The 57,671-nt window shown below is 68.5% G+C and carries 45 protein-coding genes (1 of these 45 running past the window's edge); 20 read left to right on the top strand and 25 right to left on the bottom strand.

All coding sequences use genetic code 11. From position 1 onward, the window contains the following. Window positions 1-543, top strand: a 543-nt coding sequence (locus BGP17_RS09555) for a GtrA family protein (RefSeq protein ID WP_286711812.1), incomplete at its 5' end; no start/stop codon positions are given. Window positions 544-552: 9 nt separating this feature from the next. Here BGP17_RS09555 and mprF read toward each other — a convergent pair. The 3 genes from mprF to BGP17_RS09570 all read right to left on the bottom strand — a co-directional run bounded on the left by mprF (window position 553) and on the right by BGP17_RS09570 (window position 4,360). Beyond that, window positions 553-3,183, bottom strand: a complete 2,631-nt coding sequence (gene mprF, locus BGP17_RS09560; RefSeq protein ID WP_286711813.1) for a bifunctional lysylphosphatidylglycerol flippase/synthetase MprF — start codon at window positions 3,181-3,183, stop codon at window positions 553-555. Then, a complete protein-coding gene (locus BGP17_RS09565) occupies window positions 3,132-3,554 on the bottom strand; it encodes a DUF2147 domain-containing protein (RefSeq protein WP_167301610.1) in 423 nt (140 codons plus the stop codon). The genes mprF and BGP17_RS09565 overlap by 52 nt, the downstream gene beginning before the upstream one ends. A gap of 71 nt (window positions 3,555-3,625) precedes the next feature. Beyond that, entirely contained in the window at window positions 3,626-4,360 is a 735-nt protein-coding gene (locus tag BGP17_RS09570; protein ID WP_286711814.1) for an AcvB/VirJ family lysyl-phosphatidylglycerol hydrolase, read from the bottom strand. A gap of 109 nt (window positions 4,361-4,469) precedes the next feature. On the opposite strand from BGP17_RS09570, the gene BGP17_RS09575 reads away from it, so the two are divergent. Genes BGP17_RS09575 through BGP17_RS09585 form a run of 3 tightly spaced genes read left to right on the top strand, consistent with a single transcriptional unit; the run spans window position 4,470 to window position 6,961 of the window. After that, window positions 4,470-4,946 carry a PDZ domain-containing protein gene (locus tag BGP17_RS09575; protein WP_286711815.1) on the top strand — a complete coding sequence of 159 codons (477 nt, stop codon included), beginning with the start codon at window positions 4,470-4,472 and terminating at the stop codon, window positions 4,944-4,946. Then, window positions 4,915-5,598, top strand: a complete 684-nt coding sequence (locus BGP17_RS09580; RefSeq protein ID WP_286711816.1) for a winged helix-turn-helix domain-containing protein — start codon at window positions 4,915-4,917, stop codon at window positions 5,596-5,598. The genes BGP17_RS09575 and BGP17_RS09580 overlap by 32 nt, the downstream gene beginning before the upstream one ends. Then, entirely contained in the window at window positions 5,534-6,961 is a 1,428-nt protein-coding gene (locus BGP17_RS09585) for a sensor histidine kinase (RefSeq protein ID WP_167301614.1), read from the top strand. Before BGP17_RS09580 ends, BGP17_RS09585 begins: the two co-directional genes overlap by 65 nt. Before the next feature lie 77 nt (window positions 6,962-7,038). On the opposite strand, the gene BGP17_RS09590 is transcribed toward BGP17_RS09585, so the two are convergent. The 6 genes from BGP17_RS09590 to BGP17_RS09615 all read right to left on the bottom strand — a co-directional run bounded on the left by BGP17_RS09590 (window position 7,039) and on the right by BGP17_RS09615 (window position 15,380). Beyond that, window positions 7,039-7,383: a hypothetical protein gene (locus BGP17_RS09590; protein ID WP_167301615.1), complete on the bottom strand. Its 345-nt coding sequence runs from the start codon at window positions 7,381-7,383 to the stop codon at window positions 7,039-7,041. Beyond that, window positions 7,380-10,748, bottom strand: a complete 3,369-nt coding sequence (locus BGP17_RS09595; RefSeq protein WP_286711817.1) for a trifunctional glycoside hydrolase family 18/polysaccharide deacetylase/glycosyltransferase family 2 protein — start codon at window positions 10,746-10,748, stop codon at window positions 7,380-7,382. The genes BGP17_RS09590 and BGP17_RS09595 overlap by 4 nt, the downstream gene beginning before the upstream one ends. A 311-nt stretch (window positions 10,749-11,059) precedes the next feature. After that, window positions 11,060-11,191 (bottom strand): hypothetical protein, encoded by a 132-nt coding sequence (locus BGP17_RS09600; RefSeq protein WP_286711818.1) that lies wholly within the window; start codon window positions 11,189-11,191, stop codon window positions 11,060-11,062. A 76-nt stretch (window positions 11,192-11,267) separates the two neighbouring features. Further along, the gene (locus tag BGP17_RS09605; RefSeq protein ID WP_286711819.1) at window positions 11,268-12,662 is read right to left on the bottom strand and encodes a PepSY-associated TM helix domain-containing protein; all 1,395 of its coding nucleotides are present in this window, start codon (window positions 12,660-12,662) and stop codon (window positions 11,268-11,270) included. Continuing rightward, the gene (locus BGP17_RS09610) at window positions 12,659-14,941 is read right to left on the bottom strand and encodes a TonB-dependent receptor (RefSeq protein WP_286711820.1); all 2,283 of its coding nucleotides are present in this window, start codon (window positions 14,939-14,941) and stop codon (window positions 12,659-12,661) included. The genes BGP17_RS09605 and BGP17_RS09610 overlap by 4 nt, the downstream gene beginning before the upstream one ends. A gap of 34 nt (window positions 14,942-14,975) precedes the next feature. Further along, a complete protein-coding gene (locus tag BGP17_RS09615; RefSeq protein ID WP_286711821.1) occupies window positions 14,976-15,380 on the bottom strand; it encodes a DUF2946 family protein in 405 nt (134 codons plus the stop codon). A gap of 144 nt (window positions 15,381-15,524) precedes the next feature. On the opposite strand from BGP17_RS09615, the gene BGP17_RS09620 reads away from it, so the two are divergent. Further along, window positions 15,525-16,019 (top strand): asparaginase domain-containing protein, encoded by a 495-nt coding sequence (locus tag BGP17_RS09620; RefSeq protein WP_167301619.1) that lies wholly within the window; start codon window positions 15,525-15,527, stop codon window positions 16,017-16,019. Between the two features lie 44 nt (window positions 16,020-16,063). Here BGP17_RS09620 and hutU read toward each other — a convergent pair whose 3' ends face one another. The 4 genes from hutU to hutI are packed head-to-tail and all read right to left on the bottom strand — an operon-like array spanning window position 16,064 to window position 21,223. Then, the gene (gene hutU, locus BGP17_RS09625) at window positions 16,064-17,719 is read right to left on the bottom strand and encodes a urocanate hydratase (protein ID WP_286711822.1); all 1,656 of its coding nucleotides are present in this window, start codon (window positions 17,717-17,719) and stop codon (window positions 16,064-16,066) included. Next, the gene (gene hutG, locus BGP17_RS09630) at window positions 17,716-18,513 is read right to left on the bottom strand and encodes an N-formylglutamate deformylase (RefSeq protein ID WP_286711823.1); all 798 of its coding nucleotides are present in this window, start codon (window positions 18,511-18,513) and stop codon (window positions 17,716-17,718) included. Before hutG ends, hutU begins: the two co-directional genes overlap by 4 nt. Next, window positions 18,510-20,039: a histidine ammonia-lyase gene (gene hutH, locus BGP17_RS09635; protein ID WP_286711824.1), complete on the bottom strand. Its 1,530-nt coding sequence runs from the start codon at window positions 20,037-20,039 to the stop codon at window positions 18,510-18,512. The genes hutG and hutH overlap by 4 nt, the downstream gene beginning before the upstream one ends. After that, entirely contained in the window at window positions 20,036-21,223 is a 1,188-nt protein-coding gene (hutI, locus tag BGP17_RS09640) for an imidazolonepropionase (RefSeq protein ID WP_286711825.1), read from the bottom strand. The genes hutH and hutI overlap by 4 nt, the downstream gene beginning before the upstream one ends. A gap of 103 nt (window positions 21,224-21,326) precedes the next feature. Here hutI and BGP17_RS09645 point away from each other — a divergent pair, with 103 nt between their 5' ends. From BGP17_RS09645 to BGP17_RS09675, 7 genes are all read left to right on the top strand, one after another. Next, window positions 21,327-22,667: a formimidoylglutamate deiminase gene (locus BGP17_RS09645; protein ID WP_286711826.1), complete on the top strand. Its 1,341-nt coding sequence runs from the start codon at window positions 21,327-21,329 to the stop codon at window positions 22,665-22,667. Then, the gene (gene hutC, locus BGP17_RS09650; RefSeq protein ID WP_167301623.1) at window positions 22,664-23,356 is read left to right on the top strand and encodes a histidine utilization transcriptional repressor HutC; all 693 of its coding nucleotides are present in this window, start codon (window positions 22,664-22,666) and stop codon (window positions 23,354-23,356) included. Before BGP17_RS09645 ends, hutC begins: the two co-directional genes overlap by 4 nt. Window positions 23,357-23,428: 72 nt before the next feature. Further along, the gene (locus tag BGP17_RS09655) at window positions 23,429-24,313 is read left to right on the top strand and encodes a LysR family transcriptional regulator (RefSeq protein WP_086127351.1); all 885 of its coding nucleotides are present in this window, start codon (window positions 23,429-23,431) and stop codon (window positions 24,311-24,313) included. A 71-nt stretch (window positions 24,314-24,384) separates the two neighbouring features. After that, a complete protein-coding gene (gene dgcN, locus BGP17_RS09660; protein WP_286711827.1) occupies window positions 24,385-25,419 on the top strand; it encodes an N-acetyltransferase DgcN in 1,035 nt (344 codons plus the stop codon). Next, window positions 25,377-26,366 carry an N-acetyl-D-Glu racemase DgcA gene (gene dgcA / locus BGP17_RS09665; protein WP_286711828.1) on the top strand — a complete coding sequence of 330 codons (990 nt, stop codon included), beginning with the start codon at window positions 25,377-25,379 and terminating at the stop codon, window positions 26,364-26,366. The genes dgcN and dgcA overlap by 43 nt, the downstream gene beginning before the upstream one ends. Then, complete coding sequence (locus BGP17_RS09670; protein WP_286711829.1) at window positions 26,363-27,925, top strand: N-acyl-D-amino-acid deacylase family protein; 1,563 nt, start codon at window positions 26,363-26,365, stop codon at window positions 27,923-27,925. Before dgcA ends, BGP17_RS09670 begins: the two co-directional genes overlap by 4 nt. Then, window positions 27,925-29,166, top strand: a complete 1,242-nt coding sequence (locus BGP17_RS09675; RefSeq protein WP_353681868.1) for a dicarboxylate/amino acid:cation symporter — start codon at window positions 27,925-27,927, stop codon at window positions 29,164-29,166. The genes BGP17_RS09670 and BGP17_RS09675 overlap by 1 nt, the downstream gene beginning before the upstream one ends. A gap of 153 nt (window positions 29,167-29,319) precedes the next feature. On the opposite strand, the gene BGP17_RS09680 is transcribed toward BGP17_RS09675, so the two are convergent. Further along, window positions 29,320-30,591, bottom strand: a complete 1,272-nt coding sequence (locus BGP17_RS09680; RefSeq protein WP_286711831.1) for an amidohydrolase family protein — start codon at window positions 30,589-30,591, stop codon at window positions 29,320-29,322. Next, a complete protein-coding gene (locus tag BGP17_RS09685) occupies window positions 30,588-32,594 on the bottom strand; it encodes an alpha/beta fold hydrolase (RefSeq protein WP_286711832.1) in 2,007 nt (668 codons plus the stop codon). Before BGP17_RS09685 ends, BGP17_RS09680 begins: the two co-directional genes overlap by 4 nt. 131 nt (window positions 32,595-32,725) lie before the next feature. On the opposite strand from BGP17_RS09685, the gene dacB reads away from it, so the two are divergent. Then, window positions 32,726-34,165, top strand: a complete 1,440-nt coding sequence (gene dacB / locus BGP17_RS09690; protein WP_286711833.1) for a D-alanyl-D-alanine carboxypeptidase/D-alanyl-D-alanine endopeptidase — start codon at window positions 32,726-32,728, stop codon at window positions 34,163-34,165. 40 nt (window positions 34,166-34,205) lie between these two features. Here dacB and BGP17_RS09695 read toward each other — a convergent pair whose 3' ends face one another. From BGP17_RS09695 to BGP17_RS09705, 3 genes are read right to left on the bottom strand one after another with little or no spacing between them, the layout of a single operon-like run. After that, window positions 34,206-35,393 (bottom strand): dipeptidase, encoded by a 1,188-nt coding sequence (locus BGP17_RS09695; protein WP_286711834.1) that lies wholly within the window; start codon window positions 35,391-35,393, stop codon window positions 34,206-34,208. Beyond that, window positions 35,390-36,394 (bottom strand): serine hydrolase domain-containing protein, encoded by a 1,005-nt coding sequence (locus tag BGP17_RS09700; protein WP_286711835.1) that lies wholly within the window; start codon window positions 36,392-36,394, stop codon window positions 35,390-35,392. The genes BGP17_RS09695 and BGP17_RS09700 overlap by 4 nt, the downstream gene beginning before the upstream one ends. Beyond that, a complete protein-coding gene (locus BGP17_RS09705; protein ID WP_286711836.1) occupies window positions 36,391-37,938 on the bottom strand; it encodes an MFS transporter in 1,548 nt (515 codons plus the stop codon). Before BGP17_RS09705 ends, BGP17_RS09700 begins: the two co-directional genes overlap by 4 nt. Before the next feature lie 318 nt (window positions 37,939-38,256). Between BGP17_RS09705 and BGP17_RS09710 the strand changes: the two genes are divergently transcribed. The 3 genes from BGP17_RS09710 to BGP17_RS09720 are packed head-to-tail and all read left to right on the top strand — an operon-like array spanning window position 38,257 to window position 43,652. Continuing rightward, the gene (locus tag BGP17_RS09710; protein ID WP_286711837.1) at window positions 38,257-41,199 is read left to right on the top strand and encodes a TonB-dependent receptor plug domain-containing protein; all 2,943 of its coding nucleotides are present in this window, start codon (window positions 38,257-38,259) and stop codon (window positions 41,197-41,199) included. Window positions 41,200-41,236: 37 nt separating this feature from the next. After that, entirely contained in the window at window positions 41,237-42,406 is a 1,170-nt protein-coding gene (locus BGP17_RS09715; protein WP_286711838.1) for a serine hydrolase domain-containing protein, read from the top strand. A gap of 4 nt (window positions 42,407-42,410) precedes the next feature. Continuing rightward, a complete protein-coding gene (locus tag BGP17_RS09720; protein WP_286711839.1) occupies window positions 42,411-43,652 on the top strand; it encodes a threonine synthase in 1,242 nt (413 codons plus the stop codon). A gap of 100 nt (window positions 43,653-43,752) precedes the next feature. Here BGP17_RS09720 and BGP17_RS09725 read toward each other — a convergent pair whose 3' ends face one another. Further along, entirely contained in the window at window positions 43,753-44,325 is a 573-nt protein-coding gene (locus BGP17_RS09725) for an alpha-ketoglutarate-dependent dioxygenase AlkB (protein ID WP_353681869.1), read from the bottom strand. 129 nt (window positions 44,326-44,454) lie between these two features. Between BGP17_RS09725 and BGP17_RS09730 the strand changes: the two genes are divergently transcribed. Further along, the gene (locus BGP17_RS09730) at window positions 44,455-44,775 is read left to right on the top strand and encodes an ArsR/SmtB family transcription factor (protein WP_286711840.1); all 321 of its coding nucleotides are present in this window, start codon (window positions 44,455-44,457) and stop codon (window positions 44,773-44,775) included. Here BGP17_RS09730 and BGP17_RS09735 read toward each other — a convergent pair. From BGP17_RS09735 to manD, 4 genes are all read right to left on the bottom strand, one after another. Beyond that, on the bottom strand, window positions 44,754-45,677 hold the full coding sequence (locus BGP17_RS09735) for a 1-phosphofructokinase family hexose kinase (protein ID WP_286711841.1): 924 nt from the start codon (window positions 45,675-45,677) through the stop codon (window positions 44,754-44,756). The genes BGP17_RS09730 and BGP17_RS09735 overlap by 22 nt on opposite strands. Further along, the gene (locus BGP17_RS09740) at window positions 45,677-46,678 is read right to left on the bottom strand and encodes a P-loop nucleotide/nucleoside kinase family protein (protein ID WP_286711842.1); all 1,002 of its coding nucleotides are present in this window, start codon (window positions 46,676-46,678) and stop codon (window positions 45,677-45,679) included. The genes BGP17_RS09735 and BGP17_RS09740 overlap by 1 nt, the downstream gene beginning before the upstream one ends. A gap of 81 nt (window positions 46,679-46,759) precedes the next feature. After that, a complete protein-coding gene (locus BGP17_RS09745; protein ID WP_286711843.1) occupies window positions 46,760-47,896 on the bottom strand; it encodes an endo-1,4-beta-xylanase in 1,137 nt (378 codons plus the stop codon). Window positions 47,897-47,912: 16 nt separating this feature from the next. Further along, on the bottom strand, window positions 47,913-49,124 hold the full coding sequence (gene manD, locus BGP17_RS09750; RefSeq protein WP_286711844.1) for a D-mannonate dehydratase ManD: 1,212 nt from the start codon (window positions 49,122-49,124) through the stop codon (window positions 47,913-47,915). 132 nt (window positions 49,125-49,256) lie between these two features. Between manD and BGP17_RS09755 the strand changes: the two genes are divergently transcribed. Next, on the top strand, window positions 49,257-51,413 hold the full coding sequence (locus tag BGP17_RS09755; RefSeq protein ID WP_286711845.1) for an alpha-glucuronidase family glycosyl hydrolase: 2,157 nt from the start codon (window positions 49,257-49,259) through the stop codon (window positions 51,411-51,413). A 96-nt stretch (window positions 51,414-51,509) separates the two neighbouring features. Here BGP17_RS09755 and BGP17_RS09760 read toward each other — a convergent pair whose 3' ends face one another. Next, window positions 51,510-52,529 carry a cupin-like domain-containing protein gene (locus tag BGP17_RS09760; protein WP_286711846.1) on the bottom strand — a complete coding sequence of 340 codons (1,020 nt, stop codon included), beginning with the start codon at window positions 52,527-52,529 and terminating at the stop codon, window positions 51,510-51,512. 35 nt (window positions 52,530-52,564) lie between these two features. On the opposite strand from BGP17_RS09760, the gene BGP17_RS09765 reads away from it, so the two are divergent. Further along, the gene (locus tag BGP17_RS09765; protein WP_286711847.1) at window positions 52,565-53,293 is read left to right on the top strand and encodes a DUF6445 family protein; all 729 of its coding nucleotides are present in this window, start codon (window positions 52,565-52,567) and stop codon (window positions 53,291-53,293) included. A 56-nt stretch (window positions 53,294-53,349) separates the two neighbouring features. On the opposite strand, the gene BGP17_RS09770 is transcribed toward BGP17_RS09765, so the two are convergent. Continuing rightward, window positions 53,350-56,682, bottom strand: a complete 3,333-nt coding sequence (locus BGP17_RS09770; protein WP_286711848.1) for a TonB-dependent receptor — start codon at window positions 56,680-56,682, stop codon at window positions 53,350-53,352. Between the two features lie 272 nt (window positions 56,683-56,954). Here BGP17_RS09770 and BGP17_RS09775 point away from each other — a divergent pair, with 272 nt between their 5' ends. Further along, on the top strand, window positions 56,955-57,671 hold the beginning of the coding sequence (locus BGP17_RS09775) for a tryptophan halogenase family protein (RefSeq protein WP_286711849.1). Its footprint extends 738 nt past the window's final position; the window shows 717 of its 1,455 coding nt (coding positions 1-717); it begins with the start codon at window positions 56,955-56,957; the stop codon falls past the right edge of the window.

Raw genomic sequence — 57,671 nt, forward strand, 5'->3', positions numbered from 1 at the left:
CTGCTCGACATCATGACGGCCTCGCCGCGGCCGCTGAAGTTCCTCGAGCTGCCCTATGTGTTCCGCACGCGGGCGCTGGGGGAGAGCAAGCTCGATTACGTGGTGGCGATGGAATATCTCATCGCGCTCTACGACCGGATGTTCGGCCGGGTGGTGCCGGTGCGCTTCGTGATGTTCTCGGGCATCGGCGCGCTGGGCGCAGGCGTGCATTTCCTGGTGCTTGGCGTGCTGTTCCGCGGCCTGGCCTGGCCCTTTGTCGGGGCGACGATGCTGGCGGTGCTGGCGGCGATGACGTTCAACTTCTTCCTCAACAACGCGCTCACCTATCGCGAGCAGCGCCTCAAGGGGAGCGGCCGTTTGCTGCGGGGCTGGGCAAGCTTCTGCTTCGTCTGCAGCGTGGGCGCGGCGGCGAATGTCGGGGTCGCGGCGTTCCTGCACAACGTCCAGCACGGCGACTGGCGCTTCGCGGCGCTGGCCGGCATCGCCGTCGCCGCCGTGTGGAACTTCGCCCTGTCCTCGCGCTTCGTCTGGGGACGGTACTGAACCGACGGGTCAGGCCACCAGTCGCAATCGCCGCCGCATCGCGGCGCTGCGCGAGCCACCGCCCACCAAGGTCTGCAAGTCGATCATCCCGCGTGCCAAGCCCAGGCCCGGAGGGGCGGCGATGTAGCGCGCGGTCCATGCCGGCGAGAATTTGTCCTTGTACGCTCGCAGCCCCTCGAAGCCGTAGAACGCGTCGCCATGGCGATAGAGCAGTGCCCCGATCCGCGCCCACATCGGCGCCAGGCGGCGCGATTCGATGCCCGATAGCGGCGCCATGCCGAGGTTGAACCAGCGATAGCCCTGGTCGCGGCCCCATTGCATCAGCTGGACGAACAGGAAGTCCATGGTGCCATAGGGCGTCTCGGCCAGATGCCGCATCAGATCGACCGAGAGTTCTTCGCGATTGTCCGTCGCCCAGATATTGGCGAAGGCGACGATCCGCCCATGGTGGCGCACCAGCGCGCAATCGAAGCGGGAGAGATAGGCCGGATCGAAGCGGCCGACCGAGAACGCCTTCTCGCTTTGCCCCTTGTCGTGCAGCCAGGCGTCGGAAACGGTGCGAAGCTCGGCCATCAGCGCCGGCACCTGTGCCGCGGGGACGATCTCGAAGCAGGCGCCCTCGCGGGCCGCGCGGCGCTCCGAATGGCGCAGCGAGCGTTTCTCCGGCCCCTCCATGGTGAAGCCGGGCAGCGCCACACGCGCCTCCTCGCCATATTTGACGAGCTGCAGGCCCAGGTCGATCGCGATCGGCAGGGCATCGGTGGAGATCTGGTAGAGCAGCAGCCGGCCCTGCGCCGCGTCCGCCATCTCGCGGATCTGCCAGAGCATGTCGCCCCATTCCTCCGCAGGGCCCACCGGGTCGCCCATCACGATCCAGCTCTGCCCCTGCACCTGGTACATCAACAGCGTCTGGCCGCTTTCCGAGCGCAGGAAGCGCTTGTCGCCGGCATAGGCGAGCAGCGCGTCCGTGCGGTTGGCATGGACGAGCGGCAGGCGCGGAAGCTCGGTATCGGGCGCATGTTCCTCGCGCTTCGGCTGGGCATAGCCGAACCACTGAGTCACGGCGACGCAGGTAAGCGCCACCGCAGCCGCAAAGCTTGCGCGCAGGAAGCGCGAAGCGTCGCCGCGCCAGGCGAATTCCCACCACAGATCGTCCTGATAGGGCACGTTCTTGAACGCGAAGAAGCCGATCCAGGTCGCTAGCGCCACGGCGACCGCGACGGATAGCAGTGCCCGCGTCGAGAGCGTGCTGGTGAGCGCGGTCTTGCGGTAGAAGGCGGTGCGCGAGAGTTGGAGCAGCCCCGCGATGATCAGCAGGATCATCGCCTCCTCATAATCGACGCCCTTCACCAGCGAAAAGAGGGCGCCCGCCAGCAGCAGGGTACGGCAGAGGTGGAAGGCCGCATCGAGCCGCCGGTAGAGCGCCGGGGCGATCAGCAGCAGCGCGGTGCCCGCCAGGCTCGCCGCGATGTGCGAGGCTTCGACGAAGGGCAGGGGCACGAAGGCGTGCAGGTCGCGCAGGCGGGCATGGATCGCCGGCAGCGAGCCCGAGACGAGCAGCACCACCCCGCCGACGAAGACCAGCGCCGCGAGGAAGGTCGGTGCCAGCCCGTGCATCGCCAACCCCACTGCGCGGATCGCGGCGAGCGGCTTCCGCAACTGACGCCGCTCGTGCACCGCGAGCAGCGCGCCCGCGACGAGCAGGGGGAACACATAGTAGATCAGCCGGTAGAGGATCAGTGCCGCCACGATGCGCGACGGGTCGGCGCTGGGCAGCACTGCAAGCATGACTGCCTCGAACACGCCCACGCCGCCGGGCACATGCGTTACCAGCGCCGCGATGATCGCCAGCGCATAGCCGAGGAAGAAGGCGGGGAACGCGTGCAGCCCCGCGCCGGGAACCAGGATCAGCAATGCCGCGCTGGCCAGCGCGAGGTCGATCGCCGAGGTTGCGATCATGCCCAGCGCCTGGGCCAGGCTCGGGCAGCGCAGCCGCCAGCGCCACAATTTCACTTCGCGCGCCGGGCCGCGCAGCATCGCCAGCACGCCCAGCGTCACGACCAGGATCGCGATGCCGATCCCGCGTTGTACGCCGGCCGGGATGGTGAAGCCGGCCAGTTCCAGGCCGCCGGCGTGCAATGCCAGCGCCGCGCCCGCCATCACCACCACGCCCGACCAGAAGGTGAGGCTCGCGGTGGCGATCACCTTGACGATCTCCGCCGTGTCGAGCCCCGCCGCGCTGTAGACGCGGTAGCGCGCCGATCCGCCGGTGAGCAGCGCGAAGCCCAGATTGTGGCTCAGCGTATAGCTGGTAAACGAAGCGAGCGCAGCGGTGCGATAGGGCAGCGGCCGGCCGATGATGCGCAGCGCGAGCACATCGTACAGCGTCAGCATCACATAGCTGCCGATGGTGAGCGCCAGTGCGCCGGCGATCTGCCATGCGCTGATTGCGCGGAAGGCGTGGCGCACGTCGCGCCAGTGCACCTCGTGGAGCAGGCCGCGCAGCGCCGCGAAGGCGAGCGCGGCGATCGCGACGACGGCGCCGACCTGTAGTGCGGTCTTGTAGGCGGGGCGCATCGCGGTCGGCTTCAGCCGCGCTGCCAGACCTGCGACTTGCAGATCCAGCCACCCAGGATGCATCCGCTGATCTTCAGGCTGTTCGGCCCCTGCTGCTCGATCTTCGAATAATAGGTCTGGCCCATGTCGGGCACATAGACCCGGCCCTGCCATTTGCCGTTGCCGGTCGGGTGATAGTCCTGGAGCAGTTCGGTGCCGATCAGCTTCTGGACGCCGCTGTCGCGCGCGTCGCGCTGGGCCTCGTCATTGGCCCAGACCACCCAGCCGCACAGCTTGTCGCCGCACGCGCCGGTCTGCACCTTCACGGAGCCGCGCGGGTTGACCCAGGTGCCGACCACGCCGGTCGCGGCCGCCGGCGCCTGGGCCGATGCCTGCACCGCGCCGAGCAGAATGGCCCCGATGCCGATGCCGGCCAGTATCTTGCCGAAGCGCATTTCGAAACTCCCTCGGTATCTCTCGTGACGCTCTTTGGCCCTGCGCGCCTGTCGGTGGCGTGGTCGCAATCCTAATTTTTGGTAATGTCCGTAACCGCCCGGTGGAGCGTATCGTACAACGTATCGGGGTCGTGGTGAAGCATGTGCCCGCCCGGCAATGCCACGCGCCGCACATTGGCTTGGGTCAGCATCGGGCACAGGCTGTTCTTCTCCTCCACCCCCTGCACGCAAAGCGTCGGCACCCAGGTGAGCTGGCGGCCGGTGGGCAGCGCCATGGCGTCGGGCTTGACCCAGTTGAACATTTCGGAGGGCGAGGCGTGGTAGAAGACGGTATCGGTCGGCACCACCAGCGCGACCAGCTTCACCTTGGCGCGCAGGTCCTGGGGCAGGCCGGTCAGGCCCACATGCGTCATGTCGGCACCGAAGGATTGCCCGACCATCACCAGCCGGTCCGCATGGCCGAAGGCGAGTGCGCGCCGCGCCGCGTCGGTGATCAGCGCCCGCACTTCGGCGGGCGTGCGCTGGTGCCGGAAATAGGCGAGCGAGCTGACGCCCACCACGGGCACGCCGTCCGCGGCGAAGCGCTGCGCGATATCCGGCCCCATGCCGATCTTGAAGCCCATGTCGCCCGATACCAGCACCACCGCCAGCCCCTTCAGTGCCGGCGGCGCCGGACGCGTGGGCGAGATGTCGTAATAGACCGGGCCGCCCAGATAGCCGATATAGGCGAGGAAGCCGGTGAAGCCGGCGAGTATCAGGGCCAGGGCGGCGAGGGCGATGCCGAGCTTGCGGCGGCGAAGGCGCATGGCGAACTCCTTGAAAGTCCAGCTTCCATAGATACACGCAATTCGCTTTCCCGTGACGAGATCATGACCAAAGCTTAACGTGACTTGCCCCGGCGCCAGGGGCATCCCCATGCTCGCAATGACGAGCCGCGACATCCAGGACAACGCCGCTTCCGCCGCCCGCACGATGCGCGGAACCGACGGTTTCGTGCTGATCCTCGTCCTCTCCTTCGCGCTCAGCGCCATGGTGATCCTGGGCTGGGCCTGGCGGTCCGGGATCAACCATGTCTTCGCCGCGCAGACCGGCGCCAGCCTGTTCCCGGGCTTCACCGCCGAGACGCCAGGCAACACGGCGCGCGGGCTGGTGGTGACCAGCCTGCGTTCGGGAAGCGAGGCGGCCAGGGACGGGATGGAAGTGGGCGATGCGATCATCGCCATCGACGGACGCGGGGTGGACACGCTCGACCAGGCCCGGCGCTATCTGCGCAACGATCCCCATCCGCAGGTATATCTCGACTTGGTGCACCAAAAGCAGCTACGCCATCTCAAGCTCTTGCGAAGTGCGAGTGGAGAGAATGGGGCACAAGCTGCTGCTGGTGGAGGATGACGAGCCCACCGCCGCCTATATCGTCAAGGGAATGAGTGAAGAGGGGTTCACGGTCGACCGTGCCGATAACGGGCGCGACGGCCTGTTCCTCGCCAGCGACGGCAGCTACGACGCGATCGTGCTCGACCGCATGTTGCCGGGGATGGACGGCATGGCCGTGCTCGGCGCGCTGCGTGCTGCCAGGATCGAGACGCCGGTAATCATCCTCTCGGCGCTCGGCACGCCGGACGACCGGGTCGGCGGCCTCACTTCGGGGGCCGACGACTATCTCGTGAAACCCTTCGCCTTCGCCGAACTGCTGGCCCGCGTCCGCCTGCTGCTGCGCAAGCGCGGCGCCGCGGAGACTGCGGTGACCAAGCTGGGTTCCGGCGATCTGGAGATGGACCTGCTCTCGCGGCGCGTGAAGCGCGGCAGCAAGGTGATCGATCTCCAGCCGCGCGAATTCCGTCTGCTCGAATATTTCCTGCGCCATCCGGACCAGGTGATCACGCGCACCATGCTGCTCGAAGGGGTATGGGACTATCATTTCGATCCCGGCACCAACGTGATCGACGTCCATATCAGCCGGCTCAGGAAGAAGCTGGACGATGGCGGCGAGCCGATCCTCCACACGATCCGCGGCGCCGGCTATCGTCTCGGCCCGGCGGCGTGAGGTGACGCTGCGCTGGGGGCAGCTCGCGCGCTCGGTCATCGCGCGCTTCGTGATCATCGCCTTCCTGGTGCAGCTCACGGTCACCGGCGGCATCCTGCTCTTCGTCCAGCAATCGAGCGAAAGCGCGCTCGCCGCCGAACAAAAGGCGCTCGTCACCGATCTGCGCGAGGATCTCGTCTCCGCCTGGCATGCCGGCGGCGATGCGGCGCTCATCCGGATCATCGACGCGCGGCTCGCCCAGGCGCATGCCAGCCCGCTGGTGATCCTGCTCGCCACCGCCAAGGAAGACCCGATCCGCGGCAATCTGGGCGATTGGCCCACGGTGATCCCGGCCGAGACCGATTGGCGTGCGATCGAGCTCTATCGCACCGGCAGCGACCGGGCCGAGCTGATGGGCGTCTCTTCCACCACGCTCCCCAATGGCGAGCGGCTCCTCGCCGGCCATGTGATCACCTCGAGCGTTCGCCTGGCGCGCGTGAACGAGGAAGCGATCACGGCGGCACTGGTGATCGGCGTGATCTTCGCGCTGCTCAGTGCGCTGCTGATCGGCCGCGTCCTCTCGAACCAGATCCAGGCGGTGGTCACCACCGCGAGCGACGTGGGCGAAGGCCGGCTGGGCCGCCGCGTGCCGATCGACGGCAGCGGCGACGCGTTCGATGCGCTGGGCGAAGCGGTCAACGCGATGCTCGATCGGATCGAGGCGCTGGTCTCGCAGCTGCGCATGATGACCGACGGGCTGGCGCACGACCTCAGGTCGCCCGTCACGCGGATCAAGGTCACGCTGGAACGCGCGATCATCGAGACCGAGGACGAGACCGCGCTCGCGGCGCTGGAGCGCGTGTCGGGCGAGGCGGAGACCCTGCTCGGCATGCTTTCCACCGCGCTGCTGATCAGCCGGGCCGAGGCGGGGATCGGGCGCGACCGCTTCGTCGATACCGACATCGCGGCGCTGCTCGAGGATCTTGCCGAAGTCTATGGTCCGCTCGCCGAGGATCGCGGCTTCGAGATCGCGGTCGAGGCCGAGCCGGGCCTGCACGCGCCGCTTCATCGCGAACTGATGGGCCAGGCGCTGGGCAACCTGATCGAGAACGCCACCAAATATGCCGAGGGCGGCCGCCGCATCGTCATCGGCGCCGCGCACGAGGCAGGCGGCATCACGCTGTCGGTGGCCGATGATGGCCCCGGCATTCCCGCCGAACGCCGAGCCGAGGCGCTGAGCCGCTTCGGCCGCCTCGATCCCGCCCGCCACGTCACCGGCTCGGGCCTGGGGCTGTCGCTGGTCGAGGCGGTGGCGCGGCTCCATCAGGGCAGTTTCACGCTCGAGGACAACGCACCGGGGCTACGCGCGGCGATCCGGTTCTGACCTCGCTTCCTGCCGCCGTGCATCCCCGCCTGCGCCGGGGGGGGCGCTGGTTTCACAGGCTTGCGCGCGTTCCCGACCTAGACCGCCAGCGCATAGGTCATCACCAGCGCGGCCACGGTCATCAGCAGCATCGCGGCGATGAAGGTCACGTCGGCGACGCGTTCCAGCTCGTGCATCCGCTTGGTCGTCACTGTCCGCAAGGCGAAATAGGACGTCAGCGTCGCGATCAGGAACAGCACCGCGTCCAGCGCCAGCAGGTCGTCGGCAAGCGTGTTGGCGCGCCGCACCGCGATCACCACGCGCAGGATGCCGATCGCCGTCAGGCACACGCCCACCATCGCCGCGGCGATCGGGCAGATCATCCGGCAGGCGCGTTCGTCCAGCACATATTGGCTGGGTCTTTCCTCGGGCGATTTCCTCATGCGGCGGTTGCCTGCGTCTCCCGCGTGTCCTGCGCTGCCTGCGTTTCCGGTGTCGCCTGGGCCTCCACCCGGCCGCTGCGCTCCAGCTTGCCCCAGCCGACCCAGGGGCCGCGCAGCGCGTTGGCGACGGCGCGGATCACCACCCAGTACATCAGCTGGCGATAGACGAAGCGCTGGGCGAGCAGCAGCAGCCCCGGATAGCGCTTCTCGCGCTTCTCCATCCGATAGGCGACCCAGCCGCACAGGAAGTCGATCGCCATGAACGAGATCCAGTAGATGCCCATGCGCAGTACGTCGCTCTCGGTCTGCGCCCAGCCATGCTGCCAGACCCGGATCGCGGTGCCGACGATCGAGGCGATCAGCGCCAGGTCGATCAGCGGAGAGATCAGCGCGAAGGCGATCTGGAACACCCAGGCCTGGGGAATGCCGACCAGGGCCAGGCCCGCCGGCTTGCGGGTGCGCAGGATCGCGCGGTGCTTCCACAGGCACTGGAGCGTGCCGAACGCCCAGCGGAAACGCTGCTTGGCGAGTGCGCGGAAGCTCTCGGGCGCTTCGGTCCAGGCGACCGCGTCGATATCATAGCCAACGCGCCAGCCCTTGCGCTGGATCGCGATGGTCAGGTCCTGGTCCTCGGCCAGGGTGTCGACCGGATAGCCGCCCACATCGTCGAGCGCCGCCTTGCGCCACGCGCCGACCGCGCCCGGCACCACCATGATCGCATCGAGGCTGGCCAGCGCGCGCCGCTCGAGATTCTGCGAGGTGACATATTCCACCGCCTGCCAGCGGGTGACCAGGTTGATGCGGTTGCCCACCTTGGCATTGCCGGCGATGGCGCCGACTTCCGGATCCTCGAACCAGCGGGCAAGGCGGGCGATGGTCAAAGGCTCGAACTGGGTGTCGGCATCGAGCGCGATGACGATATCGCCCTTGGCCAGGGCCAGCCCGTGGTTGAGTGCGCGCGCCTTGCCGCCATTCTCCAGGGTCAGCAGCTTGACCCGCGGCTCGTCGGCAAAGGCGGCGCGGACCAGATCGCTGGTGCCGTCCTGCGACCCATCGTCGAGCACGATCACTTCGACGTTCACCTGCTCGCTGGCGAGCGCGCGGCGGACCGAGGCTTCGATCACCTTCGCTTCGTTGAAGGCGGGGATCAGCACCGAGACGAAGCGATCGGGCGCGATCTCCGGCGCGACCGGGCGGTTCTTCCGGCGATTGCCGTTCACTGCCAGCCCGGCAAGGACGAGGGCGCGGGCGATGCCGAGCGCGATCGCCAGGAAGAACGACCATTTCAGCATGAAGCCAAGCGTGGCCGCGACCAGGAAGATGCCCACGTCCATCCGCACCGCGGCCAGGTCGCCTTCCTGCACCTCGGGCATCACCTGGTCGCGCGTGAGGCCGGCGAGCTGCGAGACGGGGACGAACTGATAGCCCTTGGCCCGCAGCCCGTCGATGATCCGCGGAAGCGCCGCCAGCGTCTGCGAGCGATCGCCGCCGCCATCGTGGAGCAGGATGATCTGGCCCGACTGCTCGGCATTGCCCGCTTCCACCTCGCGCAGCGTGGTGTCCACGATCGCGTCGACGCCGGGGCGCTGCCAGTCGTTCGGGTCCACGTGCAGGCCGACATTGGTGTAGCCGGCGCGCTGCGCCGTCAGCGCGGGGATCAGTTCGTCCGCGGTGGTCGGTTCGGCGTCGCCGAAATAGGGCGCGCGGAACAGGCGGACCGAGCGGCCGGTATAGGCCTCGATGAGCCGCTGCGTGGCGTTGAGCTCTATCCGCGTGCCGCGCGACGAAGTCAGCGCCAGGTTGGGGTGGGTGAAGGTATGGCTGCCGATCTCATGGCCCTCGTCGACCACGCGGCGGACGAGGAACGGCTCGGCCATCGCATTCTCGCCGATCATGAAGAAGGTGCCGGTCACCTGCTTCTGCTTGAGCACGTCGAGGATCTTCGGCGTCCAGTCGGCATCGGGGCCGTCGTCGAAGGTCAGCGCGATCTTGCCGGGCATATAGCCGGTGCGGGTGACGACATAGGGGGTCGGCAGCGACTGGAAGATCTCGTCGACGATCAGCCCCTGCGGATTCTGGACGATCGTGCGCGCGCCGACGCTCGGCGTGCTGGTGATGCGCAGGATCTCGCCCGATCCTTCCACGTCGACATCGCCGACGGCTTCGATCCGGCGCAGATCGGGGATCTTGCCCGAATGCGCCGCGCCCAGCGCCGCCCAGAAATTGGAATCCTCCGAGCCGAGGCGCCACAAGGCGACGCCCCCCACGCCCTTGATGTTGGCGGCGCGCAGCTGGTTCCAGGCAGTGGTGGCGTCGGCCATCCACACGGTGTGCTCGGTGCCATTCTCCTCATAGGCGAAGCTCTGGTTGCCGCTCGCCTTGTCGAAGGTGACGGTGGCCTCGCTGTCATGCGCGATCAGCCAGGCCTCTTCGATCGAGATCGGGTCCGCCTTGCCCGGCGCCGTCCAGTTATAGCCATAGTTGGCGATGCCGACGATCAGCTTCTCGGCGGGCACCTGGGTCAGCGCGGCGTTCATCTGGCGGACGAACCAGGCCTGGCTGGCGATCGGGCCCGCGGCGGTGGCCGGCGCGTGCTCGTCATAGTTCATCAGGATCACATGGTCGGCCGCGGCGGCATAGGCCTTCATGTTCCAGTCGTCGTCCTGCGCCGGCACTGTGACCGCGATGCTCAGCTTCGCCGCGGCGAAGCGGGCGCGCGCCTCGCGCAGCAGCGCCAGATAGTCGCGCTGCGAGGCGGTGGGCAGTTCCTCGAAGTCGAACACCGCGCCGTCCGCCTTGCGCGCCACCAGCGTGCGCTGCAGCTCGTCGAGAAAGGCGGCGCGCGCCTTGGGGTCGCGCAGCAGCGCGGCGGCGCCGACGCTGTCCCAATTGTCGCCGGTGGCGTTCTGCACCATCGGCAACACCTTGGGCCGGCGCGTGGCCGAAGCGAGGATCGGGTCGAATTCGGTGTCGGGCGCGGTGGCGATGCGGTGTTGCGGCCCGGTGACGGTGTAGAGCGAGGGGACCACCCAATCCAGCTCGTTGATATGGCGGCGCAGCGAGGCGCCGCTGGCATCGTCCCAGGGCACGTAGAAGCCCACCGCGAGCGGTGCGGCCGAGGCCTTGGCCGGTCCTTGCGGCAGCCAGGACGCGAAGCTGTGGCGCAGCCGGTTGGCCTGCTGCTTGAGCGAACGCGGCTGGGGATGCTCGAGCGCCATGGCGAGAGGGCCCGGCGTGGGCACCCGCACCACGGTCATCGCGAAGGCGCCGGCGGCGAGCACGATCACCAGCAGCAGCGCGAAGAAGGCACGCATCGTCCAGCGGTTCCGCTTGCCGCTCGCATCGAAGAAGATCGGACGTTCCATCGCCTATATGCCCTGGTTGCAATGTCTGGGTGCGACGCCCGGCCCGAGGAGTGCAGGAGGGCCGGGCGCCGCGGTTTGCCGGCCATGAACGCGGATATGGCCTGCCCGTTCGGGATAGCCTTGCCCGCCCTTCCCGGACCTGCCTTCCAGATTAACTTACTGTCATGTGCGCGGATGGCCAAAACAAAACGGCCGGCGCGGGAGGGGGGCGCGCCGGCCGTTCAGGTATTGCGGGTGCGGGAAAAGAGGAAACCCGCACCCGCTGACATCGCCCCGAACAGGGAGAGTGGGCGATGCCGAAACTCTCGGGGTCAGCGCCCGTGCGCGGCCACCGCCGCCGGCGCGTGGGCGACGAGGCGGGCATCCGCGGTCGACCAGGCTGCCGATCCGCTCACCAGCGTGGCGATGGCCAGCAGCGCGATCGTGGTGCGGCGATGGGGCATTGCCTTACTCCTCTCTGGTCGTTCTCGGTGACCGTGGATGGGAAATGCGCCCTTGCCGGTATCGGGGCGGTGGCCGTCAGGTTACATTTTGGTCAGGCACGCGCAGCCCCAGCCAGCGGGCCAGCCCCGGCGCCGTGCGCCGCGCACCCAGTTCGAACGTCGCCGCGATCGCCAGCGTGATCCCGAACAGCGGCATCAGCAGCCCGAGCAATATTGTCAGGCCGACCAGCGCCCAGCTGTGCCGCAGCGGATCCTTCGCCGCCGGTGCGCCCAGCCGGCCGTGCGGCCGCCGGCGCCACCACAGCACCAGGCTCGACACCGCCAGCGTCACCAGCCCGATCAATATCGTCAGGTTGGCCAGCTGGTTGAGCAGCCCCAGCCACGCTCCCTCGTGCACGGCGACGCCGAAGCCCACCGCGCGGTCGATCCAGTGCCGGTCGCCAAAGCCCTGCGATCCGATCACGGCGCCGTCCTCGCCGATCTCGACCGAGACGCGCCGCGTCCGGTCCTCGGCCTGCGACCGGGCGAGCCAGCGTCCGCCCGCCCGCGTCGGTGGACTCACTTCGGCCGGTGCCGCGAGCCCCAGCGTCATCGCCTTGCCCACCACCCGGTCGAGCGCCGGCCCGGCGGGCACGACATGCACCATCGTCATCCCGTGATGCCCGGCATGTTCGTCCAGCATCGCGCGGGCGCCCTTGTCGAGCTCGGCGCGCGCCGCCGCGTCCGCCGTCGACCCCGCCGACCAGTCCTGCCGGCCCGCCGCCGTGCCGGTCGCCACGCGCACCTGGCGGAGATAGTCGCCCCAGTTCTTGGCCCAGGGCAGGCCCGATGCGATCAGGAATACCGCGCCGATCGATACCCAGAGCCCCGTCACCGCGTGCATGTCGCGCCAGAACACGCGCCTGCCGGCGCCGAGCCGGGGCCACAGGATCCCGCCCGGCCCCTTGCCCTTGCGCCCGCGCGGCCACCACAGGAACAGGCCGGTGAGGATCATCACGATCGTCCAGCAGGCGGCGATCTCGACGAGCGCCGACCCCCGGTCGCCCGCCAGCAGCTCGCCGTGCAGGCGGAAGATCACGCGCATGAACCGGTCTTCCTCGGGCACCGCCTTCAGGACCTGCCCGGTCTGCGGATGCACCCAGACGCGCGTCTCCTCGGCGCCCTTGCCGACGAGCAGTTGCACCGCGTCGTCCGGTGCTTCGGGCAGGACATATTTGTGCAGCACCGACCCCGGCACCGCCGCCGTGCCCGCCGCGGCGATCCTGTCGGGCGCCAGCATCGGCCGGCCCGGCACCGCGACATGCGCATAGGGGGCATAGAGCCATCCCTCGATCTGCGGCTTGAACAGATAGATTCCGCCCGTCACCGAGAGCCACAGGATGAAGGGCACGCAGAAGATGCCGGCATAGAAATGCCAGCGCCACACCGCGCGGAACCAGCGCTCGTGCCGGGCGGGGGCGGGCCCGCTCACAGCGTCCACCCCGCTTCGACCAGGAAGCTGCGCTGCGGATAGGGGTGATACACCCAGGCGCGATCGTTGGTGATATTGTCCACCCCTGCGCTCAGCCGGAACCGGTCGGTCATCTTCCAGTTCACTCGGGCATCGAGCGCGAACAGCTCCGACGTATAGCCGAAGGTATCGCCGCGCTGGAGCCCGAACAGATCGGTATTGGGCCGCGTCGCATAGCGCATGCCCATGGCAACCAGTACCCGCGGCGTCACCTGATACCGGACATTCGCGTTGAGCCGCCAGCGCGGGATGCGCGGGAACTGCACGCCCTCCGCCGCCGGCGCGCTGGCGTTGCGCACCGTCCTCGAATCGATCCAGGCAAGGTTGGCATCCAGGGCGAGCCCGCGCACGCCGACGTCGCGCGCCTCCGCGATCAGTTCGAGCCCGATCTGCCGCGTCACGTCGATATTCTTGAAGCTCGAGGTCGTGATCCCGTTCTGGTTGAACCCGACGAACGAGAAGATCGTGTCGTCGACGCGCTGCCAGAAGGCCGAACCGGTGAGCTTCAGCCTGCCGAAGTCATGGGCCACCACCAGGTTGGCGTCGCGCGAGCGCTCGGGCTTCAGGTTCGGATCGAAGCTGTCGCGGTTGAAGCTCCCGTCGCCGTTCAGGCTTCCCTGAAAGAGCTCGCCCACCGTCGGGAAGCGTGTCGCCTCGGCCAGGCTCAGCTGCACGCTGGTCGCGCCGCCATGCCATTCGACCGAGAATTTCGGATCGAACGCCGTCTTGCCGCGCGCCGCATAACGGTTGGTCACCGGCTGGCCGGAGGTGCCGATCCGCCCGAGCCCGCCGTCGAACGCCCGCCAGCTCTCCAGCCGCGCGCCCAGCGCGAATACCAGCGCATCGGCATGCAGCCGCGCCTCGGCCCAGCCGGCGAGCAGCCGCGTCTTGCCGAAGGTGCGGGTAGAGAAGGCCCGTCCGCCGTCCGAGCGCCAGTGCGGCAGCGTGTAGTTGGTCAGGTCGGTTCGATAGAGATTGGCGCTCGCTCCCGCCGCAAGGTCGAGTGCGCCCGCCTTGCCGTCCAGCGAGAGTTCGGCAGTGTACCAGCCGGTCGGCCCCTGCCGGGCCAGCAAGCCCGCACCGTCGGCGGCACCCGCCGCCCAGCTCGCCGACGTGAACCCGTCCGACCGTGCGATCTGATAGGTCGAGAGGTTGAGCTTCGCAGTCATGCCGGCACCGACCGGCGCCGCGATCCTGGCGCCGGCGAGGAACTCGTCCCGCACCGTCCGCGACCAGCGGGCACCCGAAGCCGTCCAGGTCCGCCCCAGCGTCGTCACGCGTCCCTCGCAGACCTTGCCGCCCGCCGCGTCGCGCAGATAGCAGTCGGGCGCATATTGGGCATCGAGGTTGTGCCAATAGGCGAACAGCATCTCGCCGGTAACGCCCGATGCGCCGTCATAGCCGATCCGCAGCTTGGCCTGGTCCTGCGTCGTCGCCGCCGGGCTTTGCGCGGCGAAGACGGGATTGCTCGCGCTTCCCGGCGCATTGGGGATGGCCTGGCCCGGATCGACCACCGCACCGGTCACCGGCGTGCCCGTCGCACCCGCGGCCGGGGCGAGCCCGTACCAGCTCATCGGCTGGCCGTCGTTGCGGAAGTGTCGCCCGGAGATCCGCGCCGACCAGGGCCCGTCCTGCTGCCGCCAGCCCAGGCCTGCTTCGCCCGACCAGCCCCAATAGGTCGCGCGGGTGCCGTATTGGCCATAGGGCTCGGCCAGGCCCTGCACCGTGGCGAAGGCCTCGGTCTTCTCCGGCGAGCGGGTGGTGATGTTGACGATCCCGCCCATGGAATTGCCCGAATAGCGTGCCGAATAGGGGCCGTAGACGATGTCGAACTGCTCGACCTCGCCCGGGCCGACCACGCCCCATTTCGGCGCGAAGCCGAAGGAGTTGCCGAGGAAGTTCGACACCACGAACCCGTCGACCATCACCAGCGTGCGGGCGCTCTGGGTCGAATGGGTGCCGCGAAAGCCGGGGACGCCATTGGAGTCGCCGGCATAGCGTTTGCGCACGAAGAAGTCGGGCGCGTATTTCATCAGGTCCTCGACGTTCTGGGCGTTGACGCCGGCGAATTGTTCGTCGCCCAGGCTCACCGAGAGTCCGCGCGGGTCGATGGTGATCGGCGCGCCCTTCTGGCCGATGACGAGGATGGAGGAATCATTCTCCGCTTCCTGCGCCAGGGCAGGAGCGGCGATGCACAGGAGCGGCAGCGCGCAGAGGCGCGCGCGACGATGGGAAGACATGGGAAATCACCTGAACGAGGAAAGTCCGACGGGTTCAGGTGCGGGCAGGGGGTCCTTGGGCGGGCGGCTGGGCAAAGGCCCGGCGCCGGATCCTGGGTTGCGCGGCGGGTGCGAAGCCCAGCGCAAGCAGGAAGGCGATGGCGGCGAGCAGCAGCACCGGATCGGCGCCGCCTGCCATGGCATGGCCGAGCGAGGAATAGGCACAGCCGCCGTCCTGCTTGGCGCCGTCGGGCGCCTTGGCGTGATCGGGCGCCATCGGCAGTTCGATGGTCATCGTCGCCGGGCCGCTGCCATCGCAGATCGCCACGGTGAGCGTCTTTCCGCCGGTGTCCGCGAGCATATAGCCCTGGGGAACGAGCGCCTTCATCGCCAGCGCCATGGCGATCAGCCACAGCGCCAGCCGGCGATGTTCCTTCAGGAAGACGCGCCATGCCCCCATGGACGCCCCGGCTACGCGCTTCGGGGCCGCGTGTCACGTCCGTATTGGGGGACAGGGGCCGGGCATATTGTCCAAGCCCTTCGCGGCGGGGGATGGCGGTGGGGGATGCTTTTCCTGTTGCAAGAACCGGCGTAAGGGCCGCGCATGACCAGCACCCAGCCCATCCTCGTGCTCACCACCGGCGGCACGATCGACAAGCAATATTTCGACGCGTCGAGCAAATACACGATCGTCGGCACCATGGTGACCCGGCTGCTCGAGCTGGGCCGCGTGCTGCATCCCTTCGAGGTCGAGGAAGTGATGCGCAAGGACAGCCTGGAGATGGACGATGCCGATCGCGCCCTGATCGCGGCGCGCGCCGCCGCATCGGATGCGAAGCGCATCGTCATCACGCACGGTACCGACACGATGACCGAGACCGCCGGGGCGCTGACCGGCATCGAAGGCAAGACGATCGTGCTGGTCGGCGCGCTCGCCCCGGCGCGCTTCGCCGAGAGCGACGCCACCTTCAACCTCGGCATGGCCTTCGCCACCGTCCAGGTCGCGAAGCCGGGCGTCTATATCACGATGAACGGCACCGTGTTCGAAGCCGGCAAGGTGGTGAAGGACCGCGAGGCGGGCAGGTTCGTGGAGATCTAGGTTCCCCCTATCTTCCTGGGAGGGGAGACGCTGCGGCCGCCGCCCTACAATATCCCCGGCAGGTCCAGCCCCTTCTCCCGCGCGCAATCGATCGCGATGTCATAGCCCGCATCGGCGTGCCGCATCACGCCGGTGGCGGGGTCGTTCCACAGCACCCGCTCGATCCGCCTGGCCGCTTCCGGCGTGCCGTCGGCGACGATCACCATGCCGGCATGCTGCGAATAGCCCATGCCGACGCCGCCGCCATGATGCAGCGAGACCCAGGTCGCGCCGCTCGCGGTGTTGAGCAGCGCGTTGAGCAGCGGCCAGTCGGAAACCGCGTCCGATCCGTCGCGCATCGCCTCGGTCTCGCGATTGGGGCTGGCGACCGATCCGCTGTCGAGATGATCGCGGCCGATCACGATCGGCGCCTTTAGTTCGCCCGACGCCACCATCTCGTTGAAGGCCAGGCCCAGCCGGTGCCGGTCGCCCAGTCCCACCCAGCAGATGCGGGCCGGAAGCCCCTGGAAGCGGATGCGCTCGGCGGCCATGTCGAGCCAGTTGTGGAGATGCGCGTCGTCGGGCAGCAGCGCCTTCACCTTGGCGTCGGTCCTGGCGATGTCCTCGGGATCGCCCGAAAGCGCGGCCCAGCGGAACGGCCCGATCCCCCTGCAGAAGAGCGGGCGGATATAGGCGGGGACGAAGCCGGGAAAGGCGAAGGCATCGGCCACGCCCTCGTCGAGCGCGACCTGGCGGATATTGTTGCCGTAATCGACCGTCGGCACGCCCGCCGCATGGAAGTCGAGCATCGCGCGGACATGCCGCGCCATCGAAGCCCTGGCGGCACTGGCCGTCGCTTCCGGGTCGCGCTCCCGCCGCTCGATCCATTCGGCGACGGACCACCCCACGGGCAGATAGCCGTTGACGGGGTCATGCGCCGAGGTCTGGTCGGTCAGCAGGTCGGGGCGGATGCCGCGGGCGAACATCTCGGGCAGGATCTCGGCCGCATTGCCGAGCAGGCCGACGGAGACCGGCTTGTCGGCGTTCCGGATGATCTCGAGCGCTTCGTCGATCGTCTCGGCGGCGCGATCGAGATAGCCGGTGCGCAGGCGCATCTCGATCCGGCTGGGCTGGCACTCGATGGCGAGGCACGAGGCACCCGCCATCACCGCCGCCAGCGGCTGTGCCCCGCCCATGCCGCCCAGGCCGGCGGTGAGCAGCCAGCGGCCCTTCAGGTCGCCGCCATAATGCTGGCGGCCCATCTCGGCGAAGGTCTCGTAGGTGCCCTGCACGATGCCCTGGGTGCCGATATAGATCCATGAGCCGGCGGTCATCTGGCCGTACATCGCCAGGCCCTTGCGATCGAGCGCGTTGAAATGCTCCCAGGTCGCCCAATGCGGCACGAGGTTCGAATTGGCGAGGAGGACGCGCGGCGCGTTCTCGTGCGTGCGGAACACGCCGACGGGCTTGCCCGACTGGATCAGCAGCGTCTCGTCGGCTTCGAGATCGCGCAGCGCGGCGACGATCCTGTCATAGCTCTCCCAGTCGCGCGCCGCGCGGCCGATGCCGCCATAGACCACCAGCTCCTCGGGCCGCTCGGCGACATCGGGGTGCAGGTTGTTCATCAGCATGCGCAGCGCCGCCTCGGTGAGCCAGCTCTTGGCGGTGCGCTCCGTGCCGGTGGCGGGCTTGATGATGCGGCTATTGTCGAGGCGAGTCATTCCGGGGCTCCGGCGAAATTGAGACAGGCTTGGAGGATGTTGGTCAGCGCCGCGCGCATCGGGGCAGCGCGGGCTTTGTCATAGGGCGTGGGCCACCATGCTTCGTCGAAGCTGGCGGGCTCGTCGATATAGCCGCGACAGGCCAGCTCCATCTGGATGGCGTGGACGCCCCCTCCGGGCCGCCCATAATGGCGGGTGGTCCAGCCGCCGCGGAAGCGCCCGTCGGTCACCTGGCTCCAGGGCGTCGCGGCGCAGGCGGCTTCCACGGCCTGGCGCAGGGCAGGGGCGCAGGTCGTGCCGCCATTGGTGCCGATGTTGAACTGCGGCAGCTCGCCCTCGAACAGTCGCGGCACATGGCTGCGGATCGAATGGGCGTCGTAGAGGACGACCCTGGGGTGGATCGCCCGGAGCCGGGCGATCTCCGCCTCGATCGCGGCGTGATAGGGATCGAAATAGGCGGTGCGCCGCCGGGCGATCTCGTCCGCATCCGGGTTCTGGAGCGGCTCGCCGTCGAAGGTGGTGGTGGGGCAGAGCTCGGTCGTCGCCTGGCCCGGGTAGAGCGAGGCGCCCGAGGGATCGCGGTTCACGTCGATCACGCTGCGGGAAATGCCGGTGCGGATCGTGGTCGCTCCGAGGCCGGCGGCGAAATCGTAGAGCCGGTCGATCCACCAGTCGGCATCCTTGCGGGCGAGCCAAGGTGAGGCGAACGCGATCTCCGCCGGAATGTCCGTCCCGGTATGCGGGAAGGCGACGATCAGCGGCGCCTCGCCACGATGGACCTGGGGCCGGCTCATGCGACCCCCGGCAGCGCGATTCCCGCCGCCTCGGCCACCGCGCCGGCGCGGACCAGCGCGGTCGCGGCCTCGATATCGGGATGGAAGTGCCGGTCATGGTCGAGCGTCGGCACGTCGCGCCGCAGCCTGGCGCGGACGCGTTCCAGAGCCGCGGAGGAAGCGAGCCCGGCATGGAAGTCGCAGCCTTGTGCCGCGGCGAGCAACTCGATGCCGATCACTGCGCCGGCGTTCGCCGCCATCTCGAGCAGGCGGCGGGCGCCGTGCGCGGCCATCGAGACATGATCCTCCTGGTTCGCCGAGGTCGGGATCGAATCGACGCTGGCCGGCGTGGCGCGCTGCTTGTTCTCGGACACGAGCGCCGCGGCGGTCACCTGGGGAATCATGAAGCCCGAATTGAGCCCCGGCCGGGGCGTGAGGAAAGCCGGCAGGTTGGAAAGGGCGGGATCGACCAGCATTGCGATCCGGCGCTCGGCGATCGAGCCGATCTCGCAGATCGCCAGCGCGATCATGTCCGCAGCGAAGGCCACCGGCTCGGCGTGGAAATTGCCGCCCGACAGCGCCTCGTCGGTCTCCGGGAAGATCAGGGGGTTGTCGGAGACTCCGTTCGCCTCGGTCTCCAGCGTCGTGCCTGCCTGGCGCAGCAGGTCGAGCACCGCGCCCATCACCTGGGGCTGGCAGCGCAGGCAATAGGGGTCCTGCACGCGCGGATCATTGTCGCGATGCGAGGCGCGGATCGCGGAGCCCTGCATCAGCGTGCGCAGCGTCTCGCCCACCGCGATCTGGCCGGGATGGCGGCGCAGCTGATGGATGCGCGGATCGAACGGCGCATCGGTGCCCTTGGCCGCCTCGGTCGAGAGCGCGCCGGTCACCAGCGCCGCCTGGAACAGCGTCTCGGTCTCGAACAGGCCGGCCAGGGCGTTGGCGGTGGAGAATTGGGTGCCGTTGAGCAGGGCGAGACCCTCCTTGGGCCCAAGCGTCAGCGGGGTGAGGCCGGCCTCGGCCAGCGCCTGTGCGGCGGGCAGCACGCGGCCCCCCATTTCGATCTGCCCGACGCCGATCATCGTCGCAGCCATGTGCGAGAGGGGCGCGAGATCACCGCTGGCGCCGACCGACCCCTGGCTCGGCACCACCGGCGTGAGGCCCCCGGCCAGCATCGCTTCGAGCAGCGCCACCGTGGCCGGCCGCACGCCCGATGCGCCCTGGGCGAGGCTCGCGAGCTTCAATGCCATCATCAGGCGGACCACGGGACCAGGCGAGGGCGCGCCCACGCCCGCGGCATGGCTGAGCACGATGTTGCGCTGGAGCGTGGCCAGGTCCTCGGCCTCGATCTTGACGCTGGCGAGCTTCCCGAAGCCGGTGTTGATCCCGTAGACGGGTTCGCCACGCGCCAGGATGCGCGCCACCGCGGCCGCGCTTTCGGCGATCCGCGGGGCGGCGGCGGGATCGAGCTTCGGCACCGCGCCGCGCCAGATCGCGCGCCATTCGGCCAGCGGCACCGCGCCGGGGATCAGCAGGATTTCGGTCATTGGCCCTTCCAGATGCGGGCATGGAGCGGGTTGAGCCCCATGCGATAGACAAGTTCGGCCGGCCGCTCGACGTCCCAGATCGCGAGGTCGCAGGACTTGCCGGGTTCGATGGTGCCGATCTCGCGATGGAGGCCCAGCGCCCGTGCCGCCTCGCGGGTCATGCCGGCCAGGCACTCCTCCACGGTGAGGCGGAACAGCGTCGCGGCCATGTTCATGACGAGCAGAGGGCTGGTGAGCGGGGAGGTGCCGGGATTGCAATCCGTGGCGAGGGCGATCGGCACCCCCGCGTCGCGCAGCGCCTGGACCGGCGGCAACCGGGTCTCGCGGACGAAATAGAAGGCGCCGGGCAGGAGCGTGGCCACCGTGCCCGCCTCCGCCATCGCCGCGATCCCGGCATCGTCGAGATATTCGAGATGGTCCGCCGACAGCGCGCCATGCGAAGCGGCGAGCGCGGCGCCATGCTGGTTGGAAAGCTGCTCGGCATGGAGCTTCACGCGCAGCCCATGCGCGCGGGCCGCTTCGAAGACACGCCGGGTCTCGTCGGCAGTGAAACCGATATTCTCGCAAAAGGCATCCACAGCATCCGCCAGCCCCGCCCCGGCCACGGCCGGGATCATCGCCTCGCAGACGAGGTCGACATAGCCGGCGCGGTCGTCCGCATATTCGGGCGGCAGCGCATGCGCGCCAAGAAAGGTCGTCGCGATCCGGACCTTGCGCTCCCGGCCCAATGCCCTGGCCGCGCGCAGCATCTTGAGTTCGCCATCGAGCGAGAGGCCATAGCCCGACTTCACTTCGACGGTGGTCGCGCCCTCGGCGATCAGCGCGTCGAGCCGGGGCAGCGCGCTCGCCGTCAACTCGGCCTCGCCTGCCGCCCGGGTGGCGCGCATCGTCGAGACGATCCCGCCGCCGGCCCGCGCGATCTCCGCATAGCTCGCGCCCTGCAGGCGCAGCTCGAACTCGTGCGCGCGGTCGCCGCCATGGACCAGGTGCGTGTGGCAATCGATCAGCCCGGGAGTGATCCAGCGGCCCTCGCAGTCGATCGTCTCGACCGCGGAGGGGGCCTCGCGCGCGGACCCGATCCAGGCGATCCGGCCATCCTTCGCCGCCACTGCGCCATGCTCGACGATGCCCATCCCAGGGCCCGCCATCGTCGCGATCCGTGCATTGGTCCAGAGTCGGTCCATGCGCGCATCCTTGCCTGTGGATGCGGTTATGTCTAGACATATTAAAACCAATCCATCGTCATCCCGGCGCATGCCGGGGCGGCGGCTATGAGGAAGGCTGGGCATGGATCTCTGGTTCGAGAATGCGTTGCTCCCCACCGGCTGGGCCGGGCGCGTTACCGTGCGCATCGCCGAGGGGCGCATTTCGCAAGTGCTGCCCGGCACCGATCCGGCACCGGGCGCCGAGCGCCACCGCGTCGCGATTCCGGGCCTCGGCAACGTCCATAGCCATGGCTTCCAGCGCGGCATGGCCGGGCTCAGCGAGCGCCGCGGTCGGCCCGACGACGATTTCTGGAGCTGGCGCGAGATCATGTACCGGTTCCTCGACCGGCTCACGCCCGAGGACATCGCCGCGATCACTGCCCTGGCCTATGCCGAGATGCTCGAGACCGGCTACACGCGCGTCGGCGAGTTCCACTATCTCCACAACGATGTGAACGGCGCGCGCTATGCCGATCCCGCCGAGACCGCCGGCGCGATTGTCCATGCCGCGGGGCAGGCCGGCATCGGCCTCACGCTGCTGCCCGTCTTCTACGCGCACAGCGATTTCGGCGGACAGCCGCCCAAGCCCGGCCAGCGGCGCTTCCTCTCGGACGTCGACGGCTTTGCGAAGCTGGTCGAGGCGAGCCGGGCCAAGCTGCCTGCCGACGCAGTGCTGGGCGTGGCGCCGCACTCGCTGCGCGCGGTCACGCCGGAGGCGTTGGCGGTGGTGAGCGCGTTGACCGCCGGCCCGCTCCATATCCATGCCGCCGAGCAGACCAGGGAAGTCGAAGCCTGTCTCGCCTGGAGCGGGGCGCGGCCGGTGGAGTGGCTGCTCGACAATCTGGACATCGGCCGGCGCTGGACGCTGATCCACGCCACCCATCTGACCGAGGCCGAGACCGACCGCCTCGCCGCTTCGGGCGCGGTGGCGGGCCTTTGCCCGGTCACCGAGGCCAATCTCGGCGACGGCATCTTCCCGGCCGAACGCTATCTTGCGGCCGGCGGGACAATCGCCACCGGGACCGACTCCAACATCCAGATCGACGCCGCCTACGAACTCCGCGCGATCGAATATTCGCAGCGCCTCTCGCTCCGGCGCCGCGCGATCCTGTCGCCCGAAGGCGCTTCGGTCGGCGAGACGCTGTTCCACGCCGCGCTCGCAGGCGGGGGGCAGGCGCTCGGTGTCGAAACGGGGATTGCGCCAGGCGCATCCGCCGATATCGTGAGCCTGAACATGGACCATCCAGGCTTTGCCGGCGCTTCGGCTGGCACGCTTCTCGATCGCTGGATCTTCGCCGGCCGTGCCGGCGCGATCGACTGCGTCTGGCGTGCCGGCGCGCTGCAAGTCGTACGCGGAAAGCACCGGGCGAGCGAAGGTATCGCTAATCATTATCACAAAACCCTGGGGCGCTTGCTCGGGTGACGCTGCAGGAACGCATCCGCTCGGACATCGAGGAGCGCATCCGCTCGGGCGCGCTGCGCCCCGGCGACCGCATCCCCTTCGAGCACGAGCTGGTGGCGCAATATGGCTGCGCGCGCGCCACGGTCAGCAAGGCGCTGGAGCGGCTCGCCCATGCCGGGCTGATCGAGCGGCGCCGCAAGGCCGGCTCCTTCGTGGCGCATCCCCAGGTCCATGCCGCAGTGCTGGCGGTGCCCGATCTCGCGCAGCTGATCGCGGCGCGGGGCGAGCGCTATGGCTGGGCGCTCGATACCTGCCGGGTGGTCAATCGCGATCCCGACATCGAAGTCTCCGGCATCCCGGCGCCCGCCTTGCTGATCGAGGGCGTGCATTTCGCCGGGGAACAGCCCTTCGCGATCGAGCGCCGGCTGATCGCGCTCGATACCGTGCCGGTCCCGCGGGCCGACACCTTCGAGGCCGAGGCACCCGGCTCCTGGCTGCTCCACCATGTCCCCTGGACCGACGCGCGCCACCGCATCCGCGCCGTCTCCGCCGGCGGCCCGCTGGCCAGGAAATTGAAGCTCGACGCCCATGCGGCGTGTCTCCAGGTCGAGCGCTGGACCTGGCGCACCGGCCGGGCGGTCACGTTCGTCCGCCAGACTTTCCCGGGGGATCGCTACGATCTGGTCGCGGAGTTCACGCCGGGGGGGTGACGAAAACAGGGCGGGACAATCACACCGAACCGGGGCCTTTCCCCTTTTCGCGCAGTTCGATAGGCTGGCCGGATGAACCTGCGGCACATCGAGATCTTCCACGCCGTCTATGTGAACGGCTCGGTCAGCGGCGCCGCGCGCGCGCTCAACGTGTCGCAGCCTTCGGTTTCCAAGATGCTGCGCCATGCCGAGAGCCTGCTCGGCTTCCAGCTCTTCCACCGCACCAATGGCCGCCTCGTCCCCACCGAGGACGCGCACACCCTGTTCACCGAAGTCTCGGAGATCCAGGACCGCGTCTATGCGCTGCGCGAGGCGGGCCGGAACCTCAAGCGCGGCGCCGGCGGCATGCTGCGCATCTCGGCGCTGCCGTCGCTGGCCCTCAATGCGCTGCCCACCGCCGTCTCGCGCTTCATGCGGGGGCATGAGGGGGTCCGCTTCGACCTCCAGACCGTCCATCACGACGATCTGCTGCGCAAGCTCTACGAGCGCGAGACCGATGTCGCGATCGCCTATGAAGTGCCCCATGCCGCGCCGATCGGCCATCGCTGGCTGGGCGAGGGCGAGCTGGTGGTGCTCTATCGCGAGGAGGACATGCCCGACGCGCCGCCGCGCATCGAGCTCGAGCGGCTGCGCGGACGCCCGTTCATCAGCCTCGCCAACAGCGGCCCGATCGGCCAGCTGTTCAGCCAGGAATGCGCGCGCCTCGAGCTCGATCTCGACGAAGTCATCTCCGCGCGCACCTTCTACATCGCCACTGCACTTGTGGCGCAGGGCGTGGGGATGACGGTGGTCGACAGCTTCACCGCACAGGCCTCGCTCGTTCCCGGGCTCGCGATGCGTCCGCTCAAGCCGCAGCTCACGTTCGACGTGCATGCGATGTTCCTGCTCAACCGGCCGCCCACCGCGCTTGCCACCGATTTCCTCAAGGCGCTCGCCAAGGTGATCGATACGCCATAACGGCTGGCTATGCCGAGGCGCGCACTCGCTATGCGCGGTGCCCGATGCGGGCGGGATAGCGTTATCACCCAATGATACCGGCACCTTACCTCCTCTACCTCGGTCACAGCACCGATTTCGTGGGCATCAAGACCTCGCGCGGCCTGGCCGAATTCCGGCGCGGCGATTGCGTGGGCGAGTTCCGCCACGACGACAGCCCGCTCACGCTCGGCCTGCCGCGCATGACCATCGCGGAAGGCGCAGCGGCGGGCGCGAGGACGCTCGTCCTCGGCATCGCCAATTCGGGCGGCACGCTGGGCGGCGACCTGGTGCGCGATGCGGCGGCGGCGCTCGATGCGGGAATGAACATCGCCGCCGGCCTGCACCAGCGGCTGCGCGACGTGCCCGAACTGGCGGCGCTCGCCATGGAAAAGGGCCTGCAGCTGTTCGACGTGCGGGATCCCCCCGCGGACATGCGGGTCGGCACCGGATATGCCCGGGCCGGCCGCCGCCTGCTGACGGTCGGCACCGATTGCTCGGTCGGCAAGATGTACACCACGATCGCGCTCGCGGACGCGCTCAGGGCGCGCGGCGAGAAGGCGGATTTCCGTGCCACGGGCCAGACCGGCATCCTGATCGCCGGTGCCGGCGTGCCGATCGACGCGGTCGTCGCCGATTTCATCTCGGGCGGCATCGAGATGCTCGCGCCCGAACGTGCCGATGGCGGCTGGGACCTGATCGAGGGCCAGGGGTCGCTCTTCCATCCGAGCTTCGCCGGCGTTTCGACCGGCCTGCTTCACGGCGCCCAGCCCGAAGCGATCGTGCTCTGCCACGATCCGAGCCGCAGCCATATGCGCGGCTTGCCGGGCCGGGCGCTGCCGGGCCTGAGGGAATGCCTGGAGGCCAATCTCCAGGTCGCGCGCCTCACCAGCCCGGAGGTTCGCGCAGTCGGAGTCTGCCTCAACACCTCCCGGATGGAGGTCGAAGCGGCGCGTGCGCTTTGCCGGCAGATCGAAGCCGATCTCGGTCTGCCCTGTACCGATCCAATCGCCTTCGGGGTCGAGGCGATCATCGACGAGTTGCTATGCACCGAACCCTCACGGCCCGCCACGACCGCTTCGCGCTGAGCAGGCCCTTCCGCATTGCGCGCGAAGTGAAGACCGAGGCCGATACGGTCACGGTCTCCATCCGCGCCGGGGCGCTGGAAGGAAGGGGAGAGGGCGTGCCCAGTTCCCGCTATGGCGAGAGCGTGGAGGATGCGCTCGCGGCGATCGAGGGCATCCGCCCCGCGGTCGAGGCGGGTGCGGGGCGCGAGGAGCTGCTGGGGCTTCTCCCCGCCGGCGCCGCCCGCAACGCGGTCGACTGCGCGCTCTGGGACCTGGAGGCGCGTGAGACCGGGAGAAGCGTCGCCGCGCTGCTCGGCGCCCCGGAGCCCGAGCCGATCGCCAGCGCGCGCACCATCGTGATCGATACGCCGATGATGATGGGCTGTGCCGCCCGCCGCGCCGCGCACGCGCCGCTGCTCAAGGTGAAAGTCGATGGCCGCCTGCCCGACGCGCAGATCCGCGCAGTCCGCGCCGCCGCGCCCGATGCCCGGCTGATCGTCGATCCCAATGAGAGCTGGGACGCCCGGCTGGTCGAGGCGATGCAGCCGGTGCTGGCGGCGCTGAAGGTCGACCTGCTCGAACAGCCCGTGCCGGCCGGGATCGACGCATGCCTCGAGACTTTCCGCCCGCTCGTGCCGATCGCTGCCGACGAGTCCCTCCACACCCGCGAGGATCTCGACCGGGTCGCGCGCCGCTACCAGGTGGTGAACGTCAAGCTCGACAAGGCCGGCGGCCTGACCGAGGGGCTGCACCTCGCCCGGGCCGCCCGCGCCCGCGGTCTTGGCCTGATGAGCGGCTGCATGGTCGGTTCCTCCCTGTCGATCGCAGCGGCGCTGCACATCGCCCGCATGTCGGATTTCGTCGACCTTGACGGTCCGATCTGGCTCGCCAAGGATCGCCCCGGTGGGGTCGAGGACCGGGGCGGGACGCTCTATCCGCCACTTCCGGGATTTTGGGGAACGCCATGAAGATCGCGCTGCTGCTGGGGACTGCCGCTCTCTCGTTGGGCGCCGCCGCGCCGCTTCCGCCGCAGAAGGTCGACCTGCTGATCCGCGGCGGCACGATCTATACCGGCTCGGACGCGCCCTTTGTCGGCGACGTCGCGGTCAAGGGCGATCGCATCGTTTCGGTCGGCGCGCATGCGAGGGTGCTCGCCGCGCGCGTGATCGATGCGAAGGGGATGATCGTCGCGCCCGGCTTCATCGATCCGCATACGCATATGGGCGACGATCTCGCATCGGCGGATCCGCGCAAGCGCCTGATCCCGGCCTTTCTGATGCAGGGCGTCACCACTGCCTTTATCGGCAATGACGGCGGCGGCAGCCCGGACCTGGCCAAGGTGCTCGGCAGCGCGGCGACTCGGCCGGTAGGCATCAACTATGCCGCCTGGGTCGGTTTCGGCGCGGTGCGCGAGAGGGTGGTGGGCGAGGATGCGCGCGATCCCACGCCCGCCGAGCTGGAGCGGATGAAGGGCCTCGTCGCCGGGGCCATGTGCCAGGGCGCGCTCGGTCTCTCCACGGGCCTGTTCTACGCCCCCCAGAGCTTCGCCAAGACCGAGGAAGTGATCGCGCTTGCCAGGGAAGCCGGCAGGCGCGGCGGCAGCTATGACAGCCATATCCGCGACGAGAGCAGCTATACGGTGGGCCTTGCGGCCGCGATCGACGAGGCGATTCGCATCGGGCGCGAGGGCGGGCTGCCCGCGCATATCAGCCACATCAAGGCACTGGGCGTCGACGTGCAGGGGCAGGCGCCCGCGATCATCGCCAAGATCGACGCGGCCCGCGCCCGCGGCGAGAAGGTTACCGCCAACCAATATCCCTGGTCGGCATCGGGCACCAGCCTGGTCGCGTCGCTCGTCCCGCTCTGGGCCCAGGATGGCGGGCGCCCGGCGCTGCTCAAGCGCTTCGACGATCCCTCGCTCGTTCGGAAGCTTCACGACGGCATGGTCGAGAATCTCCGCAAGCGCGGCGGGGCCGGCAAGCTGCTGATCGTCGAGGGCCAGTACCGGAACCGCTATCTCGACGCCGTCGCGAAGGAAATGAAGCTCGATCCGGTCGAGGCCGCGATCGCGGTGATCCGCATCGGCGATCCCGGCACCGTCTCGTTCAACCAGAGCGAGGCCGACATCGCCGCCTTCATGAAGCAGCCCTGGGTGATGACCGGATCGGACGCCTCGGGCGGCCATCCGCGCGTCTATGGCTCCTTCGCGCGCAAATATGACAAATACGTCAAGACCGATCATGTGATCACCCTGCGCCAGTTCATCGAGCGAAGTTCGGCGCTGACGGCGGACACGTTCGGGCTGGAGGGCCGGGGGCATCTGCGCGCCGGCGCCTTCGCCGATGTCGTGGTGTTCGATCCGCGCACCTATGCCTCGCGCGCCACCTATGAGCAGCCGGCCCTGCTGGCGGCCGGGGTGCGGACCGTGCTGGTCAACGGCGTGCTCGCGGTCGACAAGGGGGCGATGACCGGCAAGGCCGCCGGTCGTGCGCTCGCGCACAAGCCCGCGCCCGGGACGTGCAACTGATGGGCTGGTGGTTCGGCATCGCCCTGTGGAAGCGCGTGCTCGCCTTCCTCCTGCTCGGCGTCGTCTTCGCGCTGCTGGTGCCGCAGGGCGCGCCCTGGGTGCAGTTCGTCGGCGATCTGTTCGTCCGCGCGATCCGCATGCTGGTGGCGCCGATCGTGCTGGTCACCATCGCCTCGGGCATCACCACGCTCGCGGATCCCAAGCGGCTCGGCAGCCTGGGCGGGCGCACGGTCGGCATGTTCGCGCTGACCACCTTCATCGCCGTCTCGGTCGGCATGCTGGTCGCGACCATCGTCCAGCCCGGCATCGGCGCGCCGCTCGGCACGGCCGAGGCGCATGTGCTCGGCAAGCCGGTCACGCCCTATGAGCAGCTGATCAACATCATCCCCACCAACATCTTCGATGCGCTGGCCAAGGGCGACATGCTGGCGCTGATCTTCACGTCGATCCTGATCGGCTGCGGCACGGTGGTGGCGGGCGAGGCGGGCAAGCCCTTCGCCAACCTGCTGCAATCGACTTCGGCCGTGCTGCTGCGCGTCGTCGGCCTGGTGATGGAGGCGACGCCCTTCGGCGTGTTCGCGCTGATCGCCAATGCCGTCGCGGCGAACGGCGCGGCGGTGTTCGTCCATGTCGGCTGGCTGGCGCTGGCAGTGGTGCTCGGCTCGCTGATCCAGATGCTGGTGGTGCACAGCCTGCTCCTGCGTTTCGTCGCGCGCCTGCCGCTGCTGCCCTTCTTCCGCGGCATCGTCGACGCGCTGGCGGTGGCCTTCTCCACTGCATCGAGCGGCGCCACGCTGCCGGTGGCGATGCGCGTTTCCGAGCAGAATCTGGGCATCGGCCGCTCGGTCTTCTCCACCGTGCTGCCGCTCGGCGCCAGCATCGGCAAGGACGGCACGGCGATGTATGTCGGCCTGCTCTCGATGTTCGCGCTCCAGGCCTTTGGCGTGCACCTGACGCCCACCGTCTATGCGACGGTGCTGTTCACCGGCGCGCTCGCCGCGTTCGGCACCGCGCCGGTGCCGTCGGCCTCGCTGTTCATGCTGGCGGCGGTGCTGAGCGCAGTGGGCGTCTCGCCGGAGCAGACCGCCCTGGTGGTGGGCTTCGTCCTGCCTTTCGACCGGCTGCTCGACATGACGCGGACGGTGCCGAGCGCCTCGGCGAATCTTGCCGTGGCGACCCTGGTGGCGCGCTGGGAAGGCGAGCTGGACGAGGAAGTCTACCGGGCGGCGGACAGGGCGTAACGCGGACATGCCGTTGGCAATGCCGGTTCCCCGGCGAAGGCCGGGGAACCGCTTGGGCCCGGTACGCGGAGTGTCGATACGGCAAGGATATCGCCAACCCCATGAAGCGGGGATCCTGGATGACAGGACAATGCCCTTTGTGTCTCTGAAGTTCTAGTCCAGCGAAACCTCTTTCCCCGCCACCCATACCCGCTTGACCGAGTAGAGGTCCCGGAAGGTCAGGTCCGGCGTCCCGCCGGTCAGCACCAGGTCGGCGCGCATGCCCTTGTGGATTCTGCCTTCGGTCTTCCTGCGCCCCATGATGTCGGCGCTCACCCGCGAGCCGGCCTCGATCGCCTCGGCCGGGGTGAAGCCCAGCTCGGTCAGCAGCCGCATCTCGCGCAGCGCGCCGAAGCCGGGATAGACGCCCTCGATGCCCGTGTCGGTGCCCACGCCGATGCGGATTCCGGCCGTCTTCAGTCGGCGGATATTCTCCCGCATGATCTCCCAGCGCTTGCTGTCATAGGGCGCTATCGCCCCGCCCTTGGCCAGCCGCGCCGCCTCGCGGTCGCGCTGCTCGGGCGTGAGCAGCGCCAGTTCTTCGGGTGCCAGCACACGCGTCTCGAGCGGCTCATAGGTCGCCAGCGTGGCGACATAGGCCATGTGGTGCTTCCGCATCAGGCCGATAAGCTCGTCGTCGACCAGGGCGTCGCCCACGCCGTGGGCCACCGAGTCCACGCCCGCCCGCGCGGCGATCTTCGCGCCCTCCAGCGTCACCGTGTGCGTCATCACCTTGATGCCCGCCTTGTGCGCATCCGCCACGATCGCGGCCAGGGTCGCTTCGTCCATGCTCGGCCGGTCGGGCCGGTCGGGGTCGCCATAGCGCCAGCCGTCGTTGAACACCTTCACCATGTCGGGCTTGTAGGCCAGGGCCCCGGCCATCGCCGCATGGGCTTCGGCCGGACTGGTCACCTGGAGCGTGATCGCATTGGTGAACTGGCTCTCGGTGCCGTGCCCGTCCGGCACGCCCAGGCGCACCGCCAGGGTGAGGCGCGGCGTATCGGCCCGGAGCGCGCGGATCCCGGCCATCATCGCGCCCGAGACCGAGAATTCGTTCACGCTCGTCACGCCCGCGCGCAGATAGGGCAGGTAGAAGCGGTGGAGCGCGGCGGCGTCGGCAAAGGCTTCGCGCCGGGTGTGGATGTGCAGGTCGTGCAGCCCGGGGATCAGCGTCAGTCCCGTGGCGTCGATCACCGCGGTGCCCTCGGGCACGCGCAGCTTCCTGCCGATCCGGGTGATCCGGTCGCCCTCGATCAGCACGTCCTTCGGCTTCGCGGGCGTGCCCGTGCCGTCGAACACGCGTGCGCCATGGATGAGCGTCGCGCGCTCCTGCGCCTGTGCCCCGTTCGCCCCGGCCAGTGCCGCCGCCGCCATCAGCCACCTCATTTCAGATGCGCATCGAAGAAGGAAATGGTGCGGCGATAGGCCGTGAGCCAGTCCGCATAGCGGAAGAATTCGTGGCGCTCATTGGGGAATACCAGTTCCTCGTGCGGGATGCGCCGCGCCGCCAGCTCGCGGGCAAGCAGCAGCGACTGGCCGAAATCGACATTCCTGTCGTCATCGCCGTGCACGAGCAGCACCGGCGAGCGCCAGGTGCCGATCGCGCCCATCGGCGAGCTGTCCCATTGCTTCTGCCGCGCGGCGGCCTGCTGCTCGGGCGACAGGTTGTTCTCGACGTTGCGCAACAGGGTGTGGACGCCGTGAAAGTCGGCGCCCGCCTTGAACAGGTCGCTGTTCCGCGCCAGCGCCAGCGCCGTCAGATAGCCGCCCCAGCTGCCGCCCCAGATGCCGATCTTCTTCGGATCGACGTCCTTCCGCGCCGCCAGCCAGTGCCCGCCGGCGAGCACGTCGCGATACTCGGAAGCGCCGTCGCGGGCGATCCCGGGCGCATCCCGGAACGCCTGCCCATAGCCGGTGCCGCTGCGATAATTGACCGAGAGCACCGTATAGCCCCGCGCCGCCAGCGCCTGGTTCATCACATAGGCGTTCGAATAATATTGCGCGTGATGGAAGCCGAGCACCATCTGGCGCCGCGGCCCGCCATGGACGAAGATCAATGCCGGGCGCGGGCCCTTGCCCTGGCCGCGGAACAGCTGGCCATGGACGGTCACGCCGTCCTCGGCCTGATAGGCCACCGCCTCGGGCACGATCGCGCCCTGCAGCTCGGCCGTTTCGCCCAGCGGGGCCAGCCCCTTCGCCAGCACCGGATGGGCCGGATGGCGCGCATCGGCGGCGATCCCCGCGAGCAGGCCGCCCGCAAGGACCGGCAGGCTCTCGCTGCCCTTGCCCTCGGTCACGCGCTTCGCAGTGCCGCCGCGCGCCGGCACCTGCCAGAAATGTCGCCGGTCGGCCTCGTCGGCATTGGCGGCGAAGGTCACCATGTCGTCGGCGCCGAGCACGAAGGTCTCGACCTCGAACCCGCCGGAGGTCAGCGCCCGGGGCTCGCCGCCCTTGGCCGGGTCGATCGCATAGACGTGCAGGAAGCCGCTCCGCTCCCAGGGGAAGAGCAGCTGGCCGCCCTTGCTCCACCAGAGATTGTGCTGGCGCGTGCCGTAATAGCGGCCGCCCATGCCCTGGGGGGCGGTCCAGGCCGTGCGGGCCTTGCCCGTCGCGGCATCGGCCACCCGGATCGACCAATAGGGGCCGCCGTCCCGCGCCGCGCCCGCGGGCGGATCGAGATACTGGATATAGGCGACCTGGTCTCCGCCGGGCGAAAGCGCCGGCTCCACCGAATAGCCGAGCGCCGGTTCCATATAGGTCAGCCGGCCGCCGTCCGCATCGAGCAGCGCGACGAAGGCACGGTCGTTGCGATTGTCGACGAACAGCAGCCTCTTGCCGTCGGGCGTCCATTTCAGGTCGCTGACCTCGCCCGTGACGGTCGCGATCCGGGCCGCCTTGCCGGCCTGCCACAGCCACAGCTCCCCGCGCCGGGTGAAGGCGATGCGCTGCCCGTCGGGCGAGAAAACGGGCAGGTGTCCGTCTCCGATCGGTGTGGGATCTCCACCGTCTTCAACGACGAACACCTGCTGCCCCGGCGTGAACGCGGCCGAGGCGGTATTGGGGATCTTGCCGTCGGGGAACTCGTCGTCCCCGCCGCGCACATATGCCAGGCGCCGGCCGTCGGGGCTGAGCGCCGGATCGTAGAGCATCATGCCGTCGTCCTCGGCATGGCGCGTGACCTGCCGGGCCCGCTGCCCCGCATCCGCCACCCACAGGTTGCGCACGCCGGCGCGGTTCTCCACCCAGGCGAAGCGCGGCACGTCGCGCGCGCCGGCCATCTGGCTGGCAACCGGCAGGGCGAGCGCCGCGGCCAGGTCGTCGGTCTGCGCCAGCGCCGGCGGGGCGAACGCCACCACCATCGCGGCCAGGGGTTTCAGGGTGGCCCGCATCAGGTTCATGCCGCGAAGGTGCCGGGCCGATGTTGCCCGTACAATGCCGGCATGCGCCATGGTTATGCCCGGGCGACTCCTCTGAATGATCGCGGGTTTGCAGGCCCGGCGGCGGGAGTTACGCTCGCGGCATGAAGCATTTCGTCCTAGGCATCGCCCTTACGCTCGCCACGCCCGCGCTCGCCCAGCAGACGCTGGAGCAGCGCGTCGCCGCCAAGCTTGCCGAGGCGCCGACGGGCACGCGCTTCGGCCTGGTCGTGGCCGACGACACGGGCAGGGAGATCGTCGCCATCAATCCCGACGGCCGCTTCATCCCCGCCTCGAACACCAAGATCTACACCACCGCCGCGGCCTTCGCGAACCTGCCCGGCATCAATGCGCCCGACGCGACCGGCGGTGCCGCGGTGCGGCTGGTGGGCGAAGACGTGGTGCTGGAAGGGCGGGGCGACGCGCGCCTGTCGAGCGCCGACGATTGCACGGTCGACTGCCTCGCCACGCTCGCCGATGCGATCGCCGCGAAGACCAAGCGCGTCCGCAACGTCATCGGCGACGACACGCTGTTCCCGGACCAGCGCTGGGGGCCGGGGATGAGCTGGAACAACATCCCGAGTTCGTCGGGCACCGGCGCCTCGGCGCTGACGCTCGACGACAATGAGCTGAAGCTGACCGTCGCGCCGGCCAAGGCCGGGGAGGCGGCAAGGGTCGAGCTCTGGCCCTATTTCACGATCGACAACCAGGCGAAGACGGTGCCGGGCGGGGAGACCGAACTCGGCTGGGATCGCGATCCCAACGGCAAGCGGCTCCGCATCACCGGCACGATCGGCGCCGATGCCGGGCCGAAGAGCTGGAAGCTCGGTATCGACGATCCGGCCGATTATGCCGCCTGGCGCCTGAAGGCGCTGCTCGAGGCGCGCGGGGTGCAGGTGAAGGGCACGGTCAGCGCGCGCCACCGGCCGCTGCGACCCGAAGACGATCCCGAATATCGCGCGAAGAAGGGCGTGGCGCTCGCGCGGGCAACGCCCGACGGGAATGTCCTCGCCAGGCTCACGCCGCCGCCGCTCGCCGAGGACCTCAAGCACATCAACAAGGTGAGCCAGAACCTCCATGCCGAGCTGGCGCTGCGCCGCGTCGCCTTCCTGCAGGGCAGCGGCTCGATCGCCGATGGCGTCGCGCAGGTCGCGAAGCTGCTCGATACGGCCGGCCTGCCGCGCACGGCGTGGGACTTTTCGGACGGCTCGGGCATGTCGAGCTACAACCGGGTGAGCCCGCGCGGTTCGGTCAAGCTGCTGCGCTGGGTCGCCGCCCAGTCCTGGGGGGCGCAGTTCCGCGACACGCTGCCGATCGGCGGGGTGGACGGCACGCTCGCCCGCCGCTTCAAGGGCACGCCTTTGGAGGGCAAGGTCTTCGCCAAGACGGGCACGCTCAACGCCACCAACGCGCTGGCGGGCTATTTCACCGGCGCGAGCGGCAGGACCTACACCTTCGCCTTCTACGCCAACGACGTGCCGCAGGATGCGAGCGCGACGAAATATATGGACGATGCGCTGAACCTGGTCGCCGCGGGGAACTGACGATCTTTCCCTCTCCCGCAAGCGGGAGAGGGATATTGCGTCACTTGTTCTTTGCCGCCCAGTCCTCGGCCTGCTTCAGCACGCGCAGCACGTTTCCGCTCCAGATCTTCTCGATATCGGTATCGGAGAAGCCCTCGCGGCGCAGGCGGGCGGTGATCTTCGGCAGGGCGGTGATGTCCTCCATGCCGCGCACGCCGCCGCCGCCGTCCCAATCGGCGCCGATGCCGACATGGTCGACGCCCATCACTGCGATGCAGTGGAGCAGGCTCTTCATGAACAGTTCGAAATCGGCCCCCTGATAGGGGTTGGTCGCGTCCGCCTTGGCCTTGTCGGCGATCAGTTGGCGCTGGTCGGCGGCCGAAAGCGCCCACCAGTCGTCCTGCCGGTCGGAGATCTTGTTGCGGGCCTCGTCATGGTCGCCCTCGACCAGATAGACGCTGTTCACCTGCAGCACGCCGCCCGCCTTGGCGAGCTTGCGCATGCGCTCGTCGTCCAGGTTGCGCGGATGGTTGAAGATCGCGCGAGGCCCCGAGTGCGAGGCGATGATCGGCACCTTGGAGAGCGCCAGCGCCTGGTCGAACACGTCGTCGGAGGAATGGCTGACGTCGATCAGCATGCCCAGCCGGTTCATCTCGGCCACCCATTGCTTGCCAAGGGGGGAGAGGCCGTTCCACTGCTTCACCTTGTCGGTGGCGCTGTCGCCGAACTGGTTGTTGCGGAAATGGATCGGCCCGGCCATCCGCACGCCCTGGTCGTAATACCATTTGAGCAGGCTCAGGTCGGTGCCCAGCGGATAGCTGTTCTCGATCGACTGGAAGACGATGCGCTTGCCCGCCTTGGCGATGCGATGGGCATCCTCGGGGGTGGTGGCGAACTCCATCTTGTCGGCATTGGCGGCCACGACGCGCTGGATCCACATCTCGCGCGTGAGCGCCGCGTTGCGCGCTTTGGCATAGCCTTCCGGCGTCAGCGGACCCTGTCCGGTATAGATCACGAAGAAGCCGCCATCGAGCCCGCCCTGCTCCATGCGCGGCAGGTCGACCTGGCTCTTGTCGAAATCGCGGTCGTGCCAGCGATCGAACTTCCAGCCCGGATGCTCGAACAGCTCGGGCGTGTCGAGATGCGTGTCCAGCACCAGCATCTGGTCGTGCGCCAGCCGGTCGGCAGGGGTGGGCGTATCGCTATCCGGCCCGGACAGGGCGATGGCGAGCGCGAGCAAAGAGATCATGGGGCCTCCCAGGCGTTGATGACGGCATCCCCCGTCGCGGGGCGCAGCACGAAGATGCCGCTGTCGAAATGGCGCGTCGGGTGGACGCGGTTGGTGAGCAGGGTCCAGGCGATGCCGCGCCCGAAGTCGATCCACAGCCCGGTGCCGGTGAAGCCGGTGTGCCCGATCGTCTCGTCCGAACAGGCCTGGCCGCCCGACCAGCCCGCGAACTTGCGTTCCCAGCCGCAGGTGCGGTGCGAATATTGCGGGGTGCGGATCGCTTCGAGCATCATCGGCGAGAAGCTGCCGGTGAGCACGCCCTGCGCGAAGTCGAGCACCCCGGCCACGGTGCCGAACAGCCCGGCATGGCCGGTCTGCCCGCCCATCGCCGCGCAATTCTCGTCATGCACCTCGCCCTTGAGCACGCGGTTCCGCCACATGCACCGCTCGGTCGCCACGGCCGGCCCCGGCGGCGGGCCGTAGTGCAGGCCCGGGCCCAGCGGCCATTCGCCCAGCGCCTTGCCCGTCACGCGCTCGATCGCGATGCCGAGCAGCAGGAAGTTGATGTCCGAATAGACCGGCTCGGGGATATGCTTCCATTCGCGCTGGAGCACGAAGGCGCGCAGCCGCTGCGGATCGTCGCCATAGGTGTAGATCGGCTCGACCGCGGGGAACAGCGTGCGGTGCGCCAGGCAGTCGCGGAACGTCAGGGTGCGCTCATAGGCGCCCGCCACGTCATATTGGCGCAGGTCCGGGATCGCGGTGGTCAGCGGGGCGTCGAGGTCGATCCGCCCCTCCTCGGCCAGGCGCAGGACCATCGTGGTCGTCGCCACCACCTTGGAGACCGAGGCGAGGTCGAACCAATGGTCGAGCGTCAGCGCCTCGGGCTCGGGGACGAGCGCGGCCATGCCGGCATGCGTCACCCAGCGGCGCCCGTCCGCCGCCACCACGCCCAGCGTGGCGCCGGGGATGCGTCCGGCGGCCACCGCTTCGGCGGCGGGGGCGAAGGCTGTGTCGATCATGCCGCCACCGCCTCGCCGTCGGGCCGGGGCTTCGCCCGTACGATAAACGGCACGAAGACCAGCGCCGCGACGCTCATAGTGCCGGCCATGATGAAGAAGCCGTCATAGCCGATCGCCTTCTGGAACACGCCCGAAAGGCCGGCGAGCAGCCTGGGGATCAGGAAGGCGAGGCCGGAGAGCAGCGCGTATTGCGTGCCCGGGAAGCGCGGGTTCACCAGCAGGGACAGGTAGACGACGAACACCGCTCCCTCGAAACCATGCCCGAACTGGTCGAGCGCCATGGCGAGGTACAGGTCGAAATCGCCCGCCGTCACCTGCACGCCGAGGAGCGAGAACCAGACCGGTCCGCCCGGCGCCTGATAGGCGAGCCAGGCGAAGATCCAGTTGCTGAGCGCCGACATGATCGCGCCGATCACCAATGCCCAGCCCATCGGCGCCTTGGCCGCCAGCCAGCCGCCCAGCGCCACGCCGAGCATGGACGAGAGCAGTGCCACCGCGCCATCGGCCACCGCGATGGCCTCCAGGCTGTAGCCCAGCGCGTTGAACAGCGGATGCGAGAGGGTGAGCGCCATCACGTCGCCCATGCGATAGACCGAGACGAACAAGAGGATCGGGATCACCACCAGCCCATAGCGCCAGGCGACATTGAGATAGGGGGCGAGCCCCGAGGTGGTGAGCAGCCGGTGGCTCGGCGGGAGATTCCTGATCCACGGCACCGCCGCGCCCAGCGCGACGAAGGGCAGCAGCGCAACCGCGAATACCCAGTATTTGACGATGTCCGGATTATCGAGCCCGACCGACCCCATCGCGGCAAGCAGCGCCCAGCCAACCGCGGCGGTGACCACGAGGCTCCCGCCGAGCACCACCGCGCTGGCGAGGATGCCGGTGACGAGCGCCGTGCCGCGCCCGCCGCCATGCGCGGGATCGGGCCGCATGCAGGCAAGGATGGGGAAGGGGAGGAAGGCGGCCGCCGCGATCACCAGATAGGCAGTGGTCCAGTCGCTCTTCGCCGCGATGTAGATCGCGCCGCTGCCGGCCGCGACCATGGCGCTGCGATAGCCCCACAGGTTCGCCGCCACCATCGGGCCCTGCTCCTCCTGGGTCGGCGCCAGCTCGATGCGCCAGGCATCGGCGGCGACTTCCAGCGTAGTGGTCCAGAAGGCGAGCAGCACCGCGAACAGCGCGGTGACTTGCAGATTGGCATCGGACGAGGTGAGCGCCATCGCCACGGTCGAGAGGAAGATGCCCAGTTGCGACAGCATGATCCAGCCGCGCCGCTTGCCCCAGAAGCGGCCGAAGCCCGGCACGTCATATTTGTCGAGCAGCGGCGCCCAGGCGAACTTGAAGGTTGGCAGCAGCGCCACCCAGGCGAAGAAGCCCACCGTCACGATGTCCACGCCGTGCTTGGCCAGCCGCAGCAGCAGCACGGCGTTGAACATGTAGAAGGGCAGGCCGGCGGCGAAACCGAGCAGCAGGTACAGCGCCAGCCGGCCGAAACCCGGGCGGATCGCCGGTGCCGCGGAAAGACTCGGCGCGTCAGTCACGCGGCACCGGACGGTCGAAATGCGGCATCAAGGGTTCCCCTGGGGCTGGTTTCCCTAACGCTCGGCCGGGGCGGGCACGCAGTCAATGGCCAGTCTGGCAGGCTTGTGTTGCAGTCCTGTCACGTTTTCGCAGGCAATTGTCACATTTGATGCCCCGGGGTTATGGCGCGGGGAACAGAAACTATGGCGCGCCGCAACATTCTTGGTACCTAATGCCCTTTCACCGCGCGGGATATTGCGGGCTTCAGGGGGTTTTAGGAAATGATCGAAGCAACGGCGTTTAGGAAGGCTCTGGCCAGCAGCACGGCTTTCGCGGCCATGGCGATCGCGCTGCCGGCCTGGGCGCAGGCCAGCGATCCGCAGACGCCGCAGGCGGCCGCCCAGGCGGCGCCCGCCGAGGAAGGCGAGATCCTCGTCACCGGCACGCGCATCCGCCGCGACGGCTTCCAGGCCCCGACGCCGCTCACCGTGCTGACGCAGCAGGACATCCAGAACACGTCGCCGACGAACAACATCGCCGACTTCGTCAACCAGATGCCGCAGCTCGCCGGCTCGACCAAGCCGGCCAATTCGCGCCTCAACCTGTCCAACGGCTCGGCGGGCATCAATGCGCTCAACATGCGCAACCTGGGCGAGGGCCGCGTGCTCGTCCTGCTCGACGGCCGCCGCTCGGTCGGCTCGACCATCTATGGCTGGGTCGACATCAACACGATCCCGCAGGCGCTGGTCGATCGCGTCGAGGTCGTCACCGGCGGCGCTTCGTCGGCCTATGGCTCGGACGCGGTCTCGGGCGTGGTGAACTTCATCCTCAACAAGAAGCTCGAGGGCCTGAAGATCGAGGCGGATTCGGGCATCACCACCTATGGCGACGGCGGCAATTATTCGGCCAGCATCGCGGGCGGAAAGTCGTTCGCCGGCGGCCGCGGCCACATCCTGCTCAGCGCCAACATCGCGCACCAGGACGGCATCTTCGAGGTCGGCGACGACCGCGAGTGGAATCATACGGGCTATGTACGCATCCAGGATCCCAACTGGACGAGCGCCAGCACCACGCCGCAGTTCATCACCACCCGGCGCCAGATCGGCGCGGCGAACTCGACGCCCGGCGGCCTCATCACCGGCTCGGCCGGCGGCAGCGCGAACGCCCTGCGCGGCCTGTATTTCGGCTATGGCGGGGCGGTGAACACCTTCGACTATGGCAGCTTCACCTATCCGGCGTTCACGCGGGCGTCCGGGTCTTCGGCGCCCAGCCTCGTCCAGGGCGGGTCCTGGCAGGTCAACGATTCCGGCACGCGCATCGGCCTGATGCCGAAGGATGATCGCTGGGGCGTCTTCGGGCGGCTGAGCTATGAGGTGGCGGACGGCGTCGAACTCTTCGCCGAAGGGTCGTACAACCGGCAGAAGGTGTTCTTCAACGCGGGCCCGAACCTGTCGACCGGCATCGCGATCAACACCACCGGCTGCACCACCGTTCCCGTCCCCGTGACCTGCAACGCCTTCGCGCTGCAGTCGCTCGGCGCGGCGCGCCTTGCCGGCGTCACCGGCATCACGCTGGCGACCACCGCCGCCGACCTGCCGTTCCGCGCGATCGCCAACGAGCGCAAGGTACAGCGCTACGTCGTCGGCGCCGAGGGCAGTTTCGAAGCGTTCGGCAGGCCCGCGCACTGGGACGTCTATGCCCAATATGGCCGTTCCGACCTGCGCGAGCAGCTCCGCAACATCATGAACCTGACCCGCATGGCCAATGCCACCAACGCCGCCTTCGCGCCGGCGGGCAATGCGCGCGGCTATACGGTCGGTTCGATCCAGTGCCTGATCAACGTCGATGCCATCTCGACCAACGACGATCCGAACTGCGTGCCGCTGAACCGCATGGGCGTGGGCGTCGCCAGCCAGGATGCGATCAACTATGTGCTCGGCAACCCGTATCGCGATCAGGTGATGGAGCAGTTCGTCGCGGGCACCAACTGGTCGGTCACGCCGTTCGCCACCTGGGCGGGCGACGTCAGCGTCTCCGTCGGCGGCGAGGTCCGCAAGGAGAAGATCCGCGGCACCGTGCCGAAGGAATACCAGCCGATCGTGACCACCACCGGCACGACCAACGCATGGTCGGTCGGCAACTATCTGCCCTTCACCGGCGAGTATAGCGTTAAGGAAGCCTATCTCGAGACGGTGATCCCGCTGGGCTTCGGCCTCGAGTTCAACGGTGCGGTCCGGGCGACCGACTATTCCAACTCGGGCTATGTCACCACCTGGAAGCTGGGCGCGACCTGGGCGCCGATCCCGGACATCCGCTTCCGCGTGACGCGTTCGCGCGACATCCGTGCGCCCAACCTGAACGAGCTGTATCAGGCCGGCACGGCCAACAGCGATTCGGTGCGCAATCCGAAATACACTTCGGACGGCCTGAACGGCCCGGCGACCTGGGGCTATTCGGGCCTGACCACGGGCAATCCGAACCTGCTTCCGGAAGTCGCCAATTCGTGGAACATCGGCGCGGTGATGTCGCCGCGCCTCCTGCCGGGCTTTACCGCATCGGTCGATTATTTCCGCATCGATCTGGCGGGTGCGATCGACTCGATCTCCGCGCAGGAAACCGTCAATCGCTGCTCCGACGGCAATGCCATCTATTGCGCGGCCATCACCAACGATCCGGTCCGCTCGCTGCCGGGTGCGCCGTATCTGCTGATCCGCACCCAGCCGTTCAACTTCGTGCGCAAGCTGGTGCGCGGCATCGATTTCGACGCGGCCTACCGGATCCCGCTGGGCGCCGCGAGCACCTTCACGCTGAAGGGCGTGGCGACGCGCTATATCGAGAACCTCTCCGATACCGGCATCGCCGGGAGCGTGGCGGTGAACACCGTCGGCGCGAACGGTGGCCAGGCCAGCACGCCGACCTGGATCTTCCGCGGCAGCGCGACCTATGAGACCCAGACCTTCTCGGCCACCGTCACCGGCCGCGGCGTCAGCGCGGGCAAATATGTCGCCAACGGTGTCGAGTGCACCAGCGGCTGCCCGGTTTCGACCACCAATTTCCCGACCTATGACAACAACCGCGTCTCGGGCCTGTTCTACGTCGATCTCAACCTGACGCAGACCGTGCCCTTTGGCGGGAACCAGGCGCAGTTCTTCGTCAACGTCACCAACCTGTTCAATCGCTGGCCGCTGCTGGTGCCGGAGACCGGCATGGCGGCGAACACCACCTATTCGGATATGCTCGGCCGCCAGTTCCGCGCCGGCATCCGCATCAGCCTGAAGTAATCGGCATGCCGGCTCCATCCCGGGCGATGGGGCCGGCATGATCGCCGCGGCACTTCTGCTGGCCGCGGCATCGGATCCGGTCGCCGCGGTCCGGATAACGTTCAATGCGAGGGGAGAAATGTCGGTCAGCGCGAAAGGGCTGGCCGACATTTCCGTATCCAGGCCCGTCACTGCCGACGATCCCGTGCGGATCGCTTCCATCTCCAAGCTGGTCGTCGCGATCGGCGTGATGCGCCTGGTCGAGCAGGGCAGGCTCGATCTCGATGCCGATGTCTCGCGCTGGCTCGGCTGGAGGCTGCGCAATCCGGCCTTTCCCGATGCGCCGATCAGCTTGCGCCTGCTGCTCTCGCATCGCTCCAGCCTCACCGATCGGGTCGACTATGTCCTGCCCCTCGATGCGGACATGCGCGCGGTGCTGGCGGATCCGAAGGCCTGGGACGCCGGCCATGCCCCCGGCAGCTGGTGGGCCTATACCAACTTCAACTTCCCCGTGATCGCCGCCGTGATGGAGCGTGCCACCGGCGAGCGGTTCGACCGGCTGATGGATCGTCTGGTCCTGGCGCCGATGAAGCTCGATGCCTGCTACAACTGGGCGAACTGCAAGCCGGGGACCGCCGCCCGCGCCGTCGTCCAGTATCGCGGGCGCGTCGCCGCCAAGGACGACAATCACGGCGCGGCGCCGGCATGTCCGGTTACCCCGGCGCGGGACGGCGGCTGCAGCCTGGCCGCCTGGCGCCCGGGCATCAATGGCGCGATCTTCTCGCCCCAGGGCGGGTTGCGCATCTCGGCGCGGGGACTGGCGCGGATCGGCCGCATGTTCCTCGGCGAGGGCAGGCTCGACGGCGCGCGCATCCTGCGCCCCGCGTCGGTCCGCATCCTGGAGACGCCGCTCTGGACCTGGGACGGCCATAACGGCGATGTCGGCGGCGACATCTCGGTCGCGGTGCCCAGCGCCGGCGCCACCTGCGGCTACGGCCTCGCGGTGATGTTCACTGCCACCGGCGCGCCGGGATGCCGCGACGATCCGTTCGGCGACGGCCGCCGGCGCTTCGGCCATTCGGGGGATGCCTATGGCCTCAAATCGGGCCTGTGGATCGATCGCGCCGCCGGCACCGGCGTCGCCTATTTCGCCACCGATGTTCCGGATGTGCCGGGGAAACGATCGGCCTATACGCCGACGGAGGAATCGCTCGCCCATCCGGAGTAGCATCTTGCGCCACGACGCCAATCTGACGACCGACCGTCCCACCTTCGTCACCCATCTCGAATGCTCGATGACCGGCGAGCGCTACGAGGCGGACCAGCTGCACGGCCTTTCCCGCGCCGGCCGGCCGCTGCTGGTGCGCTACGATCTCGCGGGCGTGCAGGCCGCGCTGCCAAGGGAAGCGCTCGCCGGCCGCCCCGCCGGCCTGTGGAAGTATCGCGAGCTGCTTCCCGTCCGCCGGACGGAGAATCTGGTCAGCCTGGGCGAGATCGCCACGCCGATCCTCCCGCTCGACCGGCTGGCGCGCGAGGCCGGCGCGGCGCATCTCTGGGTCAAGGACGAGGGGCGCCTGCCCACCGGCTCGTTCAAGGCGCGCGGGCTCGTCATGGCGATCGCCATGGCGAAGGAACTGGGCGTCTCCACCATCGCGATGCCGACCAACGGCAATGCCGGTGCGGCGGCGGCGGCCTATGCCAGCCGGGTGGGCATCGAGTCGGTGATCTTCTGCCCGGCGGACACGCCCGAGGTGAACGTGCGCGAGATCGCCGCGCAGGGCGCGCGCGTCTACCGCGTCAACGGGCTGATCGACGATTGCGGCAAGCTGGTGGGCCGGGGGGCGAAGGAGCGGGGGTGGTTCGATCTCTCCACGCTCAAGGAGCCCTATCGCATCGAAGGCAAGAAGACGATGGGCCTCGAGCTGGCCGAGCAGCTCGACTGGGAGCTGCCCGACGCGATCTTCTATCCCACGGGCGGCGGCACCGGCCTGATCGGCATGTGGAAGGCCTTTGCCGAAATGGAGGCGCTGGGCTGGATCGGCGCGAAGCGCCCGCGGATGATCGCGGTGCAGGCCGAAGGCTGCGCGCCGATGGTCCGCGCCTTCGAGGCGGGCGAGCGCCATGCGACCCGGTGGGAGGATGCGCACACCATCGCGATGGGCATTCGCGTGCCGCAGGCGGTGGGCGATTTCCTGATCCTCGACGCCGTCCGGGAAAGCGGCGGCGTGGCGATGGCGGTGAGCGACGAGAGCATCGCCCGGGCAGTCGACGATGCCGCGCGCAAGGATGGGCTGCTGCTCTGCCCGGAAGGCGGCGCAACGCTGGCGGCATGGCGCAAGGCGCTGGCCGAGGGGCTGGTCTCGCCTGAGGAGAAAGTGGTGCTGTTCAACTGCGCGACGGGGCTGAAATATCCGCTCGCCGATCAGTCGAAGATGCTCGACAAGGATGGGCCGATCGATTTCGGAGCACTCTAGGTCGAGAGCCCAAGCAAGTATCTGATCTTCCTTCGTCATTCCCGCGCAGGCGGGAATGACGAGAGAGGGAATTGCGCTTCCGGCCCGGCTCCCCTCCCTTTCAGCGGCGCTGCTCGGCCAGGCTCCGGAACGTTATCGACCAGCGCGGCGCGTCCATCGGCGCGATGCTGTGTTCCCAGAGATGTCGCGCCTCGCCGTAGAGATGATAGGCGCCGCGCGGCGCCAGCGGCAGTTCGGCCCGATCGAACTTCCCGTCCGCTCGCCGCCGGCGCAGCCGCAGCACCGCGGGCGCGCCGAGCGAAACGCCGACGATATGTTCGAACACCGGCCGGTCGCGGTGCCAGCCGATGCCGGCGCCCGGATCATAGCGGATGGCCAGCGCCTGGACGAGGGCATCCGCCTCCAGCCCGGCCAGTGCGGCGGCGCGCAGCGGCAGCAGCCAGTCGGGGATCGCTTCCGTTTCGGCAAAGCTCGAATCGGCGAAGTCGTAGCGCCAGCCGAAACTGCGCGTCAGCCGCCTGCCCTGCCATTGCCGAAAGCGGAACGGCGCCAGCCCGGCTGCGTCGACAAACCGAATCAGATCGGCTTCTTCGCGCGGGCCGAGGATATTCTTCGCCTGTTCGATGCCGCGGGGCAGGGACTCTTCGAAAAGCGCGGGAAACAAAGCGGACACCGCAGGGATATGGGAGCCCGGTCTATGTTCTTCCAGCCTGGGATACCTTCATACTCGAATGGAATTCCTTTGTCTTTCCCGCAAGATAGCGGTTGCAACCGGCGTTGCGGCGCCCTAGCTGTTCGCCCCGTGAAGAACGAAATGATCGCCGTGGTCGATCGCGCCTCGTCGTTCCTGAAGGCGCTGTCGGGTCGAAGCCGTTTTCTGTTGCTATGCCACCTTCTCGATGGCGAGAAGTCGGTGGGCGAACTCGCGCGCCTCACCGGCGCGCGCGACACCGCCGTGTCGCAGCAGCTCGCGCTCCTGCGTCGCGAGGGGATGGTCGCCGCGCGTCGCGACGGCCAGATGATCTTCTATTCGCTGGCCAGCGACGAGGCGCGGCACATGCTGGAAGCGATGCACAGCCTGTTCTGCCGCGCCGATGCGGCTCAGGAAACCGTCCCGGCATAGAGCCGTTCCACGTCTTCCTTGCGGGCCAGCTCGGTCGCGGGGGTCATCAGCGTCGCCGCGCCTGCGGCGATGCCGTAGCGCAAGGCTTCCTCGATCCCCTTGCCCTCGGCCGAGGCGAGGATGATAGCCGCCACCATCGAATCCCCGGCGCCCACCGTGCCCTTGGCTTCCACGGGGATAGCCGGCAGGCGCAATTCCGCGTTCTCGCCAACGAGGAGCGCCCCGCGTTCGGCGAGCGAGATCACCACCAGTTCGGCAAAGCCGCGATCGTGCAGCGCGTGCGCCGCCGCCATCTCGTCCGCCTCGCCGGTGATTTCGCGCCCGAGCAGGTCCGCCGCCTCGCGCAGGCTCGGCTTGATCAGCCATGCGCGGGCGCCTTCGCACGCAGCCAGCGCCGGCCCCGAAGTGTCGATAGCCAGCTTCACGCCGGCCCGGTGGCAGCGTTCGGCGATGCGCTTCAGGATCGCCGGGTCGCAGCCCGGCGGCAGGCTGCCGCTCACCACGATGTGATCCGCGTTCGCCACGCCGAACAGCGCGTCGAGCAGCCTGGCCTGTTCGTCCGCGCCGAGTTCGGGGCCCGGCAGCACGAAGCGATACTGGTCGCCCGGCCGGCCTTCGTCGACGGTGAAGCTCTGGCGGGTCGTGCCCGCGATCGGCACCGGCAGGATCGGCACCCGTTGATCCTCCAGCAACGAGACGATCGTCGCGCCGGTGGGGCCGCCGCTGGGGAATACCGCCATCGCCCGGCCGCCGAGATGCGTCACCACGCGCGCCACGTTGATCCCGCCGCCGCCCGGATCGAAGCGCGGCGCGGTGCATCGGAGCTTGTGCCCCGGGCGCACCTTCTCGGTGCAGGTGGTTACGTCGAGCGCCGGGTTGAGCGTCAACGTCGCGATCGTCATCAGCGCGTCCGGTCCAGTGCGGCGCGCGCGGCGGCGACGATCAGCTCCTGCGGGCGGTTCACGCGGATGCGGTGCCAATGGATCTCGCCGACCGAGCGGCGCGACTGCTCGCGCACCACTGCCTCCGTCGCGTCCGAGGCGTCGTTCGTGCGTGCGTTCACCCGGGCGATCCGGTCGCGTTCGGGCGCTTCCAGCCAGATGCCGGTAAACGCCGCCCGATAGCGATCGGCCAGCGCCTCGGCCACGTCGCGTTCGCTGCGGCTCATGAACACCGCGTCGAGGATCACGCTGTTGCCGCAGGCGAGGTGATCGTCGGCGGATTCGAACAGGGCTTCATACGTCTCGTCGTCATTGTGACGCGTGTAATGCCTGGGCGGCAGCCTGGTTTCCGGGCCCACGCCGGCCAGCCGCTTGCGGAACACGTCGGAGCGCAGCACGCGGGCGCCGGGGAGGCGGCCGATCCGGCTGCCGAGCAGCCGCGCCAGCGTCGACTTGCCGGTGCCCGAAAGCCCGCCGATCACCACCAGCCGCGGCCTGGCGGGCGCAAGCAGGCTGTCGGCCAGTTCGGCGTCGCCGTCCGCGCTTGCGCGCAGCGAAAGATAGAGCGGGAGCAGCGACCAGCCGGCGGCGCCCTGCGGCGCGATGTCGAGATAGCGGTTGGCCAGCGTGTTCGCCTCGCCCGCCATGCCGCCGCGCATCACTTCCAGCACGGGCCCGGCGAAATCGTGGAGCAGGTCCGCCGACTCGCCCATCACCGCGCGCACCCGGCCGGCGGCGATGCGGCGGGCAATCGAATCCTGGTGGCGGGCAAGCTCGGCGCGCTGGGCATCGCTGGCGGCAGCGAGCGCGAGCGCTTTCCGAAAGGCGGCGCCGTCGCCCTTGGGCGATGCGGCGTGGCGCGCGGCGATACGGTCGGCAAAGGCGTGCAACTGATCCGGGTCGAGATCGCCGGCCAGCAGCGCCTCGAAGCTTGGTTCCTGGCTCGCGGCCACCGCCGCCATCGTTCCACCCCTCGTTCCGGATCCTTCGAATCAGCCCCTAGCATGAGTTTCCTGAACGATCTTGGACAAGATCGACCTAATCTATCGTGCCACGGCGCCCGCAAAGGCGTCGCGGATCACGCCATAGAGTGCCTTGGGCCGATATTCCGCATCATAGGGCGTCGCGCGCTGCCGCGTCCCGTCCTTGCGCGGCGTGAAGCCGTTGAGCCAGGTGAAGCGATCGCACATGCCCCAGGCCAGCACGTCCCTGAGCTGGGGATAGGAGAACAGGATCTCGAGATAGGCCGCGGCATAATTGGCGACGATCCCGTCGCGCACCTTCGCATCGGTCGGCAGCGCCTTGTCGTTCACGTCGAATTCGGTGATGGCCAGCTTGTAGCCCATCTGCACCGCGCTATCGAGGAAGCCGCGCCAGGGCCCTTCCTGCCGGTGCACCAGCGCGCCCACCGTGCCGTCGCCGGTCAGCCCGATATGCGATTGGACCCCCAGCGTGTCGCAGGGGATGCCGCGCTTGCGGAACCCCTCGAGCAGCTTGAGCACGCCGGCGCGGTGCCCTTCATTGCCGGGCTCCCAGCTCATATAGTCGTTATAGACCAGCTCCACTCCCGGCGCATGTTCGCGCGCGGTGTGATAGGCGAAGTCGAGCATCGCCTCGGTCCCGCCAAATGCCCTGGAGAGCGACGAGGTACGCAGCGCACCCGTGCCTTCCTCCACTGTCTCGTTGACCACGTCGAAGCTGACAATGCGGCTCGCATAGAGCTTGCATAGGGTGCGGATATGCGTGCCCAGGATGCGCTCGGCTTCCTTTGCGGGGCTGGCGCCGAAATCATGGTCGTTCAGCCATTTCGGGAAATATTGCGTCTTGTGCCACAACAGCGTGTGGCCGCGCATCGCCATGCCGCTCGCCTCGGCATAGTCGAGCATGTCGGAGAAATGGTCGAGGTGGAAGGTCTTGGCATCCGGCCGGATCGCCTGCCACTTGAACTCGTTCTCGGGCACCAGCACGCCGCAATCGCGCTTCAGCAGCGCGGCATATCCCGGATTGGCGAAGGAACCGCGATCCGCGCCCGGCGGGCCCCAGGCGACACAGGAACCGAAACGCATGCCCTTGGCCTTGGCGACGGCGTTCAGCCCCTCGGCCGCCTGCGCGATCGCGGGGAAGGGCAGGGCCAGCGCGGCGCCCGTGCCCAGCAATCCACGGCGTGTCAGTTCGATCATCGCAAGCCTCTCCCGCTCACCAGTTGAACAGCGTTCCGTCCTCGAGCCGAGCGACGGGGAGATAGGCGCGCCGATATTCGTATTTCGCCGCCAGTTCCTCGTCGATCTCCACGCCCAGCCCGGGCGCGTCGCCCGGATGCATCATCCCGTCCTTGAAGCTGTACGCATGGGGGAAGACCGCATCGGTCTTCGCCGTGTGCGGCATCAGTTCCTGGATGCCGAAATTGGGCACCGACAGGCCGAAATGCAGCGCTGCCGCCATGCACACCGGCGACAGGTCGGTCGCGCCGTGGCAGCCGGTGCGCACCTGATGGAGGTCGGCGAACGATGCGATGCGCCGCATATGGGTGATTCCGCCCGCATGGACGATCGTCGCCCGGACATGGTCGATCAGCTGCTCCTCGATCAGCTGCTTGCAGTCCCAGATCGTGTTGAAGATCTCGCCCACCGCCAGCGGGGTGGTGGTCTTCTCGCGGATCAGGCGGAAGCCGGCCTGGTTCTCCGCGGGCGTCGGGTCTTCCAGCCAGAACAGGCGATAGGGCTCCAGCTCCACGCCCAGCCGCGCCGCCTCGATCGGAGTCAGCCGGTGGTGGACGTCGTGGAGCAGGTGCACGTCCCAGCCCAGCACTTCGCGCGCCCTTTCGAACAGGGGCGCGACCGAGCGGAGATATTTCTCCGTCGACCACAGGCTCTCGGTCGGCAGCGCGCCGTCCGCCGGCTCGTAGCGCTGGCCCGGCTTGGCGACGCCATAGGTCGATTTCAGCCCCGGCACGCCCGCCTGCAGGCGCACTGCCCTGTAGCCCTGCTCCACATGCCGCACGGCCTCCGCGATCGTCTCCTCGATCGTCGTGCCATTGGCATGGCCATAGACCATGCAGCCCTCGCGGCTCGCCCCGCCGAGCAGCTGGTAGAGGGGCAGGCCCGCCACCTTGGCCTTGATGTCCCACAACGCCACGTCCACCGCGGCGATCGCGCACATCGTCACCGGGCCGCGCCGCCAATAGGCGCCCTTGTAGAGATACTGCCAGATATCCTCGATCCGGTGCGCGTCGCGCCCGATCAGGCAGGGGATGACGTGATCCTGCAGATAGCTGACCACCGCCAGCTCGCGCCCGTTGAGCGTCGCGTCGCCGATGCCGGTGGTGCCGTCCGCCGTTTCGATCTTGAGCGTCACGAAATTGCGGTCGGGGCAAGTGACGATCACGCGCGCGGATATGATCTCGGCCATGACGTGCCCTGCTTCCCCTTCCTGTCCGGCGCATCGTCCGTCGCGCGCCTTCATGCTTGGTAGCGCTACCATTGTTGCCCTGTTACAAGCTTGTCAACGGCGGCGTATGACCGCGCACTGGTAGGAAGAGCGATGCTTCGGAAATTGCTGGCTATTTTGTCTGCGTTTTTGTGTTTCGGCCTTGCGAATCAAGGCTATGCCGAAGACGGATATGATCTCTGGCTGCGCTATCGGCCGCTCGAATCCGTCGCGAAGGCGCGGTATGAACCGCAGATCGGCGGCATCGTCGCGCCCGGCGACAGCCCGACGATCCGCGCTGCCGTCGACGAGCTCCAGCGGGGCTATCGGGGGATGTTCGGCGGGAACCTGACGCAGCAGGGTGCCGAGCTTCGGGACGGCGCGGTGCTGGTCGTCCGCGCCGGCTCGCCGTTGGTGCAAGGGCTCGACTTGCCGTTCGCGAAGCTGGGCGGGGAGGGCTATCTCCTCCGCAGCGCCACGGTGCAGGGCAAGCGCGTGACCATCATCGCAGGCAACCGCGATATCGGCGCGCTCTACGGCGTGTTCCGTTTCCTGAAGCTGCTCCAGGCCGGCCAGCCGATCGACAAGCTCGACATCGCCGACGCGCCCAAGCTCCAGGTCCGCGTCCTCAACCATTGGGACAATCTCGATCGCCATGTCGAGCGCGGCTATGCCGGCCAGTCGATCTGGGACTGGCAGAAGCTGCCGCGCTTCAAGGACCCGCGCTACACCGACTATGCCCGGGCCAATGCCTCGATCGGCATCAACGGCACGGTGCTGACCAACGTCAACGCCAATGCCGATATCCTGCGCCCCGACTATCTGCAGAAGGTGAAGGCGCTGGCCGACGCCTTCCGGCCCTATGGCATCAAGGTCTATCTCACCGCGCGCTTCTCCGCGCCGATCGAGCTGGGCGGGCTCGCGACGGCCGATCCGCTCGACCCCGCGGTGCGCGCCTGGTGGAAGGCCAAGATCGACGAGATCTACGCCGTCATCCCCGATTTCGGCGGCCTGCTGGTCAAGGCCAATTCGGAGGGCCAGCCGGGCCCGGCCGATTATCATCGCACCCATGCCGAAGGGGCGAACATGCTGGCGGATGCGCTCGCCCCGCATCGCGGCATCCTGATGTGGCGGGCCTTCGTCTATGCCGCCGAGAATGCCGAGGACAGGCACAAGCAGGCATATACGGAATTCCAGCCGCTCGACGGCAGGTTCCGCGACAATGTCCTCGTCCAGGTCAAGAACGGCGCGATCGACTTCCAGCCGCGCGAGCCCTTCCATCCGCTGTTCGGCGCCATGCCCAGGACGCCGCTGATGATGGAATTCCAGATCACCAAGGAATATCTCGGCTTCGCCACGCACCTCGCCTATCTCGGCACGATGTGGGAGGAGGTGCTCGAGGCTGATACCTTCCGCCCGGCCAGGGGCACCACCGTGGCCAAGGTGATCGAGACGCCGGTCGATGCCGGCGCGGCCACCGGCATGGCGGGCGTCGCCAATATCGGCAGCGACCGCAACTGGTCGGGATCGCAATTCGACCAGGCCAATTGGTACGCCTTCGGGCGTTTCGCCTGGGACCCGGACGCGAAGGCCGAGGCGATCGCCCGCGATTGGGCGCGGATGACCTGGGGCGGCGATCCCGTGGTGACCGATACGGTCGTCCGCATGATGATGGGCTCGCGCGAGGCGGTGGTCGATTACATGACGCCGCTCGGCCTCACGCATCAGATGGCGACCGGCCATCATTATGGCCCGGGGCCCTGGGTCGCGGACCTCAAGCGGCCCGAATGGAACCCGGTCTATTATGCGCAGGCCCGCCCCGACGGCATCGGCTTCGACCGCACCGCCAAGGGCAGCGACGCGCTCTCCCAATATGCGCCGCAGGTCGCGAGGAACTGGGGCAGCCTGGCGACGGTGCCGGACGAACTGCTGCTCTGGTTCCACCATCTTCCCTGGGACCATCGGATGAAGTCCGGGCGCACGCTGTGGGACGAACTGGTGGTCCGCTACGATGCCGGGGTGGACCAGGTCCGCCGCATGCAGGCCGATTGGGCCGGGCTGCGCGGCAAGGTCGACGAGACTCGCTGGGCCGAGGTCCGCGACTTCCTGGCGATCCAGCTGGACGAGGCGATCTGGTGGCGCGACGCTTCGGTGGCGTATTTCCAGTCGATCGCGAAGCGCCCGCTGCCGGAGGGGCACAAGCCGCCGGCCCATGATCTCGATCATTACAAGGCGATCACCACGCCCTATGCGCCGGGGCAGGGGAAGTAATTCGCTCTGTCTTCCTCGAGGGGCGTGGCGCCGACATTCATATTCGTCATCCCCGCGAAGGCGGGGATGACGGTGTTTGTGGAATGGGGCATGACCTCAAGGCCTGGCCAGCCCCCGCGCGAGATATTGCTTGATGTACTGGCGCAGCTGCGGCGTCGGTTCGCCGAGCACGCTGCGATGCTCGGGCGCCAGGTGCGCGGCCGGATCGCCATGTTCGCGGAAGACGAAGGTGTCGAAATATTCGGACCAGGCCGCGCGCCGCTCGGGTGGCAAATGGCTGAGCGCCAGCACCGCATAGACCATCGCGTCGAACCGCGCGTCCTGGTCGGGCGAGTCCGGCCACCAGAAGTTCACCAGTATGTTGAACGGCGCGAGCGCCTCCACCTGGTGCCACCAGAGCGCAGGGACGTAGATCGCGTCGCCCGGTTCGAGCTCGGCCGTCCGCGCCGCCGCCAGCGCGTCGCGGAAGCGCGGAAAACGCGCGAAGTCGGGGGCGGCGATGTCGACCATGCTCAGGGGCTGCCCCGCCACATTATGGTCGAGCGGGCCGATATAGAGGTTCGCCGTCTGGTCGGGCGGGAACAGCGTGAAGCGCCGCCGCCCGGCCGCGACGCAGGCGATATTGTCCGATGCGTCGAAATGCGTGGCGATGCTCGTCCGGTTGCCGATCCAGATTCGTGGCTCGGCGCCCGTGCCGAACAGGGCGGGCAGGGCATTGGCACCGGCAAGGCCCGGCAGCGCCCGGGCCGTCTCCACCGCGCCGGCATAGACGGCCGGCGCATCGTCGCGGCCCTGCAATTGCAGCACATAGCGCAGCAGGTCGGCGAAGCGGCCCTTGCGCCGCTCGAAATTGAAACCGCGCATGTCCTCGGAATAGAAGAAGCGGCCCCGGATCGCCGGCGGGCCGACGAATGCCTCCGCCGTAGCGCCGCGATCGAAGCCGAGCAGATAGTCGCACAGGGCCTGATCCGACTGCCGGCCGGCCGCCACGAGCGGCCAATCCTTGGCCACGCCGCGCAGCACGACGGGCGCATAGCCCCGGACGAGCGCGGCCAGCCCGGGGGCGTCCAGCGGCCCCTCGACCTCGCGGATCCGTGTTTCCTCCCGCCCCGACATTTTCGCTATCCTGGAAATGCGCTGGTCATATCCGGGTGGTTCGTGTCCCCGGCATGTCCGTGTCGTCGCACGATTTTTCGCTCAGCCCGCGCCCCGCCGCCCGGCTCTCGCGCCTGGGGCGGGAAGGGGAGCCGCTGCTCTGCCTCGACGGGCTGATGCGCACGCCCGCGGCGCTGATCGACTATGCCGCACGCGAGACCCGGTTCGCGCCCGTCCATGGTCCGCAGGGCGGCTATCCTGGCATCCGCGCGCCCGCGCCGCTCGATTATGTCGAGGCAGTGGTCCGTGCGCTCGATCCGGCGGTGCGCGATGCGTTTGGGCTGGGTGCGGTCCGGCTGGGCCGGGCCGAATGCAATTTCTCGCTGGTCACGCTCGCGCCCGGCGCGCTCCTGCCGTCGCAGCGCGCGCCGCACATCGATACCACCGATCCGCTGCAATTCGCCTTCCTGCACTATCTGTGCGGTCCGGAGCAGGGCGGCACTGGCTTCTATCGCCACCGCGCCACCGGCTTCGAAGCGATCACCCCCGAGCGCGCGCCGCGCTACGAGGCCGCGCGCGCCGCCGAGCCGGTGCCGGCGCCGGGCTATATCCGGGGCGACACGGCGGAATTCGAACGGATCGCCGCGGTGGACGCCGCGTTCGACCGGCTGCTCGTCTATCGCAGCCGCCAGCTGCATTCGGGGCTGGTCGCGGGCGCCGGCTCGGCCGATCCGCGCCATGGCCGGCTCACCGCCAACATCTTCCTGACCTATCGCCCGGCCTGAAAAAATCGGCGCCGCCGGCTGGGAACCGGCAGCGCCAGGCTGGGTGTTTCGCAGGGTCAGAAGTTGAAGCGCGCGATCGCGGCGAAGCGGCGGTCGTTCATGTACCAGCCGCGCGGCACCTCCACATATCCCTTCGGGTCGCCGATCTTCGTGATCACCGCGGTGGTGCGGGTGATCTCGTTGGTCAGGTTCGAACCCTGGACGCCGATCTTGATCTGCGGCGTGATGGTGAAGAAGATCGACGCGTCGAGCTGGCCGGTCGCCTTGTTGATGATCGGGTCGTTCGGCACGATCACGTCGCGGATCGTCAGCACGAAGTCCGATCGCCACGAATAGCTCGCCCGCAGCGACACCGGACCATAGTCGAAGAACGGGGTGATGTTCACCTGGTGCTTCGAGAGGCCTTGCAACGGCAGCAGCGAGAGGTCGACCGTGGTGACGCGGCCGGCGGCGACGTCCGGATCGGTTTCCGACAGCGTCGACTGCGGCACGCCCGAACTGTCGATGAAGGTGTAGTTCGCCTGCAGGCCCAGGCCCTTCAGCGGCCCGGGCAGGAAGTCGAACGTCTGCTGATAGCCGACTTCGACGCCCTTGATCTTGCCCTTCTGCGTGGCGTTGATCGGCGTGGTGATCACCACCGGATAGGTCTGGCCGTTGTTGGTCAGGTCCACGCGGCGGGTGTTGTTGGTCACCACGCCGTCGAGCACCTTGTAGAAGGCCGAGACGGTCAGCGAGCCGACGCGCGAGAAATACCATTCCGCCGTCAGGTCGAAATTGTCGGCCTTCACCGGCATCAGATAGGGATTGCCGGCGGTGGTGACGCCTTGCAGGCGGAAGCTGCCCGGGATGAGCGTGCCGCTGGAGTCGACATTCTGCACCGCGCTCAGATTGGCCTGGAGATAGTTGCGGATATAGCCGGTCTGGGGGGGCGACACGCCCTTGAAATAGGCGGCGCGGAACTGCAGGCCGCCGCCCACCTCGAGCTTGAAGTTCACGCTCGGCAGCCAATAGTCATAGTCGAACTGGACGTGCGACGGGATCAGCGCGCCGTTGACGAAGGCGCGTGCCTTGTCGCGGGTCGTCTGGTCGAACGAGCAGAAGGGCGAAGCCGTCTGCCCGGCCGGCGGCGGCGTGGCGCAAGTCGTGTCGGTCGGCAGCGCCGTGGTGTTGCTGAACGAGATATAGCCGTCCGTCGAGCGCTTGGTCTTGGTGTAGCGCACGCCGACATTGCCGGTCAGGTGCAGCCCGCCCAGATGCGTGTCGATGCGCGCCATCAGATAGGCGGCATAGTTGCGCTCGCGGATCGGGTTGATCTCGTCGGGCAGGAACGGCGTGCCGGAGATCACGCCGCAGCGATTGGCCAGCGCGTTCCAGCCCGCATTGACCGTCCGCCCATCGGCGGCGCACGTGGTCGTGCCCTGCCATTCGCGCGCGATCGCATTGGCATAGCGCACCATCGCGTCGTAATCGCTGACGGTGTTGCCCGAATAATAGAGGCGTCCGTCGCCGCCGAGCGGATTGGTCACCTGGCCGCGGAAGAAGTTGTTGAAATAATAGGGCGAGTTGGCGTTGAACGGCTGGCCGTCGGTGCGGCTGGCATTGTTGCCGTTCACCGGCATGTCCATCCACACGGGGCCGTTATTGCCCCATTGTTCGGAGAGCACGCCCCAATTGTAGCGCGAGAAGCGCGAGACCTGGTCGCGATCGGCATAGCGCACGCCGCCCTGGATCGACTTCAGGAAGCTGCCCTCGGGCATGGCATAGTCGAGGTCGAGGCGGAAGGCGTCCGAATTGCCTTCGCTCTGCTCGATATGGTCCATCGCCGCGCGCGGGAAGTTGTTGAACGGATCGGTGAAGCTGGTGTGGCCGGCGCCGAAATAGTTCGGCGTATACTGGTTGGGGTTGCCGCCGGCGCGGCAGTCATTGTCGGTGCCCTGCGCGTCCTGCATGTTGGCGGCCGGGCCGCTGCAGACCTGGGGCGGCAGGAAGGCCACGGTCGGGAAGTTCGAGCCGTTCAGCCGGATCGACGCGTTCTGATAGGTCGAGTTCCACACCGTGTTGTCGAGCAGGTTGGTGCTCGACTTCACATGCTGATAGTCGAAGACCACGCCCAGCCGCTCGCTGGCGTTCCACTTCAGGTTGAAGCCGTAATCGTCGGTGACGAGCTTCTCCTGGTGGTCGCGGCGCTGGTTGTTCGACTGGAGGCCCAGCATCGGCACGCGCGGGATCAGGCCGCTGTTGCCACCGCCGATATTCTGGTCGCCGCGCCAGCCGGTCGGGCCGGTGATGGTGCCGCTCACGAACATGCCGTCGCTGTCGAAGTCGAGCGTGGTGCCCGGCACGCGGCGGGAATCGCCGTTGGACGACACGTTGTCGGTGGCGATCTCGATCGTGCGCTCGGTCCAGGCCTGGCGCGCGTCGGAGCGCAGGAACTGGGCGACTGCCTCGATCGAGCCGTCGTTGCTGCGATACTGGAGCGCCGCAGCATAGCCGTAGCGCTCGCGGTTGAACTCCTGGCGGCCCATCACCGCACCGCGCGGGAAATAGACCTGGCGCTGGACCGTCGCGCCATTGCCGTTGTTGATGACGTCGCCGTCCGAATAGAGGTTGCGGATGCGGAAGCTCGAGACCTGGAAACGGTCCGACTGGCTCTTCAGCTGCGAATAGGAGAAGTTGCCGAGGATGCCGATCTCGCCGATGCCGGTCTCCCAGCGGTCGCTGACCATCAGCGAGCCGGTCGGCGTCCATTCCTTCTTGTAGTCGCCGTAATTCGCCTCGAGCGAACCGGCGATCATCAGGCCCTTCTTGTTGTCGAACGGCTTGCGGGTGCGCAGGTTGACCACGCCGGCGATGCCGCCTTCGATGCGGTCGGCCGAGGGCGACTTGAACACGTCGACGCCGCCCATCATTTCCGAGGGCACGTCGGCAAAGCTGAGCGAGCGGCCGTTATTGGCGGTGAATGCCTCGCGCCCGTTGAACTCCGAGCGGACATAGGTGAGGCCGCGCACCACGACGCCCGAGCCCTCGACCGAGAAGTGATCGGGATCGACGCCGGCGGCGAAGCGGTTGATCGACACGCCGGGAATGCGCTGCAGCGTCTCGGTCACCGAGCGGTCGGGCAGGGCGCCGATGTCCTCGGCGGTCACCGAATCGACGATCACGTCGGCATTCTTCTTGAGCGTCTGCGCGCTCTGCAGCGACTGGCGATAGCCCTGGACGACGATCGTGTCTTCCGGGGTCTGCGCATCGCCCGCGGCAGTGTCCTGCGCCCAGGCCGGCGCGGCGACCGACAGGCAGGCGAGCGCGGCGGCGGAAACGCCGGCGCGCAGCGCCCCCGTGCGGAACCTGCCCGCCTTGCTCGCATGATGAATAGAATCGTGCTTTCGCATCGCGCTGTCCCCTCCCGTGTTAGCGCTACCATATATTGGCGCGTTTCTTGTTTGGGCTGAACCTAAAGTAGGAGTTATCGAAAGATCAAGCCGTCTTGTGATGCTTCGACGCAAGCCACGGATTTGTGGCGATTTCGCAACGGTTTCGTTGCGTCGCGGCACGGATCCCGCATCTGCGAAGGGCGGATTCCAGCTTCGAATCGTGCCCGGATGCGATTGACGATTTTGCGACGGGAGCGCTAACATTCGCGGCGGAGAGGGGCATCGCAAGCATGCTGGCAGCGCGCATACTCGTGGTCGGCGGGGGCACGGCGGGGTGGATGACCGCCGCGGCGCTGGCGCACAAGCTCGCCGGCACGCCCGCGCGGATCATGCTGGTCGAATCGGCCGAGATCGGCACGGTCGGCGTCGGCGAGGCGACGATCCCGCACATCCGCCATTTCAACGCGACGCTCGGCATCGACGAGGCCGATTTCCTTGCCGCCACCAGGGGCACCTACAAGCTCGGCATCGAATTCGTGGACTGGGGCCGCAAGGGCGATTCCTATATCCATCCCTTCGCGGAATTCGGCGCGCCCATCGGCGGGGTGCCCTTCCACCAGCAATGGTGCGCCGCGCGCGGGGAAGCCGGGCCGTTCGAGGCATATTCGCTGCCGATCCAGGCCGCCCGCCGCGGGCGTTTCCGCCGGCCCGATGGCGATCCCTATAACTATGCCTATCAGTTCGATGCCGGCCTCTATGCGAAGTTCCTGCGCGGCTATTCGGAAGCGCGCGGCGTCGTCCGGCGCGAGGGCAAAGTGATCGATGTCGCGCGCGACGGCGAGAGCGGTTTCGTCCGTTCGGTCACGCTCGAAGGCGGCGAAGTGCTCGAAGCGGATCTGTTCGTCGACTGTTCGGGCTTTCGCGGCCTGCTGATCGAGCAGGCGCTCCACGCCGGCTACGAGGAATGGACGCACTGGCTGCCCTGCGACCGGGCGATCGCGCTGCCC

Origin of the sequence: Sphingomonas sp. 67-41 (genome assembly GCF_001899725.1) — a bacterium.
In the GTDB taxonomy this organism is placed as follows: domain Bacteria; phylum Pseudomonadota; class Alphaproteobacteria; order Sphingomonadales; family Sphingomonadaceae; genus Sphingomonas; species Sphingomonas leidyi.

What these genes read in the sequence shown, in the direction of transcription:
- mprF (WP_286711813.1), bottom strand. Translation starts at nt 3,183, where the DNA reads ATGCATCCTGGGTGGCTGGATCTGCAAGTCGCAGGTCTGGCAGCGCGG.
- BGP17_RS09565 (WP_167301610.1), bottom strand. Translation starts at nt 3,554, where the DNA reads ATGCGCTTCGGCAAGATACTGGCCGGCATCGGCATCGGGGCCATTCTG.
- BGP17_RS09570 (WP_286711814.1), bottom strand. Translation starts at nt 4,360, where the DNA reads ATGCGCCTTCGCCGCCGCAAGCTCGGCATCGCCCTCGCCGCCCTGGCC.
- BGP17_RS09575 (WP_286711815.1), top strand. Translation starts at nt 4,470, where the DNA reads ATGCTCGCAATGACGAGCCGCGACATCCAGGACAACGCCGCTTCCGCC.
- BGP17_RS09580 (WP_286711816.1), top strand. Translation starts at nt 4,915, where the DNA reads ATGGGGCACAAGCTGCTGCTGGTGGAGGATGACGAGCCCACCGCCGCC.
- BGP17_RS09585 (WP_167301614.1), top strand. Translation starts at nt 5,534, where the DNA reads ATGGCGGCGAGCCGATCCTCCACACGATCCGCGGCGCCGGCTATCGTC.
- BGP17_RS09590 (WP_167301615.1), bottom strand. Translation starts at nt 7,383, where the DNA reads ATGAGGAAATCGCCCGAGGAAAGACCCAGCCAATATGTGCTGGACGAA.
- BGP17_RS09595 (WP_286711817.1), bottom strand. Translation starts at nt 10,748, where the DNA reads ATGGAACGTCCGATCTTCTTCGATGCGAGCGGCAAGCGGAACCGCTGG.
- BGP17_RS09600 (WP_286711818.1), bottom strand. Translation starts at nt 11,191, where the DNA reads ATGCCCCATCGCCGCACCACGATCGCGCTGCTGGCCATCGCCACGCTG.
- BGP17_RS09610 (WP_286711820.1), bottom strand. Translation starts at nt 14,941, where the DNA reads ATGTCTTCCCATCGTCGCGCGCGCCTCTGCGCGCTGCCGCTCCTGTGC.
- BGP17_RS09615 (WP_286711821.1), bottom strand. Translation starts at nt 15,380, where the DNA reads ATGGGGGCATGGCGCGTCTTCCTGAAGGAACATCGCCGGCTGGCGCTG.
- BGP17_RS09620 (WP_167301619.1), top strand. Translation starts at nt 15,525, where the DNA reads ATGACCAGCACCCAGCCCATCCTCGTGCTCACCACCGGCGGCACGATC.
- hutU (WP_286711822.1), bottom strand. Translation starts at nt 17,719, where the DNA reads ATGACTCGCCTCGACAATAGCCGCATCATCAAGCCCGCCACCGGCACG.
- hutG (WP_286711823.1), bottom strand. Translation starts at nt 18,513, where the DNA reads ATGAGCCGGCCCCAGGTCCATCGTGGCGAGGCGCCGCTGATCGTCGCC.
- hutH (WP_286711824.1), bottom strand. Translation starts at nt 20,039, where the DNA reads ATGACCGAAATCCTGCTGATCCCCGGCGCGGTGCCGCTGGCCGAATGG.
- hutI (WP_286711825.1), bottom strand. Translation starts at nt 21,223, where the DNA reads ATGGACCGACTCTGGACCAATGCACGGATCGCGACGATGGCGGGCCCT.
- BGP17_RS09645 (WP_286711826.1), top strand. Translation starts at nt 21,327, where the DNA reads ATGGATCTCTGGTTCGAGAATGCGTTGCTCCCCACCGGCTGGGCCGGG.
- BGP17_RS09655 (WP_086127351.1), top strand. Translation starts at nt 23,429, where the DNA reads ATGAACCTGCGGCACATCGAGATCTTCCACGCCGTCTATGTGAACGGC.
- dgcN (WP_286711827.1), top strand. Translation starts at nt 24,385, where the DNA reads ATGATACCGGCACCTTACCTCCTCTACCTCGGTCACAGCACCGATTTC.
- dgcA (WP_286711828.1), top strand. Translation starts at nt 25,377, where the DNA reads ATGCACCGAACCCTCACGGCCCGCCACGACCGCTTCGCGCTGAGCAGG.
- BGP17_RS09670 (WP_286711829.1), top strand. Translation starts at nt 26,363, where the DNA reads ATGAAGATCGCGCTGCTGCTGGGGACTGCCGCTCTCTCGTTGGGCGCC.
- BGP17_RS09675 (WP_353681868.1), top strand. Translation starts at nt 27,925, where the DNA reads ATGGGCTGGTGGTTCGGCATCGCCCTGTGGAAGCGCGTGCTCGCCTTC.
- BGP17_RS09680 (WP_286711831.1), bottom strand. Translation starts at nt 30,591, where the DNA reads ATGAGGTGGCTGATGGCGGCGGCGGCACTGGCCGGGGCGAACGGGGCA.
- BGP17_RS09685 (WP_286711832.1), bottom strand. Translation starts at nt 32,594, where the DNA reads ATGCGGGCCACCCTGAAACCCCTGGCCGCGATGGTGGTGGCGTTCGCC.
- dacB (WP_286711833.1), top strand. Translation starts at nt 32,726, where the DNA reads ATGAAGCATTTCGTCCTAGGCATCGCCCTTACGCTCGCCACGCCCGCG.
- BGP17_RS09695 (WP_286711834.1), bottom strand. Translation starts at nt 35,393, where the DNA reads ATGATCTCTTTGCTCGCGCTCGCCATCGCCCTGTCCGGGCCGGATAGC.
- BGP17_RS09700 (WP_286711835.1), bottom strand. Translation starts at nt 36,394, where the DNA reads ATGATCGACACAGCCTTCGCCCCCGCCGCCGAAGCGGTGGCCGCCGGA.
- BGP17_RS09710 (WP_286711837.1), top strand. Translation starts at nt 38,257, where the DNA reads ATGGCGATCGCGCTGCCGGCCTGGGCGCAGGCCAGCGATCCGCAGACG.
- BGP17_RS09715 (WP_286711838.1), top strand. Translation starts at nt 41,237, where the DNA reads ATGATCGCCGCGGCACTTCTGCTGGCCGCGGCATCGGATCCGGTCGCC.
- BGP17_RS09735 (WP_286711841.1), bottom strand. Translation starts at nt 45,677, where the DNA reads ATGACGATCGCGACGTTGACGCTCAACCCGGCGCTCGACGTAACCACC.
- BGP17_RS09740 (WP_286711842.1), bottom strand. Translation starts at nt 46,678, where the DNA reads ATGGCGGCGGTGGCCGCGAGCCAGGAACCAAGCTTCGAGGCGCTGCTG.
- BGP17_RS09745 (WP_286711843.1), bottom strand. Translation starts at nt 47,896, where the DNA reads ATGATCGAACTGACACGCCGTGGATTGCTGGGCACGGGCGCCGCGCTG.
- manD (WP_286711844.1), bottom strand. Translation starts at nt 49,124, where the DNA reads ATGGCCGAGATCATATCCGCGCGCGTGATCGTCACTTGCCCCGACCGC.
- BGP17_RS09755 (WP_286711845.1), top strand. Translation starts at nt 49,257, where the DNA reads ATGCTTCGGAAATTGCTGGCTATTTTGTCTGCGTTTTTGTGTTTCGGC.
- BGP17_RS09760 (WP_286711846.1), bottom strand. Translation starts at nt 52,529, where the DNA reads ATGTCGGGGCGGGAGGAAACACGGATCCGCGAGGTCGAGGGGCCGCTG.
- BGP17_RS09770 (WP_286711848.1), bottom strand. Translation starts at nt 56,682, where the DNA reads ATGCGAAAGCACGATTCTATTCATCATGCGAGCAAGGCGGGCAGGTTC.